Annotated in this window: 55 protein-coding genes (1 of these 55 cut by a window edge); 27 read left to right on the top strand and 28 right to left on the bottom strand. The window is 66.0% G+C overall.

Features of this window, described 5'->3' with window-relative positions; translation table 11 throughout:
• The 3 genes in view from ACZYVJ_RS13105 to ACZYVJ_RS13115 are tightly spaced (each overlapping or abutting the next) and all read left to right on the top strand, a layout consistent with a single transcriptional unit that may run on beyond the window.
• Positions 1 to 854, top strand: the 3' portion of a protein-coding gene (locus ACZYVJ_RS13105; protein WP_463831375.1) for an NAD(P)H-dependent amine dehydrogenase family protein. The gene continues 214 nt to the left of window position 1, outside the view; 854 of the gene's 1068 nt are visible here — the last part of the coding sequence; the start codon falls outside the window, past its left edge; it ends in the stop codon at positions 852 to 854.
• Positions 851 to 1255, top strand: coding sequence for a cutinase family protein (locus tag ACZYVJ_RS13110; protein ID WP_463831376.1), 405 nt, complete (start codon positions 851 to 853; stop codon positions 1253 to 1255). Before ACZYVJ_RS13105 ends, ACZYVJ_RS13110 begins: the two co-directional genes overlap by 4 nt.
• Positions 1215 to 1487 (top strand): cutinase family protein, encoded by a 273-nt coding sequence (locus ACZYVJ_RS13115; protein ID WP_463831377.1) that lies wholly within the window; start codon positions 1215 to 1217, stop codon positions 1485 to 1487. Before ACZYVJ_RS13110 ends, ACZYVJ_RS13115 begins: the two co-directional genes overlap by 41 nt.
• On the opposite strand, the gene lipL is transcribed toward ACZYVJ_RS13115, so the two are convergent.
• Both lipL and ACZYVJ_RS13125 read right to left on the bottom strand, forming a co-directional pair.
• Positions 1482 to 2756 (bottom strand): esterase/beta-lactamase LipL, encoded by a 1275-nt coding sequence (gene lipL, locus ACZYVJ_RS13120; RefSeq protein ID WP_463831378.1) that lies wholly within the window; start codon positions 2754 to 2756, stop codon positions 1482 to 1484. The two genes, ACZYVJ_RS13115 and lipL, sit on opposite strands and share 6 nt — an antisense overlap.
• Positions 2757 to 2829: 73 nt before the next feature.
• The gene (locus ACZYVJ_RS13125) at positions 2830 to 3423 is read right to left on the bottom strand and encodes a TetR/AcrR family transcriptional regulator (protein WP_463831379.1); all 594 of its coding nucleotides are present in this window, start codon (positions 3421 to 3423) and stop codon (positions 2830 to 2832) included.
• A 123-nt stretch (positions 3424 to 3546) separates the two neighbouring features.
• Between ACZYVJ_RS13125 and ACZYVJ_RS13130 the strand changes: the two genes are divergently transcribed.
• Complete coding sequence (locus ACZYVJ_RS13130; RefSeq protein ID WP_463832978.1) at positions 3547 to 4629, top strand: aminoglycoside phosphotransferase family protein; 1083 nt, start codon at positions 3547 to 3549, stop codon at positions 4627 to 4629.
• A 15-nt stretch (positions 4630 to 4644) separates the two neighbouring features.
• On the opposite strand, the gene ACZYVJ_RS13135 is transcribed toward ACZYVJ_RS13130, so the two are convergent.
• Positions 4645 to 4809 (bottom strand): hypothetical protein, encoded by a 165-nt coding sequence (locus ACZYVJ_RS13135; protein ID WP_463833093.1) that lies wholly within the window; start codon positions 4807 to 4809, stop codon positions 4645 to 4647.
• Positions 4810 to 4869: 60 nt separating this feature from the next.
• Here ACZYVJ_RS13135 and ACZYVJ_RS13140 point away from each other — a divergent pair, with 60 nt between their 5' ends.
• From ACZYVJ_RS13140 to ACZYVJ_RS13150, 3 genes are read left to right on the top strand one after another with little or no spacing between them, the layout of a single operon-like run.
• Positions 4870 to 5043: a CsbD family protein gene (locus tag ACZYVJ_RS13140; RefSeq protein WP_463831380.1), complete on the top strand. Its 174-nt coding sequence runs from the start codon at positions 4870 to 4872 to the stop codon at positions 5041 to 5043.
• A complete protein-coding gene (locus ACZYVJ_RS13145) occupies positions 5043 to 5768 on the top strand; it encodes a cutinase family protein (RefSeq protein WP_463831381.1) in 726 nt (241 codons plus the stop codon). The genes ACZYVJ_RS13140 and ACZYVJ_RS13145 overlap by 1 nt, the downstream gene beginning before the upstream one ends.
• Positions 5769 to 5795: 27 nt before the next feature.
• Positions 5796 to 6782, top strand: coding sequence for an NAD-dependent epimerase/dehydratase family protein (locus tag ACZYVJ_RS13150; RefSeq protein WP_463831382.1), 987 nt, complete (start codon positions 5796 to 5798; stop codon positions 6780 to 6782).
• A gap of 12 nt (positions 6783 to 6794) precedes the next feature.
• Here ACZYVJ_RS13150 and ACZYVJ_RS13155 read toward each other — a convergent pair whose 3' ends face one another.
• The 3 genes from ACZYVJ_RS13155 to ACZYVJ_RS13165 form a co-directional block, all read right to left on the bottom strand.
• Complete coding sequence (locus tag ACZYVJ_RS13155; protein WP_463831383.1) at positions 6795 to 7184, bottom strand: PPOX class F420-dependent oxidoreductase; 390 nt, start codon at positions 7182 to 7184, stop codon at positions 6795 to 6797.
• A 79-nt stretch (positions 7185 to 7263) separates the two neighbouring features.
• The gene (locus ACZYVJ_RS13160; RefSeq protein WP_463831384.1) at positions 7264 to 8718 is read right to left on the bottom strand and encodes an aldehyde dehydrogenase; all 1455 of its coding nucleotides are present in this window, start codon (positions 8716 to 8718) and stop codon (positions 7264 to 7266) included.
• Positions 8719 to 8750: 32 nt separating this feature from the next.
• Positions 8751 to 9455 carry an SDR family NAD(P)-dependent oxidoreductase gene (locus ACZYVJ_RS13165; protein ID WP_463831385.1) on the bottom strand — a complete coding sequence of 235 codons (705 nt, stop codon included), beginning with the start codon at positions 9453 to 9455 and terminating at the stop codon, positions 8751 to 8753.
• A 139-nt stretch (positions 9456 to 9594) separates the two neighbouring features.
• Here ACZYVJ_RS13165 and ACZYVJ_RS13170 point away from each other — a divergent pair, with 139 nt between their 5' ends.
• The 5 genes from ACZYVJ_RS13170 to ACZYVJ_RS13190 all read left to right on the top strand — a co-directional run bounded on the left by ACZYVJ_RS13170 (position 9595) and on the right by ACZYVJ_RS13190 (position 13794).
• Positions 9595 to 10560, top strand: coding sequence for a TIGR03621 family F420-dependent LLM class oxidoreductase (locus ACZYVJ_RS13170; protein WP_463831386.1), 966 nt, complete (start codon positions 9595 to 9597; stop codon positions 10558 to 10560).
• A gap of 101 nt (positions 10561 to 10661) precedes the next feature.
• Positions 10662 to 11549 (top strand): enoyl-CoA hydratase/isomerase family protein, encoded by an 888-nt coding sequence (locus ACZYVJ_RS13175; RefSeq protein ID WP_463831387.1) that lies wholly within the window; start codon positions 10662 to 10664, stop codon positions 11547 to 11549.
• A complete protein-coding gene (locus tag ACZYVJ_RS13180) occupies positions 11546 to 12853 on the top strand; it encodes an aromatic ring-hydroxylating oxygenase subunit alpha (RefSeq protein ID WP_463831388.1) in 1308 nt (435 codons plus the stop codon). The genes ACZYVJ_RS13175 and ACZYVJ_RS13180 overlap by 4 nt, the downstream gene beginning before the upstream one ends.
• Entirely contained in the window at positions 12850 to 13176 is a 327-nt protein-coding gene (locus ACZYVJ_RS13185) for a hypothetical protein (RefSeq protein ID WP_463831389.1), read from the top strand. The genes ACZYVJ_RS13180 and ACZYVJ_RS13185 overlap by 4 nt, the downstream gene beginning before the upstream one ends.
• Positions 13177 to 13236: 60 nt before the next feature.
• Positions 13237 to 13794 (top strand): TetR/AcrR family transcriptional regulator, encoded by a 558-nt coding sequence (locus ACZYVJ_RS13190; protein ID WP_463832979.1) that lies wholly within the window; start codon positions 13237 to 13239, stop codon positions 13792 to 13794.
• Positions 13795 to 13801: 7 nt separating this feature from the next.
• On the opposite strand, the gene ACZYVJ_RS13195 is transcribed toward ACZYVJ_RS13190, so the two are convergent.
• The 3 genes from ACZYVJ_RS13195 to ACZYVJ_RS13205 all read right to left on the bottom strand — a co-directional run bounded on the left by ACZYVJ_RS13195 (position 13802) and on the right by ACZYVJ_RS13205 (position 16133).
• Entirely contained in the window at positions 13802 to 15004 is a 1203-nt protein-coding gene (locus ACZYVJ_RS13195; RefSeq protein WP_463831390.1) for a cytochrome P450, read from the bottom strand.
• An 11-nt stretch (positions 15005 to 15015) separates the two neighbouring features.
• Positions 15016 to 15849 carry a mycofactocin-coupled SDR family oxidoreductase gene (locus ACZYVJ_RS13200; protein WP_463831391.1) on the bottom strand — a complete coding sequence of 278 codons (834 nt, stop codon included), beginning with the start codon at positions 15847 to 15849 and terminating at the stop codon, positions 15016 to 15018.
• A gap of 80 nt (positions 15850 to 15929) precedes the next feature.
• Positions 15930 to 16133 carry a hypothetical protein gene (locus tag ACZYVJ_RS13205; RefSeq protein ID WP_463831392.1) on the bottom strand — a complete coding sequence of 68 codons (204 nt, stop codon included), beginning with the start codon at positions 16131 to 16133 and terminating at the stop codon, positions 15930 to 15932.
• A 55-nt stretch (positions 16134 to 16188) separates the two neighbouring features.
• Between ACZYVJ_RS13205 and ACZYVJ_RS13210 the strand changes: the two genes are divergently transcribed.
• Both ACZYVJ_RS13210 and ACZYVJ_RS13215 read left to right on the top strand, forming a co-directional pair.
• Positions 16189 to 16806, top strand: a complete 618-nt coding sequence (locus ACZYVJ_RS13210) for a cysteine hydrolase family protein (RefSeq protein WP_463831393.1) — start codon at positions 16189 to 16191, stop codon at positions 16804 to 16806.
• 104 nt (positions 16807 to 16910) lie between these two features.
• The gene (locus ACZYVJ_RS13215; protein ID WP_463831394.1) at positions 16911 to 17729 is read left to right on the top strand and encodes a rhomboid-like protein; all 819 of its coding nucleotides are present in this window, start codon (positions 16911 to 16913) and stop codon (positions 17727 to 17729) included.
• Here the strand turns inward: ACZYVJ_RS13215 and ACZYVJ_RS13220 are convergent.
• On the bottom strand, positions 17670 to 19712 hold the full coding sequence (locus tag ACZYVJ_RS13220) for a glycoside hydrolase family 172 protein (protein ID WP_463832980.1): 2043 nt from the start codon (positions 19710 to 19712) through the stop codon (positions 17670 to 17672). The two genes, ACZYVJ_RS13215 and ACZYVJ_RS13220, sit on opposite strands and share 60 nt — an antisense overlap.
• A gap of 1221 nt (positions 19713 to 20933) precedes the next feature.
• Entirely contained in the window at positions 20934 to 21965 is a 1032-nt protein-coding gene (ligD, locus tag ACZYVJ_RS13225) for a non-homologous end-joining DNA ligase (RefSeq protein ID WP_463831395.1), read from the bottom strand.
• Between the two features lie 26 nt (positions 21966 to 21991).
• On the opposite strand from ligD, the gene ACZYVJ_RS13230 reads away from it, so the two are divergent.
• Entirely contained in the window at positions 21992 to 23062 is a 1071-nt protein-coding gene (locus ACZYVJ_RS13230) for an ATP-dependent DNA ligase (protein WP_463831396.1), read from the top strand.
• A 31-nt stretch (positions 23063 to 23093) separates the two neighbouring features.
• Here the strand turns inward: ACZYVJ_RS13230 and ACZYVJ_RS13235 are convergent, their stop codons facing one another.
• Positions 23094 to 23384, bottom strand: a complete 291-nt coding sequence (locus tag ACZYVJ_RS13235; protein WP_463831397.1) for a CDGP domain-containing protein — start codon at positions 23382 to 23384, stop codon at positions 23094 to 23096.
• Between the two features lie 149 nt (positions 23385 to 23533).
• Here ACZYVJ_RS13235 and ACZYVJ_RS13240 point away from each other — a divergent pair, with 149 nt between their 5' ends.
• On the top strand, positions 23534 to 23902 hold the full coding sequence (locus ACZYVJ_RS13240; protein ID WP_463832981.1) for a hypothetical protein: 369 nt from the start codon (positions 23534 to 23536) through the stop codon (positions 23900 to 23902).
• Here the strand turns inward: ACZYVJ_RS13240 and ACZYVJ_RS13245 are convergent.
• The 5 genes from ACZYVJ_RS13245 to ACZYVJ_RS13265 all read right to left on the bottom strand — a co-directional run bounded on the left by ACZYVJ_RS13245 (position 23899) and on the right by ACZYVJ_RS13265 (position 28656).
• Positions 23899 to 25158 (bottom strand): cytochrome P450, encoded by a 1260-nt coding sequence (locus tag ACZYVJ_RS13245; RefSeq protein ID WP_463831398.1) that lies wholly within the window; start codon positions 25156 to 25158, stop codon positions 23899 to 23901. The two genes, ACZYVJ_RS13240 and ACZYVJ_RS13245, sit on opposite strands and share 4 nt — an antisense overlap.
• 213 nt (positions 25159 to 25371) lie before the next feature.
• A complete protein-coding gene (locus tag ACZYVJ_RS13250; RefSeq protein WP_463831399.1) occupies positions 25372 to 25884 on the bottom strand; it encodes an NUDIX hydrolase in 513 nt (170 codons plus the stop codon).
• Positions 25885 to 25890: 6 nt separating this feature from the next.
• A complete protein-coding gene (locus ACZYVJ_RS13255) occupies positions 25891 to 27252 on the bottom strand; it encodes a WS/DGAT/MGAT family O-acyltransferase (RefSeq protein ID WP_463831400.1) in 1362 nt (453 codons plus the stop codon).
• Positions 27253 to 27369: 117 nt separating this feature from the next.
• Complete coding sequence (locus tag ACZYVJ_RS13260; protein ID WP_463831401.1) at positions 27370 to 27753, bottom strand: DUF1330 domain-containing protein; 384 nt, start codon at positions 27751 to 27753, stop codon at positions 27370 to 27372.
• Positions 27754 to 27798: 45 nt separating this feature from the next.
• Complete coding sequence (locus tag ACZYVJ_RS13265) at positions 27799 to 28656, bottom strand: SDR family NAD(P)-dependent oxidoreductase (RefSeq protein WP_463831402.1); 858 nt, start codon at positions 28654 to 28656, stop codon at positions 27799 to 27801.
• A gap of 116 nt (positions 28657 to 28772) precedes the next feature.
• Between ACZYVJ_RS13265 and ACZYVJ_RS13270 the strand changes: the two genes are divergently transcribed.
• The 4 genes from ACZYVJ_RS13270 to ACZYVJ_RS13285 are packed head-to-tail and all read left to right on the top strand — an operon-like array spanning position 28773 to position 31733.
• Entirely contained in the window at positions 28773 to 29858 is a 1086-nt protein-coding gene (locus ACZYVJ_RS13270) for an NAD(P)H-dependent amine dehydrogenase family protein (protein ID WP_463831403.1), read from the top strand.
• Positions 29855 to 30358, top strand: a complete 504-nt coding sequence (locus tag ACZYVJ_RS13275) for a VOC family protein (protein ID WP_463831404.1) — start codon at positions 29855 to 29857, stop codon at positions 30356 to 30358. Before ACZYVJ_RS13270 ends, ACZYVJ_RS13275 begins: the two co-directional genes overlap by 4 nt.
• Positions 30355 to 31128, top strand: coding sequence for an SDR family NAD(P)-dependent oxidoreductase (locus tag ACZYVJ_RS13280; protein WP_463831405.1), 774 nt, complete (start codon positions 30355 to 30357; stop codon positions 31126 to 31128). Before ACZYVJ_RS13275 ends, ACZYVJ_RS13280 begins: the two co-directional genes overlap by 4 nt.
• The gene (locus ACZYVJ_RS13285) at positions 31125 to 31733 is read left to right on the top strand and encodes a TetR/AcrR family transcriptional regulator (protein WP_463831406.1); all 609 of its coding nucleotides are present in this window, start codon (positions 31125 to 31127) and stop codon (positions 31731 to 31733) included. Before ACZYVJ_RS13280 ends, ACZYVJ_RS13285 begins: the two co-directional genes overlap by 4 nt.
• A gap of 7 nt (positions 31734 to 31740) precedes the next feature.
• Here the strand turns inward: ACZYVJ_RS13285 and ACZYVJ_RS13290 are convergent, their stop codons facing one another.
• Positions 31741 to 32730 carry a D-2-hydroxyacid dehydrogenase family protein gene (locus tag ACZYVJ_RS13290; protein ID WP_463831407.1) on the bottom strand — a complete coding sequence of 330 codons (990 nt, stop codon included), beginning with the start codon at positions 32728 to 32730 and terminating at the stop codon, positions 31741 to 31743.
• A 173-nt stretch (positions 32731 to 32903) separates the two neighbouring features.
• The gene (locus ACZYVJ_RS13295; protein WP_463832982.1) at positions 32904 to 34310 is read right to left on the bottom strand and encodes a short-chain fatty acyl-CoA regulator family protein; all 1407 of its coding nucleotides are present in this window, start codon (positions 34308 to 34310) and stop codon (positions 32904 to 32906) included.
• A gap of 127 nt (positions 34311 to 34437) precedes the next feature.
• Here ACZYVJ_RS13295 and prpD point away from each other — a divergent pair, with 127 nt between their 5' ends.
• From prpD to ACZYVJ_RS13315, 4 genes are read left to right on the top strand one after another with little or no spacing between them, the layout of a single operon-like run.
• The gene (gene prpD / locus ACZYVJ_RS13300) at positions 34438 to 35943 is read left to right on the top strand and encodes a 2-methylcitrate dehydratase PrpD (protein ID WP_463831408.1); all 1506 of its coding nucleotides are present in this window, start codon (positions 34438 to 34440) and stop codon (positions 35941 to 35943) included.
• Complete coding sequence (gene prpB, locus ACZYVJ_RS13305; RefSeq protein WP_463831409.1) at positions 35943 to 36860, top strand: methylisocitrate lyase; 918 nt, start codon at positions 35943 to 35945, stop codon at positions 36858 to 36860. Before prpD ends, prpB begins: the two co-directional genes overlap by 1 nt.
• Positions 36857 to 37984: a bifunctional 2-methylcitrate synthase/citrate synthase gene (locus ACZYVJ_RS13310; RefSeq protein ID WP_463831410.1), complete on the top strand. Its 1128-nt coding sequence runs from the start codon at positions 36857 to 36859 to the stop codon at positions 37982 to 37984. The genes prpB and ACZYVJ_RS13310 overlap by 4 nt, the downstream gene beginning before the upstream one ends.
• A gap of 5 nt (positions 37985 to 37989) precedes the next feature.
• Positions 37990 to 41373 (top strand): pyruvate carboxylase, encoded by a 3384-nt coding sequence (locus ACZYVJ_RS13315; RefSeq protein WP_463831411.1) that lies wholly within the window; start codon positions 37990 to 37992, stop codon positions 41371 to 41373.
• Between the two features lie 100 nt (positions 41374 to 41473).
• Here the strand turns inward: ACZYVJ_RS13315 and ACZYVJ_RS13320 are convergent, their stop codons facing one another.
• Genes ACZYVJ_RS13320 through ACZYVJ_RS13330 form a run of 3 tightly spaced genes read right to left on the bottom strand, consistent with a single transcriptional unit; the run spans position 41474 to position 44946 of the window.
• On the bottom strand, positions 41474 to 42388 hold the full coding sequence (locus tag ACZYVJ_RS13320) for an HpcH/HpaI aldolase/citrate lyase family protein (protein WP_463831412.1): 915 nt from the start codon (positions 42386 to 42388) through the stop codon (positions 41474 to 41476).
• 16 nt (positions 42389 to 42404) lie between these two features.
• The gene (locus ACZYVJ_RS13325) at positions 42405 to 43589 is read right to left on the bottom strand and encodes a CaiB/BaiF CoA transferase family protein (RefSeq protein ID WP_463832983.1); all 1185 of its coding nucleotides are present in this window, start codon (positions 43587 to 43589) and stop codon (positions 42405 to 42407) included.
• The gene (locus ACZYVJ_RS13330; RefSeq protein ID WP_463831413.1) at positions 43582 to 44946 is read right to left on the bottom strand and encodes an LLM class flavin-dependent oxidoreductase; all 1365 of its coding nucleotides are present in this window, start codon (positions 44944 to 44946) and stop codon (positions 43582 to 43584) included. The genes ACZYVJ_RS13325 and ACZYVJ_RS13330 overlap by 8 nt, the downstream gene beginning before the upstream one ends.
• Positions 44947 to 45013: 67 nt before the next feature.
• Between ACZYVJ_RS13330 and ACZYVJ_RS13335 the strand changes: the two genes are divergently transcribed.
• Positions 45014 to 45703, top strand: coding sequence for a GntR family transcriptional regulator (locus ACZYVJ_RS13335; RefSeq protein ID WP_463831414.1), 690 nt, complete (start codon positions 45014 to 45016; stop codon positions 45701 to 45703).
• Here ACZYVJ_RS13335 and ACZYVJ_RS13340 read toward each other — a convergent pair.
• A complete protein-coding gene (locus ACZYVJ_RS13340; RefSeq protein ID WP_463831415.1) occupies positions 45657 to 48947 on the bottom strand; it encodes a helix-turn-helix transcriptional regulator in 3291 nt (1096 codons plus the stop codon). The genes ACZYVJ_RS13335 and ACZYVJ_RS13340 overlap by 47 nt on opposite strands.
• Positions 48948 to 49084: 137 nt before the next feature.
• On the opposite strand from ACZYVJ_RS13340, the gene ACZYVJ_RS13345 reads away from it, so the two are divergent.
• The gene (locus ACZYVJ_RS13345) at positions 49085 to 50233 is read left to right on the top strand and encodes a cytochrome P450 (protein WP_463831416.1); all 1149 of its coding nucleotides are present in this window, start codon (positions 49085 to 49087) and stop codon (positions 50231 to 50233) included.
• A gap of 43 nt (positions 50234 to 50276) precedes the next feature.
• Here ACZYVJ_RS13345 and ACZYVJ_RS13350 read toward each other — a convergent pair whose 3' ends face one another.
• The 5 genes from ACZYVJ_RS13350 to ACZYVJ_RS13370 form a co-directional block, all read right to left on the bottom strand.
• Positions 50277 to 51248, bottom strand: a complete 972-nt coding sequence (locus ACZYVJ_RS13350) for an LLM class flavin-dependent oxidoreductase (protein ID WP_463831417.1) — start codon at positions 51246 to 51248, stop codon at positions 50277 to 50279.
• Positions 51249 to 51261: 13 nt separating this feature from the next.
• Positions 51262 to 51744 carry a VOC family protein gene (locus ACZYVJ_RS13355; RefSeq protein ID WP_463831418.1) on the bottom strand — a complete coding sequence of 161 codons (483 nt, stop codon included), beginning with the start codon at positions 51742 to 51744 and terminating at the stop codon, positions 51262 to 51264.
• Positions 51741 to 52979, bottom strand: coding sequence for an MBL fold metallo-hydrolase (locus ACZYVJ_RS13360; RefSeq protein WP_463831419.1), 1239 nt, complete (start codon positions 52977 to 52979; stop codon positions 51741 to 51743). Before ACZYVJ_RS13360 ends, ACZYVJ_RS13355 begins: the two co-directional genes overlap by 4 nt.
• Before the next feature lie 14 nt (positions 52980 to 52993).
• Positions 52994 to 54265, bottom strand: a complete 1272-nt coding sequence (locus tag ACZYVJ_RS13365; protein ID WP_463831420.1) for a sulfotransferase family protein — start codon at positions 54263 to 54265, stop codon at positions 52994 to 52996.
• A gap of 96 nt (positions 54266 to 54361) precedes the next feature.
• Positions 54362 to 54748, bottom strand: a complete 387-nt coding sequence (locus tag ACZYVJ_RS13370; RefSeq protein ID WP_463831421.1) for a DUF2237 family protein — start codon at positions 54746 to 54748, stop codon at positions 54362 to 54364.
• A gap of 132 nt (positions 54749 to 54880) precedes the next feature.
• Here ACZYVJ_RS13370 and ACZYVJ_RS13375 point away from each other — a divergent pair, with 132 nt between their 5' ends.
• Positions 54881 to 55354 (top strand): NINE protein, encoded by a 474-nt coding sequence (locus ACZYVJ_RS13375; RefSeq protein ID WP_463831422.1) that lies wholly within the window; start codon positions 54881 to 54883, stop codon positions 55352 to 55354.
• Positions 55355 to 55553 lie beyond the last annotated feature (199 nt).

Genomic DNA, 55553 nt, shown 5'->3' on the forward strand with positions numbered 1-55553 from the left:
ACTGCGTGGTCTACAACCCGATGTGGATCAACGTCGACGAACTGGTCCGCATCCTGTCCGCCGGCGTCAACGTGGTGACCACGGCGTCGTTCATCACCGGTCACAACCTCGGCGAGGGGCGCGACCGCATCCTGGAGGCCTGCGAGAAGGGCGGCTCCACGATCTTCGGGTCCGGCGTCAGCCCGGGCTTCGCCGAGCTGCTGGCCATCGTCTCGGCCATGGTGTGCAACCGGATCGACAAGGTCACCGTGAACGAGGCCGCCGACACCACGTTCTATGACTCCCCGGAGACCGAGAAGCCGGTCGGCTTCGGCCAGCCGATCGACCACCCCGACCTACCGGCGATGGCCGCGAAGGGCACGGCCATCTTCGGCGAGGCCGTTCGCCTGGTGGGCGACGCGCTGGGGGTCGAGCTCGACGAGGTGAAGTGTGTGGCCGAGTTCGCCCAGACCACCGAGGATCTCGTCATGGCGTCCTGGACCATCCCCGCGGGGCACGTTGCTGGCACCTACATCAGCTGGCAGGGCATCGTCAACGGCAAGGTCCTGATCGACCTCAACGTCCGGTGGAAAAAGGGGCAGACACTCGAACCCGATTGGCAGATCGAGCAGGACGGCTGGGTCATCCAGGTGGACGGGCAACCGACGGTCACCACCAAGGTCGGCTTCTTGCCGCCACCGTACTTCGAGGCAACGACGCTTGAGGAATTCATGGACCTGGGGCACATCATGACGGCGGTGCCGGCCATCAACGGGATCGCCGCAGTCGTCGCCGCGGCGCCGGGCATCGCGACGTACGCCGACCTTCCGCTGACACTGCCGCGCGGCAACGCGTATGTCAGCATTGATCGGTGATTGCGCGCTGCATCATTCCCATCCTCAGCGTCGCGGCCGCGACCGGAGCGTTGTGCGGGCTCCCCGACATCCCTGCGGCGCAGGCCGATCCGTGCCCAGACGTCGAGGTGGTGTTCGCCCGCGGCACCGGCCAGGACGCCGGCGTCGGCCATGTGGGTCAGGGCTTCGTGGACTCACTCGGATCGCAGATCAACGGGCGTTCGATGGGCGTCTACCCCGTGAATTACCCGGCATCGGCGGCGTTCGAGTCCAGCGCCCGAGCCGGCGCCGACGATGTGGTCGCTCACGTCAACGACATGATCGGGCGCTGCCCCGGTACGCGGCTGGTGCTCGGCGGCTTCTCCCCAGGGAGCGGGCGTGATGGATCTGGCGACCAGGGCCCTGCCGCCGCAGGCCATTGATCATGTGGCGGCGGTCGCCATCTTCGGCAATCCCACCAGCGAGCTCGCCGGCAATTTCACCGGCGCCGTTTTCTCGCCGATCGCGCCGCCGTACGCCGCCAAGACCGTCGACCTGTGCGCCGACGGCGATCCGGCATGCTCCCCCGCTGGCGGCAACCTGAAGGCGCACGGCTCCTACGTGCAGTCCGGGATGACGGACCAGGTCGCCACATACGTCGCCGGACGGCTATAAAGCGGTCCGTCGCCGAGCGGGTTTGGCGTAGCGGGCGCCCAGCTCCGGCACCGCCAGCGGGCCCTGGTCGCGGACCGCCTCGATGGCATTGCGCAGCGGACGGGCAAGGCCCGCAAAGGATCCCATGTCGAAGAGCAGCGGGGTCAGCAGCCGGTTGTGGACGAAACCAAATGAGCTGCGGGTCTCGGGGTCGGCCCAGCCGAGCGTTCCGCCCAGCCCGACGTGACCGAAGCCGCGCAGCAAACCGGGAACCGGCGACTCGTGGTAGCCCAGGTGAAAAGGCATGGGCACCACCATGTTCGCGTCAGGCCACTTGCGGCGCGCCTGCCCGGCCAGCCCGTGCGCCAGCTCCTCGGACACGAATTTCTTTCCGTCGATGCGGCCGTCGTTGGCCAGCACGCCGAACATCTTGGCCAACGCCCGCGCGGTCACCACGCCGTTGGCCGCGGGCACCTCGCCGTCCAAAAACTCGGTGTCGCCCTTGATCAGGGAGATGACGCCGGGAAAGTACATCGCGCCCAGCGCACCGGAGAATGGCAGACCGGCCACCCTCGGTGCGATGAAGTTGATCACCGGCGCGCGCAGCCGTCCCTGCGGTATCAGGATCTGGGCGGGTGTGGTCGGCGAGCCCTCCGGTGGGCGGCCCAGATGCAGCCCGTCGGTGTTGAGCGGACGGGCCACCTCCTGACGGATCAGCTCGCGCATGCCTTTGCCGGTCACCGCCCTGGCCAGACCGGAGAGCAGCCATCCGTAGGTGAGCGCGTGATAGGCCTGCACGCCGCGCAGGTGATCGACCGGCGCTGCCGCGAGGCGCTCCTCCATCAGCAGGTGGTCCATCAACTCCGTCTTGGTGACGCCGCGCAGGTGTGACAACCCGGAACGATGCCGCAGGACGTCGCGGACCGTGATCTCGGCCTTCCCGTTGGCGGCGAACTCGGGCCAGTATTCGGCGACGGGCGCGTCGTAGGACAGCAGGCCGCGGTCGGCGAGCCGGTGAATTACCGTCGACGCGACGCCCTTGGTCGCCGAGAACACCATGGCGCCGGTGTCCGCGGTCCAGCGCTGCGTGCCGGCCCGGTCCGACCACCCGGTCCAGACGTCCACGACGGCCACCCCGTCGACGTAGACGCTCAACGCTCCCCCGCCGAACCGGCGACCGGGAAACAGCTGAGAGAACACCCTGATCGCGTTCGCGAAACGCGGGTCGGCAGCACCGGACACACCGCGCGGCAAGCCAGCGTCGGTGACCAGCAGGGTCGACGGCGTCACCGCCTCGGGACGCCTCGAGCGTTCACGAGGATGAAGCTATCAGCCCGAGCCGATTGACCCCTGACCTCATAGGTCAGCGCGCGGCGCCGTCGAGGAGCGCGGCGAGGAGTCCGTCGAACTCGGTCGCGGGCGGGCCGCCCGTCGGTGTACCGGTCAGCACCCGCAGCAGCAGGGTGCCGATCAGCGCGTTCGCGACAGAATCGAGATCCGCGTCGGCCTGCAAATGGCCGTCGCCGGCGGCCCGGCGCAGGCGGGCCACCAGCCCGGCATGCTGGGGGATGCTGAGCTGTTGGTAGAGCGCCTCGTTGTCCACCGCGCTTGCGGCCGCAGCGGCGATCAGTGCGCGTATGAGTGCTGCGCTCGCAGGGTCGGCGATGAATTCGGCGTGCTCGATGAGCCAGGAGCGCAGATCGGCTCGAAGGTCACCGGTGTCGGGGACCTCGAACGAGCCGCCTCGACCGTAGCCGTCCAAAACGGCATCTGCGACGAGTGGGGCTTTCGACGGCCACCGCCGGTACAACGTCTTCTTGCCCACTTTGGCGCGGGCGGCCACCTTCTCCATCGACAACTCGGCGTAGCTGCCCACTGCCAACAGATCCCGGGTGGCCGCCAGAATCGCATCGTCAAGCTGCATGTCGCGCGGCCTGCCGCCCCTCGTCTGAGGCATGGGGCGAGCTTAGATCAGCCCAAGCCCTTCCAAAGGGTGTGCCACGTGCGGTAACTTCGCCTCCAGCCAGTAACGACACGGCCCGTGTCGTTACTGGCACACCACGGCCACCACGACGAGAGGATGCCGGTGCGCACGCTGCCGCTGTCGGTGCCGCAGAGCTGGGATGACATCACGCCGGCCTGGATGTCGGCGGCCCTCGGGGAGAGTCACCCCGATGCCGTCGTCGACGAGGTGGCCGTCGAGCTTCGCGACGACGGCACCAACCGGCGCGCCCGACTGGCGCTGAGCTATTTGGCCGGCGACGGTCCGGCCACCGTGTTCGTCAAGGCCGCCGATCCGGCTCACAAAGAGCTGATCCGGATGACCAGCGGGATGTTCCACGAGCCGCGACTATTCATGTCCGGTATTGCCCTGCCGCTCGAACACCCGGCGGTGTACACCGCTGTGATCGATGAAGACGCCTACGACTTCATCATGGTCATGGAGGATCTAAACGCACGTGCGGCGGATCCGCGTGATTCGCTCAGCCCGCTGACCGTCGACCAGGCCGCCTCCGGGGTGCGCGCCCTGGGCCGACTGCACGGCCGATACTGGGGCGAGCGCGTCCTGCGACATCCGGGTCTCGTCTGGCTCGAACCGTTCCTGCCCTTCGACGGCCTGCAATACGCCCCGCTGCCGTCGGCCCTGGAACTCCTCGATCACGACACTCCTGCCGAGGTGCTGGATCTGACCATCGACCATCTCGTCGAGTCAGTGTGGAAGCCGTACATCCGGACGCTGACCTCATCGCCCCCGACGTTGCTGCACGGCGATCCACACATCGGCAACACCTACGTCACGCCACACGGCGAAATAGGGTTCCTGGACTGGCAGATGACGCGCCGGGGAAACTGGTCACTTGACCTCGGCTACTTCCTGCAGGGCGCCCTGACGGTTGACGATCGCCGCAGGCACGAACGCAGCCTCCTGGACGAATACCGCGATGCGCTCGCGCTGTCCGCCAACGAGATTCCGTCCCGCGCAGAGGTTTGGTTGCGCTATCGCGCGTCGGTCGCACACGGGTTGACTTTGTGGCTGTGCACGGCCAGCGCCGGCGGGGGACTCTGGCAACGCGTCGAAGTCGCCGCGGCCCTGGCTCAGCGATACGCGGTCGCCTTCGGCGACTTGGAGAGCGCGGCCGCGATCGCCGCGATTGCTAGCTGAACTCACGGCACCCCGTCAGGGGATCGGTGGGTCCGGAGGCGGGGCTGCATCCGTACCGGGGGCTTGTTCGGGGGGCGAGTCCCCTAAGTAGCGCTTCAGCCGCAGCAGCTGATTGATCACCATGCCGATGCCGAGCAGCATCAGACCCGCCACTACTGCCACCACGATTGCGGTGCTCACTCGTCCATGATGACAGGGCTCAAGTTTTGATATCTCCCATTGCTGGGTAGCCACAGCGGCATGAGTAACGAAGACAAGATGAAGAACAAGATCGAGGACCTGGGCGGCCGCGCCAAGGAGGCCGTCGGCAAGGCGACCGGAGACGACGACACCAAGAACGAGGGCAAGGCGGACCAAGCGAAGTCCAGCTTGAAGGACGCCGGCGAGAAGGTGAAGGACGCCTTCAAAAAGTAATGAGCATTCGTAAGGTATCGGCCGCCACGCCCGTGCGCCGGCTGTCGGTTTGCGTGCTGTCCGCGGCGGCGGTGGGCGGCGGTTTGATGCTAGCGAGTGCGTCCGCACCGTCCGCGGCGGCCGAGCCGTGTCCCGACGTCGAAGTCGTTTTCGCGCGGGGATCCGGTGAGGCGCCCGGCGTCGGTGGGATCGGTCAGCCGTTCATCGACGCGTTGCGTTCGCAGGTCGGTGGCAGATCGCTGACCGTTTATCCGGTCAATTATCCTGCCAGCACTGACTTTTCGAGCCCTGACTTCCCCGTGACGGTCATCGACGGTATCCGGGACGCCAGTTCGCACATCGAGTCGATGGCGGCGAACTGCCCCAACACCAAAGAGGTGCTCGGTGGCTACTCGCAGGGGGCTGCCGTCGCCGGTTACACCACCACGGCCGCCGTGCCCCCGGGCGTGCCCGCATCGGCGGTGCCCCCACCGATGCCGCCCGACGTCGCCAAGCACGTCGCCGCCGTCGCGCTGTTCGGGACGCCGTCGGGCGAGTTCCTGCAAAAGTACAACGCACCGCCGCTGACCATCGGGCCGCTGTACCAGCCCAAGACGCTCGAGTTGTGCGCGCAGGGCGACCCGGTCTGCGGCAACGGCGACGACACCACTTTCGCCGCCCACACGTCGTATCCGGTTAACGGCATGACAAACCAAGCTGCCAACTTCGCCTCCAGCCACTTGTAGGTTTTGGCGGTCTTGCAGAATGAGCCGATGCGGGTTCTCATCACGGGCGGTACGGGGTTCGTCGGCGGGTGGACCGCCAAAGCCATTTGCGACGCGGGGCACTCCGTCCGGTTCCTGGTCCGGAACCCCGACAAGCTGCAGACCACCGTCGCCAAGCTGGGCGTCGACGTCTCGGACTTCGCCGTCGCGGACATCGTCGACCGCGTCGCGGTGCGCGAGGCATTGCAGGGATGCGACGCCGTCGTGCACAGCGCCGCGCTGGTCGCCACCGACCCGCGCCAGACACCCGAGATGCTCGCCACCAACATGCAGGGCGCCCAGAACGTCCTGGGTCAGTCCGTCGAGCTCGGCCTGGATCCCATCGTCCACGTGTCCAGCTTCACCGCGCTGTTCCATCCGGACCTGGAGACGCTGACGGCGGACCTGCCGGTGGTGGGTGGCGCGGATGGATACGGAACGTCCAAGGCGCAGGTCGAGATCTATGCGCGGGGCCTGCAGGATGCGGGGGCGCCGGTCAACATCAGCTATCCGGGCATGGTGCTGGGCCCGCCGGTTGGCGACCAGTTCGGTGAGGCCGGCGAGGGCGTGCGGGCGGCCGTGCAGATGCACGCGATCCCCGGCCGCAACGCGGCATGGCTCATCGTCGACGTCCGCGACCTGGCCGCCCTGCACGCGGCGTTGATCGAGCCCGGACGCGGACCGCGTCGCTACACCGCCGGCGGTCACCGGGTGCCCGCTGCCGAGCTCGCCAACCTGATCGGCGAGGTCGCCGGGACACCGATGGTCGCCGTTCCGATTCCGGACACCGCGCTGCGCGTTGCGGGCGCGGTGCTGGATCGGGCGAACCGTTTCCTGCCGTTCGAGACGCCGTTCACCTGGGCGGGAATGCAGTACTACACGCAGATGCCGGCGTCCGACGATTCCCCGAGCGAACGAGACCTCGGCATCACCTATCGGGACCCCAAAGAAACCGTGGCGGACACCTTCGAAGCCATTCGCGCGGCGGGCGGCTGACGGCGGGGCGCCTCAGCCGGCGGGCTTGATCTCCAGGCCGACGTGCACCTTGTCGATGCCGCCGCGGACGATCGAGTGCACGTAGAACCACGGCGCGTGGTACCAGTACCGCTTGAGGACGGCGTTGTAGACGCGCCGCGTCTCGGACTTCGGCAGCACCCGGGCCACGGCTTGGACCTCTTCGCTCTTGGGCTTGCCCAGCACCGCGCTCTTGGCGATCGTCACCCGCGGAGTGTTGTTGATGCGCTTGGTTTTCCACGACCCATCGTCGGTGATCACCAACAGCGTGTCGTCGCCGTCGGGCACGCCCCAGACCGGTGTGGGTTTCGGACGGCCATCCTTGGTGAATGTCGTCAACAGCAGGTACTTGGATTGGATAACGTCCTTGAAGCTGGGGGCCACGCGTGTTCCTTACCTATGGAGGTATTGCCCCATCCCTATCCCCGGCAGTTAAGAACCTTAAACGTGGGACCCGTGCAGGTCACGACGTCGCGGCCGAAATGGACTGGCTGACCGTGTAACTGTCGATGCCCTCGGTGCCGAGTTCGCGGCCGTACCCGCTGTTCTTGACCCCGCCGAACGGTGCCGCCGGATCCATCATGTAGCCCTCGTTGACACCGAAGGTGCCCGACCGCACCCTGGCCGCCACGCCGTAGCCGCGCTCGACGTCGGCGGTGAACACCGATCCCGCCAGCCCGTACTCGGAGTCGTTGGCGATCCGAACCGCCTCGTCCTCGTCTCGGTAGGAGATGACGGTCAGCACCGGGCCGAAGATCTCCTCGCGGGCGATCCGCATGTCATTGGTGGCATCGCTGAACAGCGTCGGTCTTACGTACCAACCGGTTTCGAGGCCGTCGGGCATCTCGCTGCCGCCGGTGACCAGGCGCGCGCCGTCGCCCTTACCCGATTCGATGTAGCCGCGGACCCGCGCCTGCTGGCGCTGCGCCACCAGTGGCCCGATCTGGGTGTCGGGGTCGGCCGGGTCGCCCACCGTCATCGACCGCATGCCCGCCGCCAGCGCGTCAATAAATTCGTCTTTACGCTTCTCCGGCACCAGGATTCGGCTCAGCGCATTGCATACTTGACCGCTGTTGGCCAGGCTGGCCAGCTGAATCGCGGTGGCGGTCGCGACGGGGTCGGCGTCGTCGAGCACCACGGCGGCCGACTTGCCGCCCAGTTCCAGGCTCACCTGTGTCAGTCCCCGCGCGCATGCCAGCGCGACTTGGCGCCCGGCGGCGGTGGACCCGGTGAACGAGACCTTGTCCACGCCCGCGTGCCCCACCAGCAGTTCACCGACGTCGCGGCCGCCGGGTATCACGTTCACAACCCCCGACGGAAAGCCCGCTGCCGCAACGACTTCGGCGAGGAGCTGCGCGTCAAGCACGGATTCGGGGGCCGGCTTGAGTACCACCGAGCACCCGACCAACAGGGCCGGCACGATCTTGCACATGGTGAGGAACTGCGGCATGTTCCACGGCACCACCGCGGCCACAACGCCGACCGGTTGCTTGACGATCCGAATGTCCTTGCCGTACAAGCCAGGACGATCCTGTCGCCACTGGTAATTCGCCGCCATCCCGCAGAACGCCGAGATCATGCTCAGCGGTAGGCGAACCTGCGCCATCTTCGCGAAGGTGATGGGCGCGCCGATCTCGGCCGAGATCAGTGCGGCCATGTCGGCCCGCCGCTCCTTGTAGATGCCGGCCAGGCGGGTGAGCGCCTCGATCCGTTCCGCCGGCTGCATGCGCGGCCACGGCCCGGTGTCGAACGCCGTGCGCGCCGCGTCGACGGCGCGGTTCACATCGTCGGGACCCGCGGCCACCGCGTGGCCGATCACCGCCTCGCTGTGCGGCGAAACCACCGAGATGACGGTGTCGTGTCCAGCCGCTGGGGCCGTCCATTCCCCATCGATGAAGAGCCGGTCCCTCTCGTACATCAATCTCCTTGGGGGTCTGCGAGTTCGAGCGGTCAGGTGTTGCGACCGCCGTTGACCCCGAGTATCTGGCCGGTGATGTAGCCGGCTTCCTCGGAGACGAAGAAGGCGCATGCCGCGGCGATGTCCTCCGGCTTGCCGACGCGCCGCACCGGGGTGCGCGCGATGTGATCCTCCACCGTGCCACCGAGCAGGTGCCGCCGTTCGGCGCTGCGCAGCATCGGTGTGTCGACGAAGCCCGGCGGAACCGCGTTGACGGTGATGCCGGCCGGACCGTATTCGAGGGCCAGCGACTTGGTCAGCCCGTTCACCGCCGACTTCGCGGCCACGTAGTGGGCCATGAACGGCTGCCCGGAGTGGGTGCTGGACGATGAGATGTTGACGATGCGACCCCATCCGGCCTCGACCATGTCGGGCAGCACGGCCTGAACAGTGTGGAAGACGCCGTGCAGGTTCACGTCGATGACCTTGGACCATTCCTTGAAGGACATGTCCGAGAACTTTCCGAACCCCTCCACCCCTGCGGCATTGACCAGCACCAGAATCGGGCCGAACGCCTCGCGAATCGCCGCTATCGCGGAATCGACCTGGGCGCGGTCGGTGACATCGGCGCCATAGCCGAAGCCGTCGTCGGTGGGAGTCAGGTCGAGGACCGCGACCCGGAATCCGTCGCTGCGCAATCGCTCGGCGACGGCACGGCCGATCCCCGAGGCGCCGCCGGTAACGACCGCCGTCTTCACGCGAGCAACACCTCGACTTTCCTGAGCGACCGCCCAAATACGGGGCTTCACATGCCTATCACCCGGCCTCGCCCACGGTCAAGCGCGAGTCGTCGATTTCGCCTTGATTCCGCTCAGCCGCCGCACTTAGGGTCCGTTGATGGACAGACCGCCGTTTCGCTTCGGAGTGCAGGCCACCAACGCCGCCGGGTCACGCGAGTGGCGCGATACCGTTCGTCGCGTCGAAGACCTCGGATACACAACGCTTTTCCTCGCGGATCACTACCTTGGACCGGGACCGGCACAACGAGAAGCGCGCACCCCGCGCCAAGACCTGGCGCCCATCGCGGCGATGGCGGCGGCCGCCGCGTGGACCGAGACCCTGCGCATCGGTTGCCGCGTCTTCTGCATCGACTACCACGTGCCCGCGGTGTTGGCCAAGGAAGCGGCGACACTCGATCTGCTCTCCGACGGGCGTCTCGAATTCGGCATCGGCGCCGGATGGAGCGGAGTCGAATACGCCGCGATGGGGCTCGTGTTCGACCGGCCGGGCCGGCGCATCGCCAAGCTGGCCGAGGTGGTTTCGCTCGTCAAGGCCCATTGGCAGGGCGAAGAACTGGAATATTCGGGCGAGTTGGTCGAGGTACGCGGCTATGCGGGACGGCCACGGCCGGTGCAACAACCCCACCCGCCGATCATCATCGGCGGGGGCGGGCAGCGCGTACTGACGCTGGCCGGACGCGAGGCTGACATCGTCAGCATCTCGAGCGTGCCGTTTGTGGCGCACGATCCCGACGGGCTGGACCCACAGGCGGTGGCGCAGCGCCGGATCGGCTTCGTGCGTGCCGCCGCGGGCGAGCGCTTCGGCCGCCTTGACGTCGAAAGCTCCCCGTACTTCACCGAGATCACCGACGACCCCGAGACCGCGCTGGCGGGGCTGGCGAAGTCAACGGGCATCGCCGCCGACGTGTTGCGCGACCATCCGAATGTGCTGATCGGTTCGGCGGAACACGTTGTCGAGACCCTGCATTCGCGCCGGGAAATGCTGGGCGTCAACTACGTCACGGTGCAGCAGGCACAGGTCGACTCCTTCGCGCCGGTGGTGGCCCGCCTGCACGGCCGGTGAGCCTTGACCGCCGCGACGGCAGGTGCAAGCATGTCAGCTACGCGGTTTGGGCGATCGCTCAAACCAGCTGGCTGACAGTTGCCCGGGAATGAGACGGCTCAATGGCGAAGCGAACCAGGTACAGCGAATATCACGATCGGTACGCGAACTACCGGTTCGAACTCACGGACGACGGGATCTTGTTCATGCAGTGCCATACCAACGGCGGCAGTTTGGTGTGGGACTGGCGCGCGCACGACGACATGTCGGATGCGTTCGCCGACATCGCCGGTGATCGCGAGATCAAGGTCCTGATCCACACCGGCACCGGCGAGAACTACAACGCGAACTGGGGCCGCTTACCCAACGGCGAAGTGGTGGACAAGCCCGAATATCTGCTGATGCCCGGCACCCGGGGCCTGGTCAAGCTCGACGAGAAAGCTTGGTATGCACGGCATCTGATCACCAACGTGCTCGACGTCGACGTCCCGATGATCAGTGCAGTCAATGGCCCGTGCAACATCCACTCCGAGGTCGCGCTGATGGGCGACATCGTCCTGGCTTCCGAAGACGCCTACTTCCAGGACGCCTCCCACTTCCCCCGCGGCCAGGTGCCCGGCGACGGCCAGCACGTCATCTGGAGCTTCCTGGCCGGTCACACCCGCGCCCGGTATTTCCTGTTGACCGGCATGAAGCTCGAGGCGGCCGAGGCCAAGGAATGGGGCGTCGTCAATGAGGTGCTGCCCAAGGACCAATTGCTGGACCGGGCCTGGGAACTCGCCCGCGAACTGGTCAAGCGTCCACCGCTGACGCTGCGCTATTCGCGCCAGTTGTTCACCAACCCGCTCAAGCGGGCCTTCATCGACGAGCTCGGCCACGGCCTCGCCCGGGAAACCTACGCTCAGCGTGCCTTCTTCCCGTTCGGGGGCGAGATGGCACCGCTGGACCGGGCCTGGGACCAGGAGCCCTGGACCAACGGCGGGCAACGCAGCGAAGGAGTTCCCTCGTGACCGGCATCCAGCAGCGCCTGTCGACCGGGCGGGGCAAGTTCACCACCGACTATCCCGAACTGGGCACCGGCCCGGTCAACTATGAAGATTCGATCTCCGAGGAGTTCTTCGTCGCCGAACGCAAGGCCGTGTTCGAGCGAAACTGGTTGTGCGTCGGCCGGATTGAACGCCTGCCCCGTAAGGGTTCGTACTTCACCCGCGATCTGCCCGGACGGCTCGCCTCGATCGTGATCGCCCGCGACCGCGACGACACCGTGCACGCCTTCCACAACGTGTGCGCGCACCGCGGCAACAAGGTCGTCTGGCAGGAGCACCCGGGCCGGGAATCGTCGGGAACTTGTCGCGCGTTCGCGTGCAAGTACCACGGCTGGCGTTACGGCCTGGACGGCAGGGTCAACCACATCACCAACGAGGGCGAGTTTTTCGACCTCGACAAGAGCACGCTGCGGATGCCGCCGGTGCACTGCGAGGTCTGGGCGGGGTTCATCTTCGTCAACCTCGCCGATGATCCGGTGCCGTTGCGCAGCTTCCTGGGCGACGGATTGCTGGGCATCGAGGCTTACCCCTTCGACAAGATGACACAGCACTACGGGTTCTCCACCCGCATCAACGGGAACTGGAAGCTGGCCGTCGACTCGGTCTGCGAGTGGTATCACCCGCCGTATGTGCACGGTCGCTTCATCGATCCCGATGTCGCCAAGGCCGAGAAGATGGTGCCGCCGGTCGACTCCTACCACTACGAACTGTTCCGGCCGCACATGCTCACCTCGGTTCCCGGCCCGCCCCCGCTGCCACCGCGCGAGCCGGGCACCGCGGGACCGGCCCGCCAGGACCAGCGCTGGGTCTACAAGCTGTTCCGCGCCGGGCTCTTCGGGCCCGACGACATGCCCGACTTGGGCTTCGAGGGACCGCAACCGGACTTCCTCAACCGCGGCGAGATCGCGTCGTGGGGCAATGACCAGTTCTGGGTCTTCCCGAACATCTCCATCCAGATCTGGGCCCGCGGCTACTACATCACCTACACCTACTGGCCCGAGACCGTCGACTCGCACATCTACCAGATCGACATGTATTTCGTGCCGCCGGAAAACGCGCGGGACCGGCTCGCGCAGGAGTTGGTGGTCGATAGCACGATCGAGTTCGCGATGCAGGACGTGAACACGATCGAGGCCACGCATTCGGCCCTGAAGACCCGCGCGCAGAACACCTTCCACCTCAGCGATCAGGAATTGCTGATCCGCCAGTTCCACACCGTCATTCGCGACACGGTGGACGCCCACCGGGCCGGAGAGCGGCGCTCATGACGCTGCCGCAGGGGTTTGCCGATCTCGAACCGTTCGTCGCCGATTGGGCGTTGCCGACGCGGGCGCAACGCTACGAGGCGCGGCTGTCCAAGCCCTACGACGAACTCGTCAGATTCTACGACGCCATCGCACCCCGAGCGGAGGAAGCGATCGCATACCTGAATGAGTTCGACATCAACGCATTACCGGATGACGCGACCAGGCTGCTGCACCTACTTTATTCGATGATCCTGGTCTCCTACGCCGTCAACGTGTTCAAGCAGAACCGCATCCCGGACTCCGGCGCCGCGTTCTTCGACATGGTCGCCGAACCCTCCGTGTGATATGACCAGACTGTGACCGCATCTGAGCGACCGAAGGCGCGCGATAACACGACGCGCGACATGCTGGTGGCCGCGACGAGTCAGATCATGGTCGAGGAGGGCTACGCCGCCGCCACGTCTCGGCGGGTCGCCGCCAAAGCCGGCGTCAAACCGGCGTTGGTGCACTACTACTTCCCCACGATGGACGAGTTGTATCTGGCCGTCTTCCGCATCGGCGCCGCCGTCTATCTCGAGAAGCAACAGCAAGCGTTCGCCTCGGACCGCCCTCTGCACGCCTTTTGGGACACCCTGATCGCACCGAAGGACACGCGGCTGCTGCTGGAGTTCATGGGACTTGCCAACCACCGCAAGGAGATCCGGACGGAGATCGCCGCGTGGTCGGATCGGTGGCGCGAGCAACAGATCACCGCGCTGAACTTCATCATCCGCGAACACGACATCGACACCGACGAGTTCTCGCCCGCGGCGATCGCGGTCTTCATCGCCTCGATCGGCCGCACCCTGATCCTGGAAGAGGGATTCGGCTCCTCCGGGGGCCACGACGCGGCCGTCGCGCTGGTCAATCGACTCCTGGACCGGTTCGAGATGCCGGAGCCGAAGAAACGCCGGGGCAACTAACGGCCACTCAGGGCAACACGACCCGCAGCCGCTCCCAGCCGCGCACGGTCGACGTCGATGCCAATTGCGCTGTGCCGTAATCGATATCCCATTCGGGCCACCGGTTGAGGATCTCGTCCAGCGCGACGCGGCCCTCGAGGCGGGCCAGGTTTGCGCCCAGGCAGTAGTGAACGCCTTTCCCGAAGGTGATGTGCGAGATGTTGTCGCGACGAATGTCGTAGGTGTCCGGATCGGTGTATCGGCGGTGATCGCGGTTGGCGGCGCCGAACAGCAACAGCATGGCGCTGCCGGCCGGAACCGTGGTGCCGTAGCACTCGAAATCCTTTGCCATCCAGCGTGCGACGTGCGGGCCGGTGGGTTCGAATCGCAACGTCTCATCGATGGTACGGGTCAACAGCGACCGGTCCTCGCAGACCGCGCGACGCTGGTCGGGGTGTTCGGCGAGCACCTTGGCCAGCCAGCCGATCAGCCGGCCGGTGGTCTCGTTGCCCGCCCCGGCGACCACCTGGGTGTAGTGCAGCACCTCTTTGCGAGTCAGCTTGCGGTGCACCCCGTTCTCGTCATCGAATTCGACGTTGAGCAGCGTCGTCATCAGGTCGTCCGAGGGGTTATTGGAGCGCCATTCGACGTAGTCGGCGTAGATCCTGCCGTCGGCGATGGAGTCGGCGTTGGCGACCTTCAGCGGCGCACCCGGCTTGGTGCGCAGGTTGGCGTCATTGGCATCGCGCACCGAGATCTGTTCGGACTCCGGGATTCCCAGTAGCATCCCGATCACCCGCATCGGCATCATGGATGCCAGCTCGGCGATGATGTCGAATCCGCCGGAACCGACCAGCGGGTCCAGGCAGCGAATGCAGTATTGCCGAATCTGGTCCTCGAGGGCGGCCATCCGGCGGGGGGTGAACACCCGCGACATCAGGCCACGCAGCCTGGAGTGCTCCGGGGGGTCCTGGAACATCATGACGCCGCCGGGCATGTCGAATTTCGACTGGACGAGCTCGAGGATGTCGCTTCGCCGGTTGGAGAAAGTCTCCCAGTTGGCCAGTCCGTGCTCGACGTCGGAATGCCTTGACAGGGCCCAGAAGTCGTAGCGTTCGTTGTAGTAGATCGGTGCCTCTTCGCGCAACCGTGCGTAGATCGGATACGGGTTGGCATTGATGTTGACGTCGTAGGGATCGTAGTAGACGTCGGTGTCGTTGGTGACGGTCATCGATGCTTTCCTTACTTCAGACAGCTGCCGGCATCAACCGGCAACGCCACGCCGGTGATGTAGCGCGCTTCGTCGGAGGCCAGGAACAGCACGGCGTTGCTGATGTCCTGGGCGGTGACCCACGGAATCGGCAGCGTGTGGAAGGTTTGGCAGATCGGCGCGAGGTCGTCCGGCCCCGGGTCCTCCAGATCGGGCCGGAAGGCATGAAAGGTGCCCTCGTTGATCAGCAATGGCGTGTTCACGTGGGTCGGCAGCACGGCATTGACCCGAATCATCTTCTGGCCCAACTCAACTGCGAACGCCCTCATCAGCCCGATGACGCCATGCTTGGCCGACGTGTAGTGGCCGGTATGTAAGTAGGCCTTCTTGCCCGCGACAGACGAGGTCAAGATGATCGAACCGCCGCGGTCGCCGTCCAGCATGTGCGGGACACCGGCTTTGACCGTCTTCCACACCCCGCTGAGGTTGACGTCGATCATCTCCTGCCACAGCGCCTCGTCGGTCTTGTGCAGCTTGCCGGTCATCGTGCCGATGCCCGCGTTGGCGACGATGACGTCCAGTCGCCCCAGCTGTTCGACGCCGCTGTCGACAGCCGCCTTCAACGCGTCGTACTCACGCACGTCCACTTCGGCGGTCACGACGCGAGCACCGGCGTCCTTGATCATGCCCGCGGTGATGTCGAGGTCTTCCGGTGTGGCCGCGGGGGCCGGCGACCCTTCGAAGCCACGGCAAATGTCGACCGCGATGATGTCGGCACCCTCCTGCGCGAGCCGGACGGCGTGACTTCTGCCCTGCCCCCGTGCCGCACCGGTCACGAATGCGACCTTGTCGTCCATCCGACCCATGGCATCCTCCACCTATCGACTTTGGGCGATCGCCCAAAAGTGTGATGCAGGCCATGTTTAGCAGCATCCCGACAAGTCCGTCAAGACCGCAGGGCCGCCTCGATCAGCGTTGCCGCGGCGGCACGGGCATGCACGACGTGCGCGGGGTCATTCGGCGACGTGGCCATCGCGGTATCGTGCCCGAGCAGGTCGCGGCCGAGGCGGTCGGTGTCGCCGAGAAACCTCAACTGCCGCTGCGTGTTCCGATCGGTGAGCCCGCCCGGGCGCTGCTGGCCGCCCGCCAAGCGGCTCCCGACGATGTGCCGTTCATTATGGGGCCAGCCGAGAGATGATGGTCCGATGGCGAATGACAAAGCGGCGACCGGGCTTCTGCTGATCGATCCGTACAACGATTTCATTTCCCCCGGCGGGAAGGTGTGGGATCGGTTGCGGGACGTCATCGAGAGCAACGACTGTGTTGCCCACATGAAGCAGGTGCTCGACGCCGCCCGCGGCGCGAACCTGCGCGTCTTTTATGCGCTGCATCGGCGCTACCGGCCAGGCGACTACGAAACGTGGAAGTTCGTCGCGCCGGTGCAACGAGCGGCCTGGTCGCGCAAGACCTTCGAATACGGCACCTGGGGCGGGGAGCTCCACCCCGGGTTCGAGCCGCAATCGGGCGACATCGTCGCTCATGAACACTGGTGTTCAAGCGGTTTCGCCAACACCGACCTGGACCTGCACCTCAAGCGCCACGGCATCGAGCGGGTCATCGTCATGGGTTTGATCGCGCATACCTGCGTCGAAGCCACGGTTCGATTCGCCGCCGAGCTCGGTTATGACGTCACGGTGGTCCGGGATGCCACGGCCGACTACTCGGACACCGAGATGCGCGCCGCGCTCGAGGTGAACATGCCCAATTATGCCTCGGCCATCGTGACCGCCGATGAGGCCGTCGCCGCGATCACCTCTCTTTAAGGAGACGTCACGGGGCCATCCGACTCCGTGAAGATTTGCGGCACGGGTGTGAAGGCTTCGTTAAGAACCAGGCACGCCGCCCGCCGGACCCGCATCGTGGAACCATGACGTTCGCCGCTACCCGCGACGGCGCCCTGCGCTGGACGCAGACGCCGTTGCGCGTCGCGTCGGTCCGAGTCACGGCCAGCTATGCGGTCATCCTGCTCGCCATCTCCCTTATCCTCGCGGCGCTGGGCCCGCACGCGCATGAGGTCGCCGTAAGCCGGATGAGCACAAACGTTCACAACCTTGGGCGCGGCCACCTGGGCACCTTGATCGGGAGCGCATTCGTCAACGACGGCGGCGACCTGTTCTTCTGGCTGCCCGGACTGGTCTGCCTGCTGTCCTTGGGCGAACTCATGTGGCGCGGCCGGGGTCTTCTCATCACCTTCGCCGTCGGCCACATCGGCGCCACGGTGATCGTCGCGGTCGGGTTGGTCGCCGCCATCGAGACGGGGATGCTGCCGGTCTCGGTCGCCCGCGCTAGTGACGTGGGGATCAGTTATGGCGCGGTTTGCGTGCTCGGCGCGTTCACGGCGGCGATCCCGGCGCGCTGGCGCGGTATCTGGGCGGGCTGGTGGCTGGGGACCTCGGTGGTGGCGGCCGCGAGTGCTGACTTCACCGCCGCCGGCCACGTGGTGGCGTTGCTGCTCGGCATCGGATTGTCGTTTCGGATGCGGCCGACTGCCAGCTGGACACCGCTGCACCAGGCCTTGCTCATGGCCGGTGTCGCGTTCGGCTATCTGTTGCTCGCCGGGCCTTCGCTGATGGCGCCGGCCGGCGGCCTGGCCGGTGCGCTCATCGGCCTGGCCACCAATCGCTCGTTAGTCGGGGGGTACCGCCAGTGTGTCGAGGTGGTAGCGGCTGGCGGTCCAGGGCGGTGAGTCGGCGGTGGGCGTCAGGGTGATCGTCACTTGCGCCTTGCCCGCGGTCACCGACTGCGGCACCAGGTAGGTGTCGTCCAGCCACCGGTGGAAGGTGTTGCTGCGCGGCTGTAGCCAGTTGCCCGTCGGTACGCCGTCGACGGCGACGTCCGCCGACTGAAATCCGGTCGCTTGATCCGAAGTGCGCCGCAGCAGGACGCCGTGGTTGTCCGGATCGATCTGGGCGTGAAAGGTGATCGCGCCCTGGGTGGTACGGACCGATCCGGCCACGGGCAGGGTGTCCTGAGTGCCCTCGTACTCGCTGACCAGCAACTGATCGGTCGCGTCGGAGTCGGTGTAGCCGTGCAGGACTCGATTGACGGGATCGGTGGGGCTGACGTCGTCACCGGCGGTGGTGCCGGCGTCGGGCCGCGTGTAGAGGAATGCGGTTGAGCTGTAGTCGGGTTGGACCATATTCCTCTTCCCGTGCTCGATGCCGAATCGGATCCCGGAGTGATAGCCGATCGCGTCGGCCAGCATGATCCGGTACACGGCGACGCAGTAGTCGGCGCATCCGCCCGTGGCGGTGCGTTGATCGGGTTGGCCGTTGAGTGGGTCGCTGAAGTGGGTGCCGTTCTTGAAGTACCAGCCGCCCTCGTACAGGTCCTCGGTGCCGGTGCCGTACCACTGCGGGGACGCGGCGCCGTCGGTGTAGACCCGCTCGGCGCCTTCGAGAAAGTAAGGGGCGTCATCACTGAACGCCGTTTTGGTTCGATAGCCGTGAATGGTGTGACTGACGCCGACGAATTTGCCGCGCCCCTGTTCCTCGGCGAACACCCAGTCCTGGCCGGGGGTCGTCGGTCCGGCGTGCGAGCGCGCGGTGAAGTAGCCGGCGCGGCCGCTGGTCAAGGCTTCCGCCCATTGGGCGTCGGGCGCGGTGGTGACGTCGCTGACCATCCCGGTCACCGGGCTGGCGCCCACATTGACGAGCGTGACACGGGCCGACTGCGCGAAAGGCATTGGCCACCAATCGCACAACACCAACGATCCATCGGGTTGGGCGCTGGTCGCGAACATCAGCGATCGCACGGGGTTCGCACCGAGGCCGGCACCGAAGAATTCCCCGAGTGGCGAGTCGACCATGGTTCGGCCGTCGAACTCAAGCCGCAGTCGCAATCCGCTCAGCTGTCCCACCGCCGGTTCGGGCAGTTGCAGCCGCAGCTCCGAGATGCTGGCCGGGCCAGTCGATTCGGCGATGGTCTGCGCGGCGCCGGAGGGGAGGTCGCTGACCCGAGTGCTGTGCGTCGCAGCGGCTGCCGGCGGTTTGGGGTCAACCGCGCCGGCGGACCTGAGCGTGTCCAGCACATCGAGCGCTGGATCGGATGGCGAGAACGTGTTCACCCCGCCGGCATCGGGAAACTGCCGGTAGTCGACGTGGTAATACTCCAAATGCGATGTGACGCTGACCCGCATCGAGCGTTGGTAAGGCATCGGCACCTTGATGTAGACGCCGCCCGGCGATTGCGCGGCGTTGGCCACCAGCGGCCATAGGAACGGGGCCCCCACTTTGCCGTCGACCAACGCTTGCAATGGTGTGTCCACAACGGCCTGCCCGTCCAGCTCGATGCGGATGTTTCCGAGAGCGCGGACATTGCCGCCATCGCGGGTCAGCCAGATCGAATCGATTTCTCCGGCACCGTGATCCTCGGCGATGACGCAGCCGGCGCCCCCGGGTGCCAGGCACCCGCCACTGCCGTTGCGATTGCCGGTGGACATGTCGAAATCGCCGCCGCTGCGATCAAAGCTCGACACCTGCAGAGTCTGCGAACCGGGGTTCAAATAGGGCAATCGGTCCAACCGGCGGTAGGTGTCCCAGCCGACCATTCGGGCGCCCGATTGGTTTGTGTCGGGTGCGGCCGGCTCTGCGTCGGCCACACCGGCACCGGGAATTGCCATCAGCAGCAACGCGAATACCGCGGAACTCACCCGGGCCGCCACCGACATAGCCACTGAGCCTACTTTTGTCGGTCTCGTCGGCGGATTGTCCGGCCACCGCTTCCCAACCAACGGCGCGATCCCGTACCCCCAGTTTGGTTGGAATAGGAAATTCCGTACCAGAAGTTGGATTTAACGCCGCTGGGCAAGTTTGTATCCTGTTTCCAGGCAACGTGTTTAGGGCCTTCTGCATTCGCAGGGGAATGCAGTGAAGCGGCCGCAAAGCGCGGCCAGTACTAATCGACGAAGTCAAAGCGCGACGATCGCATTCAAGTACGCCCTTGTGCCGCAGTAACACCCGTTTTTCGCGCGCATTTGCGCGCACACCGGTACCCACGCTTCGAATTCGGCACCCGTCACCTGCCGGCTTTCAGTCAAGTGACGTAATTAATCGAAAATTACTCATTTCCATACTCATCCGAGAGTGCAACGCGTAATATACCTACTCTCGGGCGTCGGATTTCTCCTACGGACGGAGTGGTCATGTCTGGTCTGAAATACAAAGTTGTTCTTGGTCTTCTCCTCACCTTCACCGCCCTCACGGCTTCCGGCTGCACAACGCCGATAACAATCGACTGCGGACCTAACCTGACCTGCACAATGTAGGTCTGCCGGGCAACCGGCAGGGTCTCAGCTACTCGCACCCATTACTCGGTACGGCCCATATTCGGGCCTATTGAGTGCTCCCCAATGACATTGGGTGGCAGTTCTCGCACGACTACATGTCGCGACGCGGCGTTGCGGATGCTGCCGTGACCGCATCGGCCAAAAAACCTCGTGATGTAAAGCAGCTGGGCTTCAAGGGCTTTGCGGACTCCCGGTCGCGTTTCCGGTCGCCCCTGGGCACAACGCCGGCACCCGAACTACGCGGGGGCGTGTGCACTTTCGGGCAGTGCGCACGCTCTACGCGAATTGCTTGCTGATCTTGACACGGGTTAGCGGTAAGCCAATCGCCTCAGCGCAACAATGCTGAAAAGTGGTTGGCCCCGACACCTCGGCAGTTCGGGTGGGGAATGGTGCGGTTTGAATCCGGTTGTCAATTCCAGGGTTAACGCCGACTCGGCATTTCCCCACCGAGGCCGCCACCGCTGCAGTTCGCCCTTGCCAGATGACGCCGATTGTCACTGTGACAAATCGCCTTAAGCCACTGCGGCGCAAGTGAATCACTTCCCGCGCGGTCGGCGCGGGTGCTACGTTGAGGTCCTCACGTGGGCAACCCGACGGTTTCGGCTAGCCCTTGTCGCTTTTCAGATCTCGATCCCGGCTGGGCTGAACGCGTTTGGGCTCGCCCGGCATCTTCGGGTAATTCGGCGGATACGGCATATCTCCAAGCCCGCGCTCTTCGTCGGCGTCGGCCATTTCCAGTAGGGAAGCGATCGATTGGACCGCATCATCCATTGCGGCCCAAGGGTCCTCTCGATCTCTGACCAGATCGGGCACAGTCGACATGGTGTAGTCGTCCGGCTCGGCGTCGGCCAGGTCCTCCCACGTCAGTGGCATCGACACCGTCGCGATCGGCGTACGCCGCACCGAATACGCCGACGCCATGGTGCGGTCCCGGGCGTTCTGGTTGAAGTCGATGAAAATGCGCTCGCCCCGGTTTTCTTTCCACCAGGACGTGGTGACGAGGTCGGGCGCCCGGCGCTCGACCTCGCGGGCCAGGGCGATGCCGGCGCGGCGCACCTCGATGAAATCCCAGTCTCCGGCGATCCGCAGAAAGACGTGGATCCCGCGACCACCCGAGGTCTTCGGATATCCGACCAGGCCGAGCTCGTCGAGCAGCGGCCGCAACACCTCGACCGCGACGGTGCGCGCCTGCTCGAACGCGACACCGGGCTGCGGGTCCAGATCGATGCGCAGTTCGTCGGGATGGTCGGTATCCGGGCAGCGCACCTGCCACGGGTGCAGGGTGACGGTGCCCATCTGTGCCGCCCACACGACCGCCGCCGGATGAGTCACCTTCAGCGCGTCGGCCGTCCTCCCGGACGGAAACGTCACCTGGCACGTCTGGAGGTAGTCGGGGTGGTGCTGCGGGATCCGCTTCTGGTAGATCTCCTCGCCGTCGACGCCGTCCGGGAAGCGCTGCAGGTGGGTGGGCCGGTCGCGCAGCGTTTCGAGCATCGGACCGCCCGCGACGGCGCGGTAGTAGTCCACCAGGTGCCGCTTGGTCCCCTTCGACCCCAGTTTGGGGAAATACACCTTGTCCGGATTGGTCAGCCGCACCGCAATGCCGTCGACGTCCAGCTCTTCTGCAGCAGCCATACCGTCGATTCCAGCACAATCAGGCTATGGACCTCCCTGTCATGCCGCCGGTGTCGCCGATGTTGGCGAAGTCGGTGCGCTCAATTCCCCCTGAAGCGTCCTATGAGCCCAAGTGGGACGGCTTCAGGTCGATCTGTTTCCGCGACCGCGACGAGGTCGAGTTGGGCAGCCGCAACGAACGGCCGATGACGCGCTATTTCCCCGAGTTGGTCGCCGCGGTCAAAGCCGAGCTGCCGGACCGCTGCGTGATCGACGGCGAGATCGTCATCGCCACCGGCCACGGACTGGATTTCGAGGCGCTGCAACAACGGATTCACCCGGCCGACTCGCGGGTGCGGATGCTCGCCGAGTCCACGCCGGCGTCCTTCATCGCGTTCGACTTGCTCGCCCTCGGCGACGACGACTACACACGACGGCCGTTCAGCGAGCGGCGCGCCGCCCTGGTCGACGCCCTGGCTGGCTCGGGACCCTCGATCCATGTCACGCCGGCGACGACCGATCTGGGCACCGCGCAGCGCTGGTTCGACGAATTCGAGGGCGCCGGCCTCGATGGCGTGATTGCCAAGCCGCTCGAGATCACCTACCAGCCGGACAAGCGGGTGATGTTCAAGATCAAGCACGAGCGGACCGCCGACTGTGTGGTGGCCGGCTATCGAGTGCACAAATCCGGTTCCGGCGCGATTGGTTCGCTGTTGTTGGGTCTGTATCAGGATGACGGCCAGCTCGCGTCGGTCGGTGTGATCGGCGCATTTCCGATGGCCGAACGGCGGCGGCTGTTCGACGAACTACAGACGCTCGTCACCGATTTCGAGAACCACCCGTGGAATTGGGCCGCGCACGAAGCCGGCGAGCGCACACCTCGTAAGAACGAGTTCTCGCGCTGGAACGCCGGCAAGGATCTGTCGTTCGTGCCGCTGCGGCCCGAGCGGGTGGTCGAGGTCCGCTACGACCACATGGAAGGCCGGCGATTTCGTCATACCGCGCAGTTCAGTCGGTGGCGTCCGGATCGCGAACCGCGTTCGTGCACCTACGAACAGCTCGAACAACCGGTGACGTTCAGCCTCGGCGAGATCGTGCCGGGACTCGGTTCGGGCTAGGACGGCGCCGCTGCCCACGGAGCGGGTCGGCTCAGCCGTCGATGTGCGTCGGCGGGTCGGCGAAGGTGAAATCCGAGGGCTGCTGGCCGGGGCCCATCAGACCGCAGTGGTTGTCGGGTACGAGGTAGGAACTGGCGCCATTGGGAACCAGACGTGTGACCGCGACGCAACGTTGCCAGGTGCCGTCGGGCTGGACGGGTCCGTCGCACTTGCTGAGAACGGGTCCCCCGTACTGACAACCTGCGCCGGCCGGCGGCGACAAGGCGATGAGCTGCGCGCCCAACAGCAAGGCAGCCAATCCTCCGACGATGCACCGCTTCATGGTCGTCTCCCGTCGCACCGCCGCCGGGGCGTTGCCGAGTGCTTGGGGTGACAATCACCGTCGACAGCCCAGTCAGCTACGATGACGCTACCGCTTCTGGAACTGCGAACCCACGTTTTGGCGGCATTCAAACCGGGCACGCGGCCAGCATGTCAGTCACAGCCTTTCAAGACCTGCCGTTGGCCGATCGTGACCGCAAGTGGGACGGCGACGCGGCCGAGAAGCGGGTGCGGCAGTGGGCCGATGCACAGGACGGGCCGAACCAGAAATACCGCGACGCGCACGTCTGGTACGACGTCGACAAAAAGGACAACTTCACGGCCTACAAGCTGCTGATCGCCGACGTCATCGACGGCGACCTCAAAGCCGTGCCACGCGCAGTGATGGCGGCCGGCGCGATCATGGACGGCGCGCGCGGCGGCATCGACGTGCCCGCGTCCGATGTCGATCGGATCAAAAGCCACCTGGCGAAGTACTACAAAAAGATGGACGAGAGCCCGCCCTGGGAACGGGACTAGACCGCGACCATCAGCTGCGACAGTCCGCGCAGCGTGACATTGGTCTTGTACTGGGGCTCGCTGTCCAGCCGGGCGTTCGGAAAACGCGACGTCACAGCCGACAGGGCCACGCCGGCCTCCAGCCTGGCCAGCGGGGCACCCAGGCAGTAATGCGCGCCACGACCGAATCCTAAGTGCCGCAACGCTTTCCGGTCTGGATCGAAGACGTCGGGGCGGTCGTATTCGGCGGGATCGCGCTGGGCGGCGGCGGTCAGCAGCATCATGATGTCGCCCGCCGGCACCTCGATGTCCCCAATTGCCATGTCGCCGCCCGCAGTTCGGGCGATCATCTGCACCGGGGGGTCGAAGCGCAACGTCTCCTCGATGACCGCCGGGGCACGGTTGGCGTCGGCGCCGAGCGCGGTCCATTGCGACGGTTGGCGCAGCATCGCCAGGACCGCGTTGCCGATCAGGTTCACCGTGGTCTCGTGACCGGCGACCAACAACAGGACGCAGGTGGAGACGATCTCCTCCGCGGTCAGCTGGTCGCCCGACTCTTCCACGGCGATCAGCCCGGACATCAGATCGTCACCGGGCCTCGAGCGTCGCCGGTCGATCAGGCCATGCAGATAGGCGCGCAACCACATTCCGGCGTCCATCCGTTCTTTCAGGTTGTCCGACGGCGTTCCGGTGAAGGCGACGAACGGGTCCAGCGATTGCGCCAGCAGCGCGGACACCCGGCTGAATTGCGGCTCGTCCTCGATCGGTACGCCGAGCAGGCGGCAGATGACCGCCACCGGCAGTGGATAGGCGAGGTCTTCGACGACTTCGAACCGCCCCCGTTCGGCGATCCCGTCGAGCAGCCCGTCGATCAGCGCGGTGATGTCGGGTTGCAGCCCGTTCACCACCTTCGGCGCGAACGCCTTGCTGACCAGCTTGCGCAGCCGGGTGTGGTCCGGCCGGTCCTGGAACAGGAATCCCGGCGGGGTCTGCGGCGGCGCCTCGGCACCGGCCTCGATGAGCTGCTGGGTCTGCGCCTCGATCTGCGCCCGGGCAGCCGTCGACTTGAGCCGGTCGTTGCTTGAGGACGGGTGGCGCAGAACTTCGTCGCAGTCGCGGTAGGTCGGGAACACCGCGAGGTTGCCTTCCGGCACGGCGAATGATCCGCGTTCGCGAAACTGCGCGAACAGCGGGTAGGGGTCGGCACGGACCGCCGGGTCCAACAGCCGCACCAACAATTCGTCGGGTTTTGTGGACTCGGTCGGCGCGGTCGTCATGCTGACATTGTGCCCGCCGCCCGGTAGCGCCCGACTCAGCGGCGCAGGAACTCCACGATGTGGCCGGCCAGTGCCCCTCCGGCGTCTTCCTCCCGCGGAAGATGGCGGCCATCGGCCCGGTGATCGACCCAGGCCATGCACAATACGCCGCCATCGTCGGAAACTTCGGCATACCTTGGAGCGTAAGGGAAGTCGGTGATACCGACGAATCGGTCATCCGGTGTTCGGAGCGTTTGCTTGTCCCGCCCGTTCGGATAGTCCGGCCAGGGCCGGATCCGCCACCAAGCGATCGAGAAAGCCATGCTGGCCCTTCAGCAATTTGATGCGCGCGGTCGCCACCGCGAACCAGCCAACGCGATCAACCTCGGGAAACTCCCGCAGTTTGCCCGATCCTTTAGGCCATTCCAATTCAAAAGTGTTGCTGCGTGCGTCGGTGACGTCGAGGTCGCTGTGCACGGCGAAGGCGGTCACCACTTTGCCGCCGGATTGCTTCAGCTGACCGAGGTCGATGCGCGGGCCGCCCGGCACCGCTAACCCCAGCTCCTCGGCGAACTCACGCTGCGCGGCCGCCCAGGGATCCTCCCCGTCGGTGTACTCGCCTTTCGGGATCGACCACGCGCCGTCGTCTTTACGGGCCCAGAACGGTCCCCCCGGATGAGCGATCAATACCTCGACGACGCCGTCGCAGGTCCGGTACAACATCACACCCGCGCTCAGCTTGGCCATCGAGTTCTATGCTCCCACAGCTTGTTCCAGATCCTTGAGCGAGGACTCCAGGTGCGCGAGCAGGCGTTGCAGATGCGGCACGCTGCGCCGGCATCCCACCAGACCGAAGTCCAGATTGCCGGCGTTGTTGGCCAGGGTGATGTTCAGCGCCTGGCCGTCCAGCGCGATGGACAGCGGGTAGTTGCCGTCGAGCCGCGCGCCCCCGTAGTAGATCGGCTGCGTCGGCCCCGGCACGTTCGAGATGATGATGTTGAACGGGGGTGACGTCGACGTGACCCAGCCCGGGACCGCCGCCAACGCCAGCGCCGACGTATTGACCGCCGACAGCGCCAGCGCCTGAAACCGCGGCAGCTGCGAGAAAACCTTCTTGTTGCTGCGCATCGATTCGCTGATGGTCAGCAGGCGCTGCGCGGGATCGTCTTCGTCGGTCGCCAGATTGCACAGGATGGCACCGACCAGGTTGCCGCCGGCGTCGGCCTCTTCCTCGGTGCGCAGGCTCAGCGGGACCATCGCGATCAGCGGCGTGTCCGGCAGCGCGTCATGCTCGAGCAGGTAATAGCGCAGGGCGCCCGAACACATCGCCAGGACCACGTCGTTCACCGTGACCCCCGTGGCCTTCTTGACGCTCTTGATGCGGTCCAGTGACCAGGACTGTGCGGCGCAGCGGCGGGCGCCGCCGATCTTGACGTTCAACATGGTCTTCGGTGCCCCGAAGGGCAGGGTCAGTTGCTGCTCGAACAGCGCCGCACGCGCCAGCCCTATTGTTGAGGGAGCAAGTGCGGCAAGCGATCCTGCCGTTCGGGCCAACGCCCTCAATGGAGAAGACGGGCTGGATCTGCGCTGGGGTTTGCGCAGGCTCCACGGTGCACGGATCTCGAAGTCATCGGGGTCGGTGGACAGCGAGCGCTGCATCAGCTTTTGCGCGGAGACACCGTCGATCAGCGCGTGGTGCACTTTGGTGTAGATGGCGAACCGGCCGTCTTTCAGGCCTTCGACGATGTGCGTCTCCCACAAGGGGCGGTGGCGATCCAGCAGGCTGCTGTGCCACCGCGAAGTGAGCTCGAGCAATTCGCGGACCCGTTTGGGCGACGGCAGTGCCGAACGCCGGACGTGATAGTCGACGTCGACGTCGTCGCCGTCGTCGTAAGACCAGCTCAGGTTTGCGATTCCGCCGACAAAGCTCGCGGGATGCTTGCGGAACGTGGGCTGGAAATCCCGCTGAGCGGTCAGGCTTTTGTAGAGATCCGGAACGAAGCCGCGGCCGGCGCCCGGCGGCGGCTCGAACAACTGCAAGCCTCCGACGTGCATGGGATGTTCGCGAGATTCTCCCAGGAGAAAGATCGCGTCGGTGGGCTTTATCAGTTCCATCCAACTATTAGACCCATTTCAGCCTGATCCGGAAAGCCATAGCGTGATCGGACCGGAGCCGGACCCACAATCGGAGGGTGCCACGCCGCCCGGCCGGGCCGGGCGGCCGGCGTCAGGTCACTCGGATGCCATCGACCATGTCGAGGTCGCGATCAAATCTCCGCGGTCCAGGCCGGCGGCGCGATGTTCGTGCACCTTGGCGTACTCCTGGGTTGTGACCATGTCGATGAAGGCCTGGGGGTTTGGGTACTCGACGACGAGAATCGCGTCCCACCAAGGCCGTTCGCCCTCGCCGATCACCACCGACGGCGCTCCCCCGGCATAGCGCAAGGTGGCACCGACGCTTTTAAGGTGTGGACCCACTTCTTGCCCGTACTGCAAGTAGCTCTCCAGGCCGCCCTCGGGTTTGAACTTCAACAAGTTGACCATCACCACCGGCGCGTCAGCCGGTCGCGCCGCGAGCGCGGCAAACTGCTCGGGCGTCGGTTCCAAACCGGTCATGTGAATCTCCTTGCGCTGGTTTTGTTAACACGCGGGCCGGGCGTACTACAGCAGATCGGTGATGGTCTTCAAGCCCGCGTCGTAGAGCACCCCGGGCAGCATCCCGCCGTCGCATTCGATGGTGGTGCCGTTGACGAAGTCGGCCTGTCCGCCGGCCAGGAAAACGCAGACCCGCCCGACTTCGGCGGGCTCGCCCGCGCGGCGCAGGGGCACGGCGGCGAAATACTTTGCGCCGTCGGGGTCGTCCTTGGGCAGCACGAACGACCGGAAGTTCTCGGTCATCGTCGGACCCAACGCCACACAGTTGACCCGCACCTTGGGCCCCCACTCTTCGGCCAGCGACCGGGTGAGATGGTTGAGACCGCTTTTGGCCGCCCCGTAAGAGACCAGGGTTGGCGATCCCGCCGGATGTCCGGCACCGCTGGAGATGTTGATAATGCAGCCGACGCCGCCCTGGGTCTGCATTTGCCTATAGGCACGGATCGCGAACCACAGCGGGCTGATCAGGTTCATCTGCACCGCGAACGCGTGGAACAGGGCGGTGCGCGCGTAGTCGTCATCATCAGCTGGCGAGCCCTGAATGCGTTGCACCAGTTCGGGAATGCTCTCGGCGTGCGGCGCCGGTACGGTGCCGCCGGCATTGTTGACCAGGATGTCGACCACTCCGTGGGTGGCCACGACGTCCGCGACGAACGCGTCGATCGAGCGGTAGTCACCCTGATCGCACACCTGCTGAGAAGCACGGTCCGCCCAGTCCGGTTCGATGCCGGGGATGCCGTCCAGCGGTGACCGCGAGCAGCCGATCACGGTCGCGCCGGCGCGCAGCAACTCGTGGGCGATGCCAACGCCCACGCCGCGGCTCGTGCCGGTGACGATCGCGATCTTGCCGTCGAGGACGCTCATCAACAGACCCTCTCACCAAACGGTCGATTATTGACAGTCAGTCACTGTCAGCAAGTCATAGCCTGCCATTTCATTCGCCGATGTGTAAAGGCCGCGCACCGTCCGGGAGGTCAATGATGAGTAGCCCGTCCAAGCTTCGTGTCATCCAGTGGGCCACCGGAGGCGTGGGGAAAGCGGCGATCGCGTGCGTCATCAATCACCCGCAGCTGGAGCTGGTGGGGTGTTGGGTGCACAGTGCCGACAAGAACGGCGTCGACGTCGGCAAGATAATCGGGACGCAGGACCTCGGTGTCAAGGCCACCACCAGCATCGACGAGATACTGGCGCTGGACGCCGACTGCGTGATGTACAGCCCGCTGATACCCAATGACGACGAGGTGATCGCGATCCTGCGGTCCGGCAAGAACGTCGTCACACCGGTGGGCTGGGTGTATCCGGATCTGGATAACAAGCGTCACCGGGCCGTCGCCGACGCGGCAACGGAAAGCGGTGTGACGCTGCATGGTTCGGGAATCCACCCGGGCGGCATCACCGAGCGGTTCCCGCTGATGGTGTCCTCGCTGTCATCGGCGATCACGCACGTGCGCGCCGAGGAGTTCTCCGACATCCGCACCTACAACGCACCGGACGTGGTGCGGCACATCATGGGATTCGGCGGAACCCCCGAGGAAGCGACGCAAGGGCCGATGGCCGGTCTGCTCGACGCAGGCTTCAAGCAGTCGGTCCGGATGATCGCCGATCAGATGGGATTTCGCATCGATCCCAACATCAGCACCATCCAGGACGTCGCCGTGGCGACCGCCGATATCGACTACGACCCGTTCCCGATCACGACCGGCACCGTGGCCGCGCGCCGGTTCCGCTGGCAGGCGCTGGTTGACGGCGAGCCGGTCATCACGGCGGCGGTCAACTGGCTGATGGGCGAGGAGAATCTGGATCCGGCCTGGAATTTCGGCAGTCGTGGTGAACGCTTCGAGGTGGAGATCACCGGCGATCCCGATGTGAGCCTCACCTTCAAGGGTCTGCAACCGGAGACGATCGCGGAAGGCCTGGTGAAGAACCCGGGCGTGGTCGTCACCGCCAACCACTGCATCAATGCCATTCCCGACGTCTGCGCCGCAGAGCCGGGCATCAAGACCTACCTCGACCTGCCGCTGTTCGCCGGGCGTCCGGCCCCGAATCTTTCGACGGGCACGCGGTGACGGGCAAGAGCGTGCTCGATGACGTGTCGTTCTGCCACCTCGTCATCGGCGTTACCGACATGGACCGTGCGCTGGCGTTCTACCGAGATGTGCTGGGCATGGAGATCGTCTTCGAAACCCTCATCTCCGGAGAGCCTTTCGACGCGGCGTTGCATTCGAGCTGTAAACAGGAGGGCCACGTGGTCGGCGGCATGCTGGGCGGGTTGATGATCGAGCTGCTGTCGATCGGCGCCAACCCACCCGAGCAGAAGCAGCGGCGCGGCATCACAGGCATCCACAACGTGTCGTTGTCGGTGACCGATCTGGACGACACCCACCGCCGCGTCATCGACGCCGGCTACACCCCAGACCAGGTTCCCTTCGAGATCGGCGGCGTCCGAATGTTTTTCGTGAAGGACCCGGACGGGACACCGGTCGAGTTCATCGAACTGCCCCGCGGGGCGCGGAGCACCTACGAAATGCACCGCGGCGTACAGCTGCAGATGGGGCCGGCCAGATGACCTACAGCCACCCCGATTCGATGCGCGGACACGTCGCGATCGTCACCGGCGCCGCCCAAGGCGTCGGTAAGGGCGTCGCCACCGCGTTGCTCGAACGCGGTGCGGAGGTGCTGCTGGTTGACATCCAGGAAGAGGCCCTGGGCCGGACCGCCACCGAGCTCGAGGCGATCGGGAGGGTGGAACAGCTCGTCGAGGATCTGCGTGATCCGGACAGCGCGCGGCGGATCGCCGCCGCGGCGGTCGGCGCCTTCGGCACGGTGCACGGCCTGGTCAACAACGCCATCGCCACCAACGAGCCCAAGGCGTTCGTCGACATCACCACCGAAGACCTGGCCCTCGGCTACGACGTGGGGCCCCGCGCGACATTCCTGCTGATGCAGGCCGTGCACCCTCTGATGGTCGAGGCCGGTGGCGGGTCGATCGTGAACTTCGGTTCGGGGACGGGCACCGGCGGCGAGCCCAAGTGGGGCGGCTATGCCGCCGCCAAGGAAGGCATCCGCGGACTGTCGAAGGTGGCCGCGCTGGAATGGGGCCGCGACAACATCCGCGTCAACGTCATCTGCCCCTTCGCCGAATCCGACGGCGTCAAGTTCTGGAAATCGTTCGCGCCCAAGGAGTACGACAAGGCAGTGGGCCGGGTTCCGATGAAGCGTATCGGCGACGTCCGCACCGATGTGGGCGCGCTGGTGGCGTTCCTGCTAGGCAGTGACGCCACTTTCATCACCGGCCAGACCATCCACGTCGACGGCGGGATCGGCTGCTTCCGATGACCTTTCCCACCAGACCAGTGTCGCTCCGTGACCGGCAGCGCGCACAGATCCGGGCCGATATCCGGCGTGCGGCGTTCCGCCTGTTCGTCGAACGCGGGTACGAGGCGGTTACCACCGAGGAAATCGCCACGGCCGCCGGTGTTTCCCCTCGCACGTTCTTCCGGCACGTGCCGGCGAAGGAAGAGCTCCTCCTCGCACCGGTGCGCTACGGCGGCGCCGCGATCGTCAATCTCCTCGAGGGGCGGCCCGCCGGCGAGTCACCCGATGTCGCGCTGATCAACGCCATCATCACCCGGACCCGGTCATTCGAGCAGGCCGACACCGAAGAATGGCGCGAAGCCCTGCTGGTGGTTCCCGACCTGCTCGACAAGGTCACGGTGCACCGGCCGGCCGACAAGGAGCGCGCGACCAAGCTCATCGCCGAACGGATGGGTGTCGATCCGGATGACGACCTCCGCCCGGGCCTGCTGGTCCAACTCGCCTTCGCGGCGGCCGATTTCGCCTTCCAACAATGGGTGCGACAGTCCGGAAAGCCGCGGCCACTGGATCGCTACGTCACCGATGCGCTGGACGCGGTCAAAAGTCCGCACTGGCAACGGAAGTGAGTCGGGTTCAGCCCCGTTGCGCCACTTCGGGATTGGCGATCCTGATGGGCTCCCCGTCCAGCCAGGCCAGCACCGATTCCACCGTGTCAGAGTAGAAGGCGCCCAGCATTTCGCGCGTCACATACCCCAGGTGGGGAGACAGGGTCACGTTCGGAAGCAGCCGCAGGCGGTGGTCTTTCGGCAGCGGCTCGGTGTCATAGACATCCAGCCCTGCCCCGGCGATGCGCCCGCTTTCGAGCGCGGCCATCAGCGACGCCTCGTCGACGATCGGGCCCCTGGAGGTGTTGATCAGGTAGGCGTGCGGCTTCATCAGTGCCAGCTCCGCCGCGCCGACCAGGCCCCGGGTGCGTTCCGAGAGCACCAAATGAATGGAGACCACGTCCGAGGATTCGAACAGCATGGCCTTCTCGACCCGGCGTGCTCCCACGCTCGCCGCGTCCTGCTCGGTGAGATTCTGGCTCCACGCAATGACGTCCATGCCGAACGCAACGGCGTACTCGGCCATGCGCCGGCCGACCCTCCCCAGGCCGAGCAGCCCGAGTGTCTTGCCGGACAGAGTCATACCCGCGCTGCTCTGCCACCCGCCGCCGCGCATGTTGCGATGCTCGTCGGCGAGATTGCGAACCGTAGCGATCATCAGCCCCCAGGCGAGTTCCGGCGTGGCATCGCGCATGGACCTGAATCGGGGATGGGCGAAATCCGAATGCGCCACTAAAATCCCGTGTTCGGTAGCTGCGACCATGTCAAGGTTCGGCAGGCTCCTGCCGACGATCGTGATCAGCTTCAGGTCCGCAAGCCGCTCGATCAGGGTGCGCGGAAAGGCCATCCGCTCCCGCAGGGTGCACACCACATCAAACGGCCGCAGCGCATCGGCCGCCTCATCCTCGGCAAGGTGCCGGCCGAAAACGGTTACCTCGGCCCGCCTTTGGACGGGTGACCAGTCGGCGACCTGCAAGGCCACGCCCGCGTAGTCATCGAGAATCGCTACCTTGGGCATACCGTCTCCCCGCTCCGCTGCATGGCACACTGCACCATTACGTCGCGGGTGCCGTCAAGACCGCATACTCGTCTGGTGGGCAGGCGTGCTCGCGATACCGCTTACACTCGGAATCCTGAGACGGCTGCTGCCTCGGGCTCGCCGCTGATCGGGGCCGGCCGACCCGACCGCCTTCAGGTCGTAATCGCCGGTGGGTAGGGCAGATCCGTGCTGCTGTGCGGATCGACGTATACCGGGCTGCCGAGATACGGGAAGGCGCGTTGCGGGCAGGCGGGCCGGTCGCAGATCTTGCAGCCGGCGCCGATCGGCACGATGGACTCGGTGTTGGTCGGATCGATGCCGACGGAGTAGATGAGTTTCCCGGCGTGGGCGACGTCGCAGCCCAATCCGATGGCGAAGCTCTTGTCCGGTCCGAGGTAGCGGCTCGGTTCAGTGGCCGTGGTCCGGGCGATCCAGAAGTAGGTCCGCTCGTCGGGCATCTGCGCGACCTGGGTCAGGAACTGGCCGGGCCGGGAGAACGCGTGGTGCACGACCCAGAGGGGACAGTTTCCGCCGACGCGGGAGAAGTGAAACGCCGTGGCGGACTGGCGTTTCGAGATGTTGCCCGCGCTGTCGGTGCGGACGAAGATGAACGGGACGCCGCGGGCGTTGGGGCGTTGCAGGGTGGACAGCCGGTGGCAGACGGTTTCGAATCCCACCTCGAATCGCCTTGCCAGCTGGTCGATGTCGTAACGGACACGTTCAGCGGCGTCCAGGAACCTCCGGTAAGGCAACAGCAGGGCGCCGGCGAAATAGTTCGCCAGGCCGATGCGGGCGACGCCGCGGGCATCGTCGCTGAGCTGATCGTCGCCGGCGATGATCCCGGTGATCAAGCTGTCCTGGGTCAGCAGGGCGATCTGGGTGGCGAGCTGAAACGCACGCTGGCCGGGGTGAAGCCACCTGGCCAGATACAGGGTTCTCGATTCGGGCGCAAACAGCCGTTTAGAGTTGGGATCTAGCGCCTGGCCGTCGTCGATCACCACCGTGACGTCGAGTTGGTCGGCGAGCAACTGCGCCAGCTGGCCGTCGAGACCGCCGATGCGCAAACGGTTCTCGTTGAACATATCCTCGGCAGCGGTGTCCAGTTCGCCGATGTAGTTCTTGCGGTCGTAGAAGAAGTCGCGGACCTCTTCGAAAGGCATTGGCTGCTGGGGCATTCCCGACGTGTCGACATTGGCGCGACTGTGCAGCGCTTCGAGGTCGGCCGTGGTGTCGTGCAACCGGCGGTGCAGATTGACCAGAGTCTGCCCGACGGCCGGCATCCGGGCGACCAACTCCTCGACTTGCGCGGCCGTGGCAGACGTGTCGGCCAGGACTTCGCGCAGGTCCGACACCAGGCGGGCGTCGGATTCCGGCGCGAAATAGTGCGTCGGCAAGTCGAACCGCTCGGTGAGGGTGAGCAACACCGGAACCGTGATCGGGCGCTGATCGTTTTCCAGCTGGTTGACGTAGCTGGTCGACAATCCCAGGACGCGCGCCAGCGCCACTTGGGTCAGCCCCTGCTCCTCGCGTAATCGCCGTAGCCTCGCTCCGGCGAACATCTTCGCCACCCATCACACGGTACGCCCGCCTCTTTCACAAAGTTCGCAAAATTCTGCGGCTAAGGACACATAATTACGCTTTTACAGGCCATTTACCGGGCAACCGACTTTGCGTACTGTGCGGCTTATGCGCCTTCATGACGTACGAACCCGACGCAGCGCCGACGACTTCCCACTCAACGAGCACCTGGCCTGGAAGATCGCCGAGGTCGCGGCCGACCCGGTCGCCGTGCCCACCGACACCGAGGCGATGGTGATCAACCGGATCATCGACAACGCCGCGGTGTCGGCCGCTTCGGTGACCCGGCGTCCGGTAGCCGCCGCTCGTGCCCAGGCCCAGGCGCACCCCAACTCGGTCAAGGGCGCCAAGGTCTTCGGGATCCAGGGCGACTACTCCCCGGAATGGGCGGCGTGGGCCAACGGCGTGGCGGTGCGCGAACTGGACTTCCACGACACCTTCTTGGCCGCCGAGTACTCCCATCCGGGTGACAACATCCCGGCCCTGGTGGCAGTGGCCCAGCACCTGGGGATCGGCGGAGCCGACCTGATCCGGGGCATCGCAACGGGTTACGAGATCCAGATCGATCTGGTAAAGGGAATCTGCCTGCACGAGCACAAGATTGACCACGTCGCCCACCTCGGCCCGTCGGTGGCCGCCGGACTGGGCACCATGCTGCGGCTCGACAAGGACACTATTTATCAGGCGATCGGGCAGGCGCTGCACCTTACGACGTCCACCCGGCAGTCGCGCAAGGGCCTGATCTCGAGCTGGAAGGCATACGCGCCCGCCTGGGCCGGCAAGGTCGCCATCGAGGCCGTCGACCGGGCCATGCGCGGCGAGGGCGCACCCGCCCCGATCTGGGAGGGCGAGGACGGGGTGGTCGCCTGGCTGCTCTCCGGGCCGGAGCACACCTACCAGGTTCCGCTGCCCGAGCCGGGCGAACCCAAGCGCGCCATCCTGGACAGTTACACCAAGGAGCACTCGGCCGAATACCAGAGCCAGGCTCTGATCGACCTGGCACGCCGAATGCGGGACGGCATCGGCGATCTCGACCAAATCGCGACGATCGTGCTGCACACCAGCCACCACACCCACTACGTGATCGGCACCGGAGCAGGCGATCCGCAGAAGTTCGACCCGGATGCCTCCCGCGAAACGCTGGACCACTCGGTGATGTACATCTTCGCCGTCGCCTTGCAGGACGGAACCTGGCATCACGAAAGGTCGTACGCGCCGGAGCGGGCGCACCGGCCCGACACCGTCGAGCTCTGGCGCAAGATTTCGACGGTCGAAGATCCCGAATGGACCCGGCGCTACCACTCCTCGGATCCGGGGGAGAAGGCGTTCGGAGCCCGCGCCGAGGTCACCCTCAAAAACGGTGAGGTCATCGTCGACGAGATCGCCGTGGCCGACGCACATCCCTTCGGGGCCAGGCCGTTTGCGCGCGCGCAGTACATCGGAAAGTTTCACGAACTGGCCGAGGGCGTCGTCAGCGACACCGAGCAGCGGCGCTTCCTCTCCGCGGTTGAGGCCCTTTCGGACCTGCAACCGGGTGCGCTGGACGCATTGAATATCACGGTCGGTCCGCCGGTGCTCGACCGGGCACCCACGATTCCCTCGGGGATCTTCTGATGAGCGGGCTGATCGGGGCCACCGCACCGGCGTCGACCAAGCGGGCGCGATTCCGTACCGCGCTGGAAAGTGGCCGGTTGCAACGGTTCCCGGGCGCCTTCTCGCCGCTGGTCGCGAAGCTGGTCGCCGAGCTCGGGTTCGACGGCGTCTACGTGTCCGGGGCCGTCCTGTCGGCTGACCTCGGCCTGCCCGACATCGGCCTGACCACCCTGACCGAAGTCGCCGGCCGCGGGGCGCAGATGGCGGCGGTCACCGACCTACCCACCCTGATCGACGCCGACACCGGCTTCGGCGAGCCGATGAGCGCCGCGCGCACCGTGACCGTGCTGGAGGACGCCGGGCTGGCCGGCTGCCATTTCGAAGACCAGGAAAACCCTAAGCGGTGCGGGCATCTCGACGGTAAGGCCGTGGTGCCGGCCGCCGAGATGATCAAACGCCTGCGAGCCGCCGTGGCCGCCCGCAGGGACCCGAACTTCATCATCTGCGCCCGCACCGACGCCGCCGGAATCGAGGGCGTGCCCGCCGCGATCGACCGTGCGAAGGCCTACGCCGACGCGGGCGCCGACCTGATCTTCACCGAAGCCCTGCACACGCCAGCGGAATTCGAGCGGTTCCGGGCCGCCGTGGACACGCCGCTGTTGGCCAACATGACGGAGTTCGGCAAGTCGCAACTCCTGACCGTCCAGCAGCTGTCCGGCATCGGCTACAACGTGGTGATCTACCCGGTCACCACGTTGCGGCTGGCCATGCACGCCGTCGAGGCAGGCCTTCGTGAAATCGCGGACGAGGGAACGCAGTCCGGTCTGTTGGACCGCATGCAGCACCGTAGCCGGCTCTACGAGCTGCTGCGCTACGCCGACTACACCCAATTCGATTCCGGCATCTACAACTTCGCCATCGGAGGAGACGCGCAATGAGCGCCATCGAAGACAACCAACCCCGCATCTACAAGGGCCTGGCCGGTGTCGTCGTCGACACCACCGCCATCTCCAAGGTCGTCCCGGAGACCAACTCCCTGACCTATCGCGGGTACGCGGTCCAGGACCTGGCGGCGCATTGCAGCTTCGAGCAGGTTGCCTACCTGCTCTGGCATGGCGAACTTCCCGACGAGCAACAGCTCGCGCTGTTCACCCAGCGGGAACGAGCAACCCGCCGGCTGAACCGATCTCAGCTGTCGTTGTTGACCAAGCTGCCCGAGACCTGCCACCCGATGGACGTGGTGCGGACCTTCATCAGCTCGATGGGCGCCGAAGACCCCGAAGAAGACGACAGCAGCCCGGCGGCCAACTACGCCAAGGCGTTGCGGATGTTCGCGGTGCTGCCCACCATCGTCGCCGCCGACATGCGCCGTCGGCGTGGCCTGGACCCGATCGCCCCGCACAGCCACATGAACTACGCGCAGAATTTTCTGCACATGTGCTTCGGTGACGTGCCCGAGCATGTGGTGGTGGACACCTTCGAGCAGTCGATGGTCCTCTACGCCGAGCACAGCTTCAACGCCTCGACGTTCGCCGCGCGGGTGGTCACCTCCACCCAGTCCGACATCTACAGCGCGGTCACGGCCGCCATCGGCGCGCTCAAGGGCCCGCTGCACGGCGGCGCCAACGAAGCCGTCATGCACGACATGCTCGACATCGGCACCGCCGACAGGGCCGCGGAATGGCTGCGGGGCAAGCTGGATCGCAAGGACAAGATCATGGGGTTCGGCCACCGGGTGTACAAGAACGGCGACTCGCGGGTCCCGACCATGAAGGAGGCCCTCAGGCGCGTCGCCGCGGCCCGCGACGGCCAAAAGTGGCTCGACATCTACGAAGTTCTGGAGAAGGACATGGCCCAGGCCAACGGCATCAAACCCAATCTGGACTTCCCGACCGGACCGGCCTATTACCTGATGGGCTTCGACATCGGCATCTTCACGCCGATCTTCGTCATGAGCCGCATCACTGGGTGGACGGCTCACATCATCGAGCAGACCGCGTCCAACGCGTTGATCCGTCCGCTGAGCGAGTATGTCGGACCTCCGCAGCGCGCTCTATCGTAAATACCGTGTTTGCGAAGGTACTGGTCGCCAATCGCGGGGAGATAGCGATCCGCGCGTTCCGCGCGGCCTATGAGCTGGAAATCGGCACGGTCGCGATCTATCCCTACGAGGACCGCAATTCCGTGCATCGGCTAAAGGCCGACGAGTCCTACCAGATCGGCGAGGAGGGCCACCCGGTCCGCGCGTACCTGTCGGTCGACGACATCGTCGCGACGGCCCGGGCGTGTGCGGCGGACGCGATTTACCCCGGCTACGGCTTTCTGTCGGAGAATCCGGACCTCGCGGCGGCGTGCGCCGCGGCGGGCATCACCTTCGTCGGCCCGAGCGCGGAGGTGCTCGAGCTCACCGGCAACAAGTCGCGGGCGATCGCGGCGGCGCGGGAAGCGGGTCTTCCGGTGCTGACGTCCTCGGCACCGTCGACGTCGGTAGACGAACTGCTGGCGGCCGCCGAATCGATGGAGTTCCCACTGTTCGTCAAGGCGGTCGCCGGCGGCGGCGGGCGCGGGATGCGCCGGGTGGCCGACCCCACGGCGCTGCCCGAGGCGATCGAGGCTGCCAGCCGTGAGGCCGAGTCCGCATTCGGGGACGCCTCGGTGTTTCTCGAGCAGGCTGTGATCAATCCGCGGCACATCGAGGTGCAGATCCTGGCCGACACCCAGGGCAACGTCATGCACCTCTACGAGCGGGACTGCAGCGTACAGCGCCGCCACCAGAAGGTCGTCGAGATCGCACCGGCACCCAACCTGGAACCTGAATTACGCCAACAGATCTGCGCGGACGCGGTGGCTTTTGCCCGCGAGATCGGCTATACGTGTGCCGGCACGGTGGAATTCCTACTCGACGAACGCGGCAACCACGTGTTCATCGAGATGAACCCGCGCATCCAGGTTGAGCACACCGTCACCGAGGAGATCACCGATGTCGACCTGGTGTCGGCGCAGCTGCGAATCGCCGGCGGGCAGAGCCTGGAAGACATTGGCTTGAGCCAGGACTCGGTCGTCCCGCACGGCGCGGCGCTGCAGTGCCGGATCACCACCGAGGATCCGGCGAATGGCTTCCGCCCGGACACCGGCCGGATCACCGCCTACCGCACCCCGGGCGGCGCGGGCATCCGGTTGGACGGCGGCACGACGCTGGGCGCGGACATCAGCGCGCACTTCGACTCGATGCTGATCAAGCTGACCTGCCGCGGCCGCGACTTCGCCACGGCGGTGCGCAGGGCGCGACGCGCGGTCGCCGAGTTCCGGATCCGCGGTGTCTCGACGAATATCCCGTTCCTGCAAGCCGTTCTGGATGACCCGGACTTTCAGGCGGGCCGCATCACGACGTCGTTCATCGAGGAGCGCCCGCAGCTGCTCACCGCGCGCAGCTCCGCCGACCGCGGCACCAAGATCCTCAACTACCTGGCCGACGTCACCGTCAACAAGCCGCACGGTGAGCGGCCGTCGGCGGTGTACCCGCACGACAAGCTGCCCGACATCGACCTGTCGGCTGACCCGCCCGCGGGATCCAAGCAGCGACTGACCGAACTCGGGCCGGAGCGATTCGCGGCCTGGCTGCGCGAGTCGCCCGGCGTCGGCGTCACCGACACCACGTTCCGCGACGCGCACCAGTCCCTACTGGCCACACGGGTCCGAACCAGCGGCCTGATCAAGGTGGCGCCGTATATCGCCCGGACCACGCCGCAGCTGCTGTCCATCGAATGCTGGGGCGGGGCGACGTACGATGTGGCGCTGCGGTTTTTGAAAGAAGACCCGTGGGAACGGCTGGCCACGCTGCGCGAGGCGCTGCCCAACATCTGTCTGCAGATGTTGCTGCGCGGGCGCAACACCGTCGGCTATACGCCCTATCCGGAGACGGTCACCACGGCGTTCGTCGAGGAGGCGACGGCGACCGGCATCGATATCTTCCGGATCTTCGATGCGCTGAACAACGTCGACTCGATGCGACCGGCCATCGACGCCGTGCGCGAAACCGGGGCGACGATCGCCGAGGTGGCCATGTCCTACACCGGTGATCTCAGCGATCCGGCCGAAAAGCTGTACACACTCGACTATTACCTGAAGCTGGCCGAACAGATCGTCGACGCGGGCGCACACGTGCTGGCGATCAAGGACATGGCCGGCCTGCTGCGCGCACCCGCGGCCGCGACGCTGGTCTCGGCGCTCAAGTCCCGCTTCGATTTACCGGTCCACGTGCATACCCACGACACCCCGGGCGGGCAACTGGCCACCTATGTGGCGGCCTGGCACGCCGGGGCCGACGCCGTCGACGGTGCCGCCGCCCCGCTCGCGGGTACCACCAGCCAGCCCGCGCTGTCGTCGATCGTGGCCGCCGCGGCCAACACGGTCTACGACACCGGGTTGTCCCTGTCGGCGGTCTGCGACCTGGAGCCGTACTGGGAAGCGCTGCGAAAGGTCTACGCGCCCTTCGAATCCGGGCTGCCTGCACCGACCGGACGCGTCTACCACCACGAGATCCCCGGCGGCCAGTTGTCGAACCTGCGCCAGCAGGCCATCGCGCTGGGACTCGGTGACCGGTTCGAGGACATCGAAAACGCCTACGCCGGAGCCGATGCCGTCCTGGGGCATCTCGTCAAGGTCACCCCGTCCAGCAAGGTGGTCGGCGACCTGGCGCTGGCGCTGGTCGGAGCGGGAGTCAGCGCGCAGGAATTCGCCGACGATCCCGCCCGCTACGACATTCCGGATTCGGTCATCGGCTTTCTGCGCGGAGAACTCGGTGACCCGCCGGGCGGCTGGCCCGAGCCGTTGCGTACCAAGGCATTAGAGGGACGCGGTCCGGCGAAACCGGAGGAGGAGCTGACGGCCGACGACGAAAAGGCGTTGGCCACGCCAGGAGCCGACCGGCAGGCGGCACTGAACCGGCTGCTCTTCCCCGGGCCCGCCAAGGAACTCGAGGACCATCGCGAGCTGTACGGCGACACCTCGCGACTGAGCGCCAACCAGTTCTTCTACGGGTTGCGCCACGGGGACGAACATCGCGTCGAGCTGGAGCGCGGTGTCGAGCTGTTGATCGGACTGGAGGCCGTCTCCGATGCCGACGAACGCGGCATGCGCACCGTGATGTGCATCCTCAATGGGCAGCTGCGTCCGGTGGTGGTCCGTGACCGCAGCATCGCCTCGGACGTGCCCGCCGCCGAGAAGGCCGACCGCGCCAACCCCGACCACATCGCCGCGCCGTTCGCCGGCGTCGTGACCGTGACCACCGACGTGGGCGAGGAAGTCGAAGCCGGCCAGACCATCGCGACGATCGAAGCGATGAAGATGGAGGCCGCCGTCACCACACCGAAGGCCGGCAAGGTCACTCGAATCGCGGTCTCGCACACCGCCCAGGTGGAGGGCGGCGACCTCCTGGTGGTGATCGACTAGCGGAGATCGCAAGCGCGGTCGTGGCGATCGCAAGCGCGGCGTAGCCGGGCGCGGCGGGTCGCCACTACAGGCCGTAGCTGCGCGCAGCGGGTCGCCGCCATCAAGCGAGGCTGCTCTTGATCAGGGCGGCGCGCGCCAGCGTCTGCTCGGCCTGCTTCACGTGGGCCGCGTCGACCAGGACGCCGTTCACACCGACCGCGCCGCGGCCCTTGGCCTCGGCTTCCCGGTAGGCAGCGACATTGGCTTCGGCCCGCGCGATTTCGTCCGCGGTCGGGGCGTAGACCTCGTTGGCGACGGGCACCTGGTCGGGATGGATGGCCCACTTGCCGGTGTAGCCGAGCAGCGACGCGCGCCGGGCGTCACGCTCGTAGCCCGACAGGTCCCGGTAGTCGGGATACGGCGCGTCGATCGCGTCGATGCCGGCGATGCGCGCGGCCACGATCACCTTGTTGCGCGCGTAAGCCCAGAATTCGCCGGGGTATTCGCCGAGCGGGACGAAGTTGGTGTCCACCCGCGCGCCCTGCGACAGCGAGAAGTCGCCCACGCCGAAGATCAGGGCATCCAGGCGGGGGCTGGCCGCCGCGATCTCTTCGGCGTTGGCCAGACCTTCCACCTCTTCGATAAGCACCTCGAGCCGAATGGGTTTGTCCAGACCGAGTTTCGCCTCCAGCTGGGTGAGCAGCACATCCACCCACCAGACGTCGCGGGCCCGGCGGGCTTTCGGAATTATGATCGTGTCGAGGTTCTGACCGGCCTTGGTCACCACCTCGACGACGTCATCATGGCACCACTGCGTGTCTAGGCCGTTGATCCGGATGGCGCGGGCCGTGCGGCCCCAGTCGATGTCGTTGAGCGCGGCGACGGCCTTGGCTCGCGACTCCTCCTTGAAGGCCACCGGCACCGCGTCCTCGAGATCGAGGAACACCAGGTCGGCACCGCACTGGGCGCCCTTCTCGAACATGTTGTCGTTGCTCGCGGGCACCGCGAGTTCGGAACGACGGAGCAGATCGGTCACGAGCGATTTCCTTCTGTCACAACACGCCGCGGGCGCGCAAGTCGTCAATGTCGTTGGCAGTCAAGCCGAGTAGTTCGCCGTAGACCTCGGCGTTGTGTTCGCCGAGAAGCGGTCCGAGGTGGCCGACCGTGCCGGGCGCCGACGAGAAACGTGGCACCGGAGCCTGCACCGTCATCGCCCCGAGCTGTGCGTCATCGACCGAGATGAACACCTCACGATGCGCCAGCTGCTCGTCGTCGACCAGATCGCCGATGTCGTACACCGGGGCCGCGGCCACCTCGTGGGCGTCAAAGGCCTCCATCGCCTCCGAAAGTGTCTTTGTCGCAACCCAATCGGCCACCACCGCGTCGACCTCACGCGCCCTGGCGAGCCGGCGCTGAGGATCGGAGAAGTCGGGGTCTGCCACCAGGTCGTCTCGCCCGATCGCCCGGAACGCCCGCAGCGCCAGTGCCGGTGAGCTCCCGGACATGGCCAGCCACCGCCCGTCGGCCGTCCGATAGGTGTTGCGGGGCGCCGAAATGTCCCACCGATTGCCGGACCGCTCGGGCACCAGGCCCAACTGGTCATAACCCAACAACGTCTGTTCGAGCAGGCGGGCCAGCGGGTCGATCAGGTTCACGTCGATCAGCTGACCCGGCCCACCGTGCACGTCTCGGTGATATAGCGCCATCATCACCGCGTAGGCGGCGTTCAGCGAAGCCACACCATCGGCCAACATGAAGGGCGGCAGCGTGGGCGGACCGCCGGCCTGGCCGGTGATGTGCGCGAATCCGCTCATCGCCTCCCCCAGCGTGCCGAACCCCGGGCGCTCACTCTTGGGTCCGGTCAACCCGTAGCCCGTGATGTGCAGCATCACGATCCGGTCGTTGACCGCGCGCAGGCTCTCGTAGTCCAGTCCCCACTTGCGCAGCGTCTGCGGACGGGTGTTGACGATGACGACGTCGGCATGCTCCACCAGCCGGCACACCAGCGCCTGACCCTCGGCGCAGCGCAGGTCCAGCGTGATCGAACGCTTGTTGCGCGACAAGGACTTCCACATCAGCCCCACGCCGTCGCGCTGATTGCCCCACCCCCGGATCGGATCACCGCCGCGGGGGTCCTCGACCTTGATCACGTCCGCGCCGAACTCGCCCAGGTAGGTCGCCACCAGCGGCGCGGCGGCCAGGGTGGCGAGGTCGAGTACCCGCAGTCCGTCAAGCATTCGCACCGGCAGCCACCCGTGCGTTCGAAGGACGCTGCAGCCCAAGGTGTCCGCGCAGCGTCGACGACTGGTACTCGGTGCGGAACAGCCCCCGGTGTTGCAGCTCCGGGACCACCATGCGCACGACGTCTTCGAATGCTCCGGGCAAATGCGTTGCGGCCAGCACGAATCCGTCGCAGGCACCGGTTTCGAACCAGTCCGCCATCTGGTCGGCAACCTGGCGGCCGGTGCCGATGAAACGCGGTCCCTGCAGCAGGGTGGCGCGATGGCTGGCGAGGTCGCGCAACGTGACGGTGTCTCCACCGATATGGGTGCGTAGGTTCTGCACGAGCCCGCGGATGCCCGAGACCGAGGCGAGCAGTTCGTCGGTCACCGGGTCGTCGAGATCGTGTTGCGCGAAGTCGTAATTCATCAACTCCGACAACAGCGTCAGGGATGCCATGGGATGAACCAGATCATCGAGGAACATGGCTTCGCGCTCCTTGGCGTGGGCTTCCGACTCGCCGACGACAGCGTATGCCATGGGACAGATGCGAACCGCGGCGGGATCGCGGCCGGCGTCGGCGATCCGATCCTTCTGGTCCGCGTAGTGGCTGCGCGCGACGTCGATTCCCGGGTCGCCGGTAAAGATCAATTCGGCCCACCGCGAGGCGAATTCGCGGCCGCGGCCCGACGAGCCGGCCTGGATTACGACAGGGCGGCCCTGCGGGCTGCGCGGCACCGTCAACGGGCCGCGGGCGGAGAAGAACCGGCCGACGTGCCCCAGCTCGTGCACCTTGGCGGGGTCCGCGAACTGCCCGGACACCCGGTCGTGCAGGACGGCGTCGTCCTCCCAGGTGTCCCACAGGCCGGTCACCACATCCATGAATTCGTCGGCCCGGTCGTAACGTTCATCGTGGCCGAGGTGGGCATCGACGCCGAAGTTCTGCGCTTCGCTGTCGTTGACCGAGGTGACCACGTTCCAGGCGGCGCGGCCGCCCGAAAGGTGATCCAGCGAGGCGAAGGTCCGTGCTACGTGGAACGGCTGGTAGTAGGTCGTCGAGTAGGTGGCGCCCAGCCCGATTTTCGAGGTGGCCTGCGCGAGCACCCCGAGGATCACGCTGAGATCCAGCTTGACCGGACGGGCGCCGTAGTGCACCGCTTCGTCCACCGAGCCGCCGTAGACCCCCGGCATCGCCAGGCGATCGTCGAAGAACATCAGGTCAAAGCAGCCCTCTTCGAGCTGACGGCCGATCTTGGCGTAATAGGACGCATCCAGGTATCGGTGCTCGGTTGCGGGGTGCCGCCACGAGCCCGCGTAGACGGAAGTGCTGCCGGCCTGCATGAAGGCTACGAGCGCCATTTTGTCGGTACGCATGTTTGAAACGTAACATCTGATATTTCAGATATCAAACGCTAGATCTGTCGTTTGGTATTCTGCGCAGGTGGCAGCCATCGACATTTCCGGAACCGTCCGCGAGCGCGCCGCCCGCGAGCTCCGCGACCGGATCCTCACCGGCGCCCTGCCCGCCGGATCACGCGTGGACCTGGACGCCATTACCGAAGAATTCGCGACCAGCCGCACGCCGGTGCGCGAGGCGCTGCTGGAGTTGTCCTTCGAGGGGCTGGTCCAAGTCGCCCCGCGCAGCGGCGTGACGGTGCTCGGAATCAGCCCGGACGACGTACTGGACAGCTTCACCATTCTCGGGGTGTTGACCGGGCAGGCCGCGGCGTGGGCCGCCGGGCGGATCGAGCCGCAGGAGCTCGAGACGCTGCGTGAACTCGCGGCCGACGTCGTCGCGCGGTCCGGCGACGACAGCATCGGCGAGGCCAACTGGCATTTCCACCAGATGATCCACCGTGCCGCGCACTCGCCGCGGCTGCTGAATCAGATCAAGCAGGCCGCTCGGGTGGTGCCGAGCAATTTCCTCACCTTGTTCCCCGAGCACGAGAAGCACTCACTCGACGAACACCAGGAATTGCTGGACGCCCTCGGTGACAAAGACGCCGAGCGGGCGCGCGTGATCGCCGAACGACACGTGCTGGATGCCGGCCGCTCGCTGGCGGATTGGCTGGAGCAGCGCGCGGTCACGCCCGGCGAGCCGCCCCCTGAACCAGCTGAACTCGCGAAGTGATTCCAAGTTTGGTGTACACGTGAGTGAGGTGGGCTTGCACGGTCTTAGGTGAGACGAACAGTCGCGCGGCGATCTCCTTGTTGCCCAATCCTTCACAGACCAGGCGCACGACATCGTGCTCGGCGGGTGTCAGTGACTCCCAACCACTGGACGGGCGCTTACGCTCGCCGCGGCCGCGCCGGGCGTACGCGATCGCTTCTTCGAGGGACAACGCCGCGCCCTCGGCCCAGGCCGTATCAAAGTCCTTCTGAATCATGGCATCTCGGAGCTTCGCCACCGTACTCTGGTAGTCGGTCTCGTAGATCTTGAACCGCGCCATCCCATTGCGTTGCCGAATTGCGTCCGCGGCCCCGAAGAGCCGCGCAGCTCGTTGCTGGTCGTTGTCGACGGCGAGTACGGCAAGGCACTCCAGTGTGTCCGAGATTCCCAGATAAGACTGGACTTCGGCGGTTTGGGCTAGGGCGTCGTGGGCGTCACGCTCGCCCTGTTCAGGGTTGCCTTGGGCTAACGCCACGCGGGCGCGTGTTGTGAGGGCCACCGCCAGGTGCCAGCCCGCGGCCATTGATACCGCGTCGTCGGCCCAGCGACGGGCGGAGTCCGCGTCACCGGCGGCCAATGCGGCCTGGGCGTTATAGGCTCGCTGGAGTGCCGCTTGCCCCGGCCTGACACCCAGCTCTCGCCAGGCTGCATCGCAAGCGTCCTGTGCAAGCGCAACGTCCGCCGCGGCCAAAGCCGCGGTTCCCAACGCCGAATACGCAAGGCCCTCGATAAACCCCTGCAACTCCGACGCTGGCGCGAGCGCTGCGTCGATCACGCACCGGGCGGCGTGCGCCTCACCATGCCACGCCAGCGCGTAGCACTCGCCCGCCAGACCGTAAACCATGTAAATCAAGTCATGGGCCGCCTCGGCCTCGTCGGCAATCGCCCGGAATTGTAATACTGCCCCGGCCGGATCACCTTGGTACAGCTGGGCGTTGGCGAGCCAGTAGCGGCATTGGCGCGAGTCGAGCCGATCACCGATCGCGTCGGCGATGTCGCGTCCTTCCTCTGCGGTCGCGCGCGCTGCGATCGGCTCACCAATGGCGATCGCTCCGTACGCTCGCCACGCCAGGATCTGGCACAGCAACCACTGGTCACCCGACGCCCTGGCGAGATCGCTCGCTTCCGCGAAGAACGGCTCGGCGGGCTCGCGGTTTTGTGCGGCAGCAAAGCCGCAAGCGTTCAGCGCACGGGCCAGCAGGGCCGGATCATCGATTTGGCGGGTCAGCGCAATTGCCCGCTCCGCCTCTTCCTTGATGTTCGGGTCGCCAATCCAGATCGATAACAGGGCTTTGTCGACGAGCGCCCGCGCGTGCACCGCGGCCGTCACTTCGAGCTTCCTCGCGTCGAAATCGCCTAGGGCCACGTCGAACCAGGCCCAGCCTTCCCGGATACGGCCCCGCGCCAGCCACAACGGCTGCAACGACGACGACAATGCCAGCGCATGCTCAACGTCGGAATTGTCGCGGCTCCATGCGAACGCGGCACGGAGATTGTCGATCTCCGCCTCGGCCTGATCGATGTGTTGTTCGTAATTCCTGTGCGCCGGCACGTCGAGCAGCGTCGCCATCGACGCGTAGTAGTCCCGGTGATGCGATCGCACAACGTCTGCTTCACCAGATTCACCCAGCTTTTCGAGCGCGTATTGACGCACCGTTTCGAGTAGCCGGTATCGCGTTGTGCAGCCGATGTTTTCGGCGAGCACCAGTGATTTGTCTACGAGCAACGTGAGCTGATCCAGCACCTGGTAACGCTCCACACCACTGGTGCCGGCGACCGCCTGGGCGGCAGCGAGGTCGAATCCACCCAGGAATACCGCGAGGCGACGAAACAGGATTCGTTCAGTGTCGGTCAGCAGTGCGTGCGACCAATCCACCGAAGCTCGCAGCGTCTGCTGCCGGCGCACCGCGGTGCGCGAACCTCCCGTCAGCAATCGGAAGCGATCGTGGAGGCTGTCAACGATCTCGGTCAACGACAGCGAGCGCACCCGCGCGGCGGCGAGCTCGATCGCCAGCGGCATTCCATCGAGGCGCAGACAGATTTCGGCCACGGCAGCAGTGGTGTCGTCGGTGATGGCAAACCCCGCCTTGGCCAATCGGGCACGGTCGGCGAACAACTCGACTGCGTCGTCGCACAGAGAGAGCGAAGGCACTTGCCACATCGCTTCGCCAGCCACGCCAAGCGGCTCACGGCTGGTGGCGAGCACCGTCAGCCTCGGTGCGGCACCAAGTAGCGCAGCGACTAACGAGGCGGACGAGTCGAGCAGATGTTCGCAGTTGTCGACCACCAGCAGCATGTGGCGGTCGCGAAGGAACCGCAGTAGTAGATCGGTCGTCGAGCGATCTGGTTGGTCGAACAGCCCCAACGCGCGGGCCGCGGTGACCGGCACCACGTCTGGATGAGTGACCGGCGCCAAATCCACATAGCGGACACCGTCGCTGAAGTGGCCCGCCAGTTCGGCGGCCAGGTGGACGGCCAGGCGTGTCTTGCCGGCTCCGCCGGCGCCGGTCAGGGTCACCAAGCGGTTGGCAGCGAGCACTTTACGGAGGGTCACGATTTCTTGTCGGCGCCCGATGAAATTCGTGAGCTCGACCGGAAGGTTTTCAGAACCGACATCTCTAGATGTACGCAGCGGCGGGAATTCATTGCGCAGATCGGGGTGAGACAGCTGCACCACCCGCTCGGGTCGAGGCAGATCGCGCAGGGGGTGGGTGCCGAGGTCAGTGAGCGTGACATCGGCCGGGAGCTGATCGACGACCAACAATTCGGTCGCGCTCGACAACACCGTCTGTCCGCCGTGGGCGAGATCGCGCAATCGGGCGGTGCGGTTGATCGCCGGTCCGATGTAGTTGCCCTCGTCACGCAGGCGCACCTCGCCGGTGTTGATCGCGATGCGCAGCCTGATCGGCGCCAAGGGGGCCCGCTGCAGATCGAGAGCGCAGTCCACCGCGTCGGACGCGCGGGCAAAAGCGATCACGAAGCTGTCGCCCTCGCCTTGCTCGACGGGGCGGACCCCACAGTGGGCCGCGACCACGTCCGTCAGCGCCTGATCCAGGCGTGCGATAGCAACCGCCATCTCGTCGGGCTGAGTCTCCCAGAGCCGCGTAGAGCCCTCGACGTCGGCCAACAGCAACGTCACGGTTCCGGTCGGCAGCTCGCTCACGGCCAGGTCGCTCCAGTCAGTTTCGCTCATGCTAGCCAGCATGCGGCGCCTCGGATCACAGAACATCAGCAAAATTGCTGATGTTCTTGCGCGGCCGCACTTAGCTAAGGCCTCCAACACCGCACAATTAAGTATTTGCCCCGATGGACTGGCGGCGGCGCCAACCGATAGTCGACGCCATGACAACCATCACTCACGCACCGACCATCTTTGATTCCGGCTGGCCGACCTTCGCGTATCACGAAACGACAGACCCCGACGAGGCGCACCGCATCATCCGGCATGCCCACCGGCAGGCGACCGTCGCGGTCGGCCCGTACGGGCCTGAGCTGCTCGACTACGGCGTTGTCCGCACCGTGTTGCGCGATCCCCGCTTCGTCATGCCGCGCGGCATCAGCCTTGTGGTTCAGGGCATCAGCTCGGGGCCGGTGTGGGACAAGGTTTGCCAGACGATCATGTCGGTGGACGCAGATCAACACCTTCGGCTGCGCCGGCTGGTATCAAGAGCTTTCACCCCACGAGCCGCCGAGCGGATGCGCACCGCATGCATCGACGTCATTACCGAGTTGGTCGATCGGCACAGCGCGGCGGGCCATTGCGACTTCGCCCGCGACATCTCCAGGCCGTACCCGGTCCCGATCATCTGCGCGCTGGTGGGCGCGCCGGCGCAGGACTGGCGGCTGTTTGCCCGCTGGGCCGACGATCTCAGCAAAGCCTTCGGCTGCAACGTCGCAGCCGAAGAGGCGGCCATCCTGGGCGCGTGGGAACAGCTCGACACCTACCTGGAGGAGCGGCTAACCCACGATGAGTTGGTCAACCTCGTCGCGATCCTGCTCAACGCCGGCACCGACACCACACGCAATCAGCTGGCCGCCGCAGTTCAGGTGTTATCCGACCATCCAGAGCAGTGGGCGTTGTTGGCCGAACATCCCGAATTCGCGCCGCAAGCGGTCGAGGAGATCATGCGTCACTCGCCGACCATCTTCGCATCGCTTCGAGTGGCGACCACCGACGTCGAACTCGGCGGAGTTCTGATTCCGGAGGGGGCTTACGCCTTTGCCAACACCGCGGCCGCCAACCGTGATCCCGCGGTGTACGCCGACTCCGATCGGCTCGACATCACCCGAAAGGGGCAGGCGCCGATGCTGACCTTCGGCGGCGGAGTTCACCACTGCCTCGGCGCGCACCTCGCCAGAATCGAATTGGTCGAAGCGTTGCGCGTAATCACGCGACGGATGTCCAATGCTCGACGCATCGGCCCGGCGCCGTGGAAGCCTCCCGCCGGTATCAGCGGTCCGACCTCACTCCCGCTCGCGTTCGACGCCTAACGGTTAGCGCCGGACATACTCCCGTCGCAACCACTTCGACGCGTCAGGTGAGTGCGGGCAGGACCTTGTCGGTGAGCAGCTGGACCGACTTCCACGCCTCGTCGACCGGCATGCCGCCGACCAGGGGGTGCATGACGAGCGGGCCGTAGTTGTCCGCGTCGCGCACCTCTTCGATCAGCTGATCGGGAGTGAGAAAACGGTATCGTCCCGATGCCCTGACCTGATCCAGTGTCCGGACACCTGGCAGGTGCATGAGCGAACGCTGGTCGGTTGACCATCGTCCGTAAGTGACTGCCTCCCAGAGGATGTGGCCACCGAGCTCCGCCCAGGCCCGGTCCGGATCCTCGTGCAGGTAGATCATTCCGCGATTGATCGGGCCTGGCATGAGAATGAAGGGCGACATGCCGGCCTCGGCACACAGCTCGCGGTAGTAAGAGGCGATGTCGGGCAAGTGATCGGCCAGGCTGAGCGGGAGCCGGAACCGGGCCGCGCGACGTGCCGTGGCACGCGCGCCGCCACCGACATACAGCGGAGGATGCGGCCGCGTCCAGGTGCCGGTGCAGATTGCGTTTTCCGGATCGTCGCCGGACCAGACGGTCAGCATCCGCTCGAGCAGGCTGTCCATCAGCGCACCGCGCCGCCCGAAATCGGCTCCCAGAGCGTCGTATTCGACCGTCCGATATCCCAGACCCACCGTGGTGTGCAGGCGGCCGCGGCTCATGTTGTCGACGAGTGCAATATCTTCGGCAAGCCGCACCGGGTTCCACAGCGGCCCCAGTGCACAATCGACGCTGGCGATCAGTGTCGAGGTCCGGGCCAAGAACATCGCCGCGGCCATGATCGGATTGCAGCTCCACCCGTGTCCGGTCGCGTGATGCTCGTCGACGCTGATGGAGGTGATTCCGTGGGCCTCCCCCCACTGCCCCAGTTCGACCGCCGCCGACAGGAGCTCGCCCTGCGTGCGTGGATCACCTTGCGGGGAAGCAAAATTGAAGCGGAGCACTGTCAAGAGCATTCGCGGTCCCGCCTCACGACGCTTGCGGTCCGGCCGCCGCCTGCAGGAAGGCCGGAAAGTCGGGGAACAGTGCGCGGTCGACGATCTCGATGCGGGTCCCCGCCGGGTCGACGTAGTAGGCGAAGAGCGCCAGATCCGGCGGAGCGGTGTCGGCGGTCGCTTCAAAGGTGAAGCCATTGTCTTCCAATATCTTCGCGCTCTCGGCCAAGTTGTCGGTCCAGTAGCCGAGGTGGTGAATCGCGTTGCCGGGTGCGGCGGTCCAGGCCGTGCCCGGTACCTCCTTGATCAACTCGATGTGCGGCGCCTGCAGCGAATAGACGAAAGTCGAAGTCACCTCTTGGGTTCCGCTCGTCGTGCGAAACGGCAAGGTGTAGCTCACCGGGGTGATCCACCGGTAGCCGGCCAGCGCGGTCAGCCGGGCCATGGCCGCGTCGAGGTCGGCCACGATGATTCCGGTGTGATAGAAGTCCTGGGGCCGTAGCGCGAATGCCGTCATGTGTTCCTCGCTATCTGGATGCGGAGCCAGGCAATTTCCCAGAAGTTCGTGCTGCTGGCGAGCAGTTTTTCATGCGCTTCCCGCAGTACGTCGCGAGCCTCCGGATGGTCCGCCGGGACAAGCTCGGCGAGGTGGATTGCCTGCAGCGCACGATCGGCGGCCAGGTGTGCCCGCGCCCGTTCCACCAGCGCATCAGCGCCGGCCAGCTCGACCACGTCGGCGGCGACGGAATCGAATGCGACCGGGTACAGCTCGGTGGTCGATTCGTGGTGGAACCAGCCCGAGTAGTTCTCCCAGACGGCCCGCACATCCCACGCGACTTTGCCATAGCCCTGGCCCACTTCGTATTTCGCGGGCAGGGTGATCTCCCGCATCAGGGTGCGGACGTCTTTGCCGGCGTTCATCCCGGCGACGGTCTGATCGTGGATGTACTGAAGCGCGTCGCGCAGCCGGGTCAACTCCGCATTGATGCGTCCGGCACCCCTGATCGGCTCGAAGTGGCCGGTCACGAGCAGGTCGGCCTGCAGGTCGCGGACCGTTTCCACCGATGCGATGGCCGTCAACGCATCCCGATAGCGGTCGCCGCGCATGGTCACGAGATTGGGAATGTGCCCGATCAGAGGCCCGAACGTGTTTCCGCACAGACAGATTCGTTCCTCGGGCAGCCAGATCACCAAGGAGTCGGTGGTCTCGCCGCCGGGGACGGAGATCAGTTCCATCAGCCTGCCCCCGACCTTCAGGCGGAGCGTGTCCTCGAAATCGATGTCGACGACGGGCACACTCTGGCCGGCCAGCCGGGTTGTGCCCAGGCGCCGCTGGATGGCCTGGATACCACTGGTCAGGGTGTCCTTGAAGGCGAAGGCGCTGCGGTTGGCCCGGTACGGGGTCAGCCGGTCGTTGTCGTCGCGCCAGGTCTTCCAATTCGCCTGCGCGACAACGGTCGTCTCGGGATCCCGCACGCTGTCCAGGCCGCCGACATGATCCACGTGACCCTGCGTGAAGATGATGTAGCGCACCGGTGACGAGTCCACGGCGTCGAAATTGGCGCGATGCACCGGCCCCTCGAAGCCCATACCGGTGTTGACGATCACCCGGCCCTCGGTCGTGGTGAGCAGATACGAGTTGGACAACCCGGGCGAGCACCACAATCCCGGGGCGATCTCTTCGGCCTTCTCGGCAGACGCCGGGCGCATCGCGTCGGCACCCGGCCTGCTCCGATAGACGGGTTCGGACATCGGTGGTGACCCCTTCATTCCGGACGTACGTCGAACTTGTCGAAGTAGAAGCCGAAACGGCCGCGCAGTTCGTCGGCGGAGGTGCCGAAGTGCCGCTGCAGTTCGTACCGGATGCGGCCGTGTTTGCCCCGCGGATTGCCGTCCAGGTAGCGCTGGAATCGTTGCAGTACCTTGGGCGGTAGGTCGACGCCGGCGCGCTGGTAAAGCCGTTCGAGCACCGGCATTCCATTGCCGTTGAGCTGATGGAAGTTGATGTCGATACTGCGTTCGGGCGCCACCAGGTCGCGGTCACGTACGCATGTGCTGAGCAGCCGGTGCACGCGGTCGCTCCAATAGTCCAGCAGCCACTGCGGGTCAATGCTGTTTCGGCGCAGCCGATCCGAGTACGCCATCATGGTGATGGCCGACTGGATTACCGCGGCGGGATCGCGGTGGGTGAAAGCCACCGTGGCATCGGGGAAAGTCGCCGCTAGCGGGCCGAGCTGCTCGCAGTGCTGCGGACTCTTGAGCACCCACGTCCGCGGCCCGCGCAAGAAGGTCAGCGCCTGCAGGACTTTTTTCATGTAGCCGTAGTGCCGGGTCTGGTCGAGACCCAGGTAATAGTCACGCCAGTCGGGCACGCGCGCATGCCATTCCAGCACGTATGCGGCCAGGTCGAGGTCGAGGAGCTCCACTTCCTCTTCGATCGCCTCCGGGAACCGGTCGTGCATGGCGGCCACCACGGGGGCGCTGACCATCAGCGCATCGTGTTCAGATTTGGCGCGTGCGTAACGGGGATCGACGCCGAAGATGTCTGGGCCCTGTCCGCGCGCGGGGATGGGATCCTGGCTCTCCCAATACGGCAGCGCGCGCCGGCGTGGGTCTGACGCAATGAGATTCACCAGATGCGTGGTGCCGGAGCGCGGCATCCCGACGACGATGAATGGCGTCTCGATCGGGATGGACTCGATCTCGGGATACCGGCGAACGAGCTCGGTCAGCGACATGCGATTGCGTAGCAGCCGCACGATTCGTTGGCGCAGCGAGCCGCGGGTGAGCTGGCGCAGGCCGTCGTCGGCTTCGATCGCCGCGACGTGCGCGCGCAGGCGATCGACGAAACCGTCGGTGTCGTCGAGGTCGGCGGCTCCGGCCGTCAGGCCGGTCTGCTCGACGGCCTCCGCGAGCATCCGATCGATGTCGAGGTCGACAGGCCTGGCTTCGGTGAACTCCAGGATCTGGCGCTGCACGTCGGTCAGTTGGGGCGCGGTCAAGTCGTCGAAGTCGATGTCGTCAGCCGCGGAACCCACTCCCAACCCCTCTTCGACGCGCCAGGTGAGAAATATGACACAGACGCTAGCCGCGGTGGAGATCCGTCGTTCATCCACCTCGCCGGTGGCCCGGCGCTACAGGTTGGCCAGATCGTCGGGCACGTCGACCTTGTGTTCTTGCAGCGCCTCCAGGGGCACCACTTCGAGGGTGCTCTCGTGAGTGGCCGCCAACACCACCGGTGCGGCGCATCCGTCGTGGTGAGCGCGCAGCCAGTTCAGCGCGGTCACGCACCAGCGATCCCCCGGCAGCAGGCCGGGGAACCGGTACTCGGGCACCGGCGTCAACAGGTCGTTGCCGATGGAACGCTGGTGTTCCAGGAATTCGGCGGTCATCACCGCGCAGATCGTGTGCCGCCCAAGGTCCTGAGGGCCGGTCGCGCAGCAGCCGTCGCGGTAGAAGCCGGTCAGCGGGTCTGTGCCGCAAGGTTCCAGCGGACCGCCTAACACATTTCGATCAGGCACCCGTTCAGTATTGCGCTCTCAGGGGTGAAGTTTGAAGGAATTCCGCCGACTGCGCCGTCAGGTTTTTTGGCGCCGGGTGCTCGTCGACCGCCGATGTGGACGCCCGGGCAGCGGACGTGTTAACTCGACGTGATGTCGACGCCGCCCAACCCACCCGAAAATCCGCCCGGTGAGCCACCCTGGGGATGGCAGCCGCCCGGTTACGGATCGCAGCCGAATCCGTACCCCCCGCCGCCACCGCCGGGATATCCACCTCCGCAGGCTTACCCCGGGCCCGGCGGCTTTCCCGGATACCCGGGATACGTTGACCCGCAGGCGCCCTACGGCCGCGATCCGGTTACCGGGTTGCCGCTGTCGGACAAGTCCGCCACCACCGCCGGCTTGCTCCAGTTGTTTCTCGGCTTATTCGGTATCGGCCGCTTCTACATCGACTCGACCCAGATTGCGGTGGCGCAGCTGTGTCTTGGTCTGTTCGGGGTTCTCTTCAGCCTGTTCTGTTTTCTGGGTTTTCCGGTCCTGCTCGGCGGCATCGTCTGGGCGATCGTCGACGCGATCTTGATCTTCACCGGCAGCGTCAAAGACAACTACGGCCGCAAGCTGCGTTAGGTCCCCGATATTGGACAACGGCTTCGATTGTCCAGCAACGCTTTTGGTTTGCGTTGGGGCCAGATTTTAACCTCGACGGCTTCGCAACGGTCGGGGGCGCGCCGGTGTGGTGGTCACGGATTGGTCACGATCGTGACTGAAGTCGCCGCCTGACAGCGCTGACGACGAACCTGTCGCGACGCGCTGAGCAAATCCCGGG

Source organism: Mycobacterium sp. IDUB_3 (genome assembly GCF_055419585.1).

Excerpts from the sequence above, each read along its gene's own strand:
- ACZYVJ_RS13115 (WP_463831377.1), top strand. The coding sequence starts at position 1,215 with ATGGATCTGGCGACCAGGGCCCTGCCGCCGCAGGCCATTGATCATGTG.
- ACZYVJ_RS13125 (WP_463831379.1), bottom strand. The coding sequence starts at position 3,423 with ATGCCTCAGACGAGGGGCGGCAGGCCGCGCGACATGCAGCTTGACGAT.
- ACZYVJ_RS13130 (WP_463832978.1), top strand. The coding sequence starts at position 3,547 with ATGCCGGTGCGCACGCTGCCGCTGTCGGTGCCGCAGAGCTGGGATGAC.
- ACZYVJ_RS13140 (WP_463831380.1), top strand. The coding sequence starts at position 4,870 with ATGAGTAACGAAGACAAGATGAAGAACAAGATCGAGGACCTGGGCGGC.
- ACZYVJ_RS13145 (WP_463831381.1), top strand. The coding sequence starts at position 5,043 with ATGAGCATTCGTAAGGTATCGGCCGCCACGCCCGTGCGCCGGCTGTCG.
- ACZYVJ_RS13150 (WP_463831382.1), top strand. The coding sequence starts at position 5,796 with ATGCGGGTTCTCATCACGGGCGGTACGGGGTTCGTCGGCGGGTGGACC.
- ACZYVJ_RS13160 (WP_463831384.1), bottom strand. The coding sequence starts at position 8,718 with ATGTACGAGAGGGACCGGCTCTTCATCGATGGGGAATGGACGGCCCCA.
- ACZYVJ_RS13170 (WP_463831386.1), top strand. The coding sequence starts at position 9,595 with ATGGACAGACCGCCGTTTCGCTTCGGAGTGCAGGCCACCAACGCCGCC.
- ACZYVJ_RS13175 (WP_463831387.1), top strand. The coding sequence starts at position 10,662 with ATGGCGAAGCGAACCAGGTACAGCGAATATCACGATCGGTACGCGAAC.
- ACZYVJ_RS13185 (WP_463831389.1), top strand. The coding sequence starts at position 12,850 with ATGACGCTGCCGCAGGGGTTTGCCGATCTCGAACCGTTCGTCGCCGAT.
- ACZYVJ_RS13190 (WP_463832979.1), top strand. The coding sequence starts at position 13,237 with ATGCTGGTGGCCGCGACGAGTCAGATCATGGTCGAGGAGGGCTACGCC.
- ACZYVJ_RS13195 (WP_463831390.1), bottom strand. The coding sequence starts at position 15,004 with ATGACCGTCACCAACGACACCGACGTCTACTACGATCCCTACGACGTC.
- ACZYVJ_RS13200 (WP_463831391.1), bottom strand. The coding sequence starts at position 15,849 with ATGGGTCGGATGGACGACAAGGTCGCATTCGTGACCGGTGCGGCACGG.
- ACZYVJ_RS13210 (WP_463831393.1), top strand. The coding sequence starts at position 16,189 with ATGGCGAATGACAAAGCGGCGACCGGGCTTCTGCTGATCGATCCGTAC.
- ACZYVJ_RS13215 (WP_463831394.1), top strand. The coding sequence starts at position 16,911 with ATGACGTTCGCCGCTACCCGCGACGGCGCCCTGCGCTGGACGCAGACG.
- ACZYVJ_RS13220 (WP_463832980.1), bottom strand. The coding sequence starts at position 19,712 with ATGTCGGTGGCGGCCCGGGTGAGTTCCGCGGTATTCGCGTTGCTGCTG.
- ligD (WP_463831395.1), bottom strand. The coding sequence starts at position 21,965 with ATGGCTGCTGCAGAAGAGCTGGACGTCGACGGCATTGCGGTGCGGCTG.
- ACZYVJ_RS13230 (WP_463831396.1), top strand. The coding sequence starts at position 21,992 with ATGGACCTCCCTGTCATGCCGCCGGTGTCGCCGATGTTGGCGAAGTCG.
- ACZYVJ_RS13235 (WP_463831397.1), bottom strand. The coding sequence starts at position 23,384 with ATGAAGCGGTGCATCGTCGGAGGATTGGCTGCCTTGCTGTTGGGCGCG.
- ACZYVJ_RS13240 (WP_463832981.1), top strand. The coding sequence starts at position 23,534 with ATGTCAGTCACAGCCTTTCAAGACCTGCCGTTGGCCGATCGTGACCGC.
- ACZYVJ_RS13245 (WP_463831398.1), bottom strand. The coding sequence starts at position 25,158 with ATGACGACCGCGCCGACCGAGTCCACAAAACCCGACGAATTGTTGGTG.
- ACZYVJ_RS13250 (WP_463831399.1), bottom strand. The coding sequence starts at position 25,884 with ATGGCCAAGCTGAGCGCGGGTGTGATGTTGTACCGGACCTGCGACGGC.
- ACZYVJ_RS13255 (WP_463831400.1), bottom strand. The coding sequence starts at position 27,252 with ATGGAACTGATAAAGCCCACCGACGCGATCTTTCTCCTGGGAGAATCT.
- ACZYVJ_RS13260 (WP_463831401.1), bottom strand. The coding sequence starts at position 27,753 with ATGACCGGTTTGGAACCGACGCCCGAGCAGTTTGCCGCGCTCGCGGCG.
- ACZYVJ_RS13265 (WP_463831402.1), bottom strand. The coding sequence starts at position 28,656 with ATGAGCGTCCTCGACGGCAAGATCGCGATCGTCACCGGCACGAGCCGC.
- ACZYVJ_RS13270 (WP_463831403.1), top strand. The coding sequence starts at position 28,773 with ATGAGTAGCCCGTCCAAGCTTCGTGTCATCCAGTGGGCCACCGGAGGC.
- ACZYVJ_RS13280 (WP_463831405.1), top strand. The coding sequence starts at position 30,355 with ATGACCTACAGCCACCCCGATTCGATGCGCGGACACGTCGCGATCGTC.
- ACZYVJ_RS13285 (WP_463831406.1), top strand. The coding sequence starts at position 31,125 with ATGACCTTTCCCACCAGACCAGTGTCGCTCCGTGACCGGCAGCGCGCA.
- ACZYVJ_RS13290 (WP_463831407.1), bottom strand. The coding sequence starts at position 32,730 with ATGCCCAAGGTAGCGATTCTCGATGACTACGCGGGCGTGGCCTTGCAG.
- ACZYVJ_RS13295 (WP_463832982.1), bottom strand. The coding sequence starts at position 34,310 with ATGTTCGCCGGAGCGAGGCTACGGCGATTACGCGAGGAGCAGGGGCTG.
- prpD (WP_463831408.1), top strand. The coding sequence starts at position 34,438 with ATGCGCCTTCATGACGTACGAACCCGACGCAGCGCCGACGACTTCCCA.
- prpB (WP_463831409.1), top strand. The coding sequence starts at position 35,943 with ATGAGCGGGCTGATCGGGGCCACCGCACCGGCGTCGACCAAGCGGGCG.
- ACZYVJ_RS13310 (WP_463831410.1), top strand. The coding sequence starts at position 36,857 with ATGAGCGCCATCGAAGACAACCAACCCCGCATCTACAAGGGCCTGGCC.
- ACZYVJ_RS13325 (WP_463832983.1), bottom strand. The coding sequence starts at position 43,589 with ATGCTTGACGGACTGCGGGTACTCGACCTCGCCACCCTGGCCGCCGCG.
- ACZYVJ_RS13330 (WP_463831413.1), bottom strand. The coding sequence starts at position 44,946 with ATGCGTACCGACAAAATGGCGCTCGTAGCCTTCATGCAGGCCGGCAGC.
- ACZYVJ_RS13340 (WP_463831415.1), bottom strand. The coding sequence starts at position 48,947 with ATGCTGGCTAGCATGAGCGAAACTGACTGGAGCGACCTGGCCGTGAGC.
- ACZYVJ_RS13345 (WP_463831416.1), top strand. The coding sequence starts at position 49,085 with ATGACAACCATCACTCACGCACCGACCATCTTTGATTCCGGCTGGCCG.
- ACZYVJ_RS13350 (WP_463831417.1), bottom strand. The coding sequence starts at position 51,248 with ATGCTCTTGACAGTGCTCCGCTTCAATTTTGCTTCCCCGCAAGGTGAT.
- ACZYVJ_RS13355 (WP_463831418.1), bottom strand. The coding sequence starts at position 51,744 with ATGACGGCATTCGCGCTACGGCCCCAGGACTTCTATCACACCGGAATC.
- ACZYVJ_RS13360 (WP_463831419.1), bottom strand. The coding sequence starts at position 52,979 with ATGTCCGAACCCGTCTATCGGAGCAGGCCGGGTGCCGACGCGATGCGC.
- ACZYVJ_RS13375 (WP_463831422.1), top strand. The coding sequence starts at position 54,881 with ATGTCGACGCCGCCCAACCCACCCGAAAATCCGCCCGGTGAGCCACCC.